The organism is Runella sp. CRIBMP, from assembly GCF_009905605.1.
Lineage (GTDB): Bacteria > Bacteroidota > Bacteroidia > Cytophagales > Spirosomataceae > Runella.
In genome coordinates this window covers 461,371-519,041 of the sequence record NZ_JAAAKZ010000001.1, presented here as the reverse complement: position 1 = coordinate 519,041, position 57,671 = coordinate 461,371, and the positions used below count along the sequence as shown (strand labels likewise).

Sequence of the window (57,671 nt, the reverse complement as noted above, 5' to 3'; positions counted from 1 at the left end):
ATAGTTGGGGTCGGTTACGGGAAGCGTCCGAGGTTGGCCTACAATTTGCGTAGGTGAGAAGCCCTGCTTGATACGCCACTGACCGAAGGTAGCTCCAAATCCGCCCGTCAAACGCTCAGGTATATCCAAACGAGTAATTTCTGAACGATTAAACCAAAAAATAGGCTGCACAAACCACGTGATACTTTTATTTTTTACAACGTCGGTTCCGAGCGTAATTTCCACTCCACGGTTGGTCATGTCAGCGGCATTTACTACCGTTGAGCTTACCCCCGTAGTAGGTGCCGTTACCAATGGCTGAATCAGGTCAAATACTTTTTTATTATAAAGCGTAATTTCTCCCGTCACGCGGTTGCTGAATAAACCAAAGTCTACTCCATATTCCAATTCGGTAGCTCGTTCAGGTTGAATATTCACATTTCCTAAGGTAGTAGAAGGCGTCAAGCCACCCAAACCGCCGGTTCCGACTACGTTCAACTGGGAGAACGGAACACCCCAGTTGGGCAATCCAGCCGTTTGACCGTAAGCAATACGCGGTTTCAGTTGTGAGACTGTATTGCCGCCCCACTCCCCGAATTTGGTCAAATTGATGGCCAAAGAAGCGCGCGGAAAAGCGAAGAATTTATCGAAAGAATTCCCGTTAAGGTTTGATTTATCGAAACGTATACCCACTGATGCAATGATTTTATCGTCATAGTTGGCTTCCTGCTGAGCAAAAATACCCACGTCGGTGTTTGAACGATATTCAACATCAGAACCAATTACCTTGGCGCGGCCTGGATTATAAACACCCGCCGGCAAACCACGCCCGCGTGTGTAGCTCAGACGCGTACGGTTGTTGAGCCGTACCAACCCTGCCGAAGACGTCAGGTTAAGTTTGCTGTCCATTAGTGTTTTGGTAAACACACCTGAAACCTGCCAGTTGGTATTGATTACCTCCCCGCGCGTATCCTGCGAAAAGCCTGGGTTGGCTTCTTTTAGCTGAGATTGTAAATCTGAAGGCAGCCAAATCAATGAGAATTGATTCTGATAATCAAGGCCACCGTTAAGTTTCAGCGTTAGGGAAGTTTTTTCATTGTTAATCAATCGGAAGTTGGCATTAAAGCCTTGAAACACCCGGCTTACCTTTTGATTGTTCACCGCACGGTCGCGAATAGCCAATAGGTTTTCACCTACGTTGGGGTCGTTGGGATAATTGCCCAGTGCATCTGGTAATAAATTGATGTAGGGTCTGGTGTAGGGCAACGCATAGCCATAATTGGTGTTTGAGTTGTCATTTCCTGTCCAACCACGGTCGTTGTCTGATTGAACAAAGTTTGAACTTACCCCAAAATCAATCCAATTATTGAGTTTATGGTCAATGTTAGCCCGTATTGAATAGCGTTTAAAATCGGTATTTTTAATAATTCCCGTTTCATCCGCAATGCTTCCGTTGACATAAAACTTGGTTTTTTCGGTTCCGCCCGTTACGCTCAATCGTGTATTTTTAATCACACCTGTTTCTCCGAAAAGTACACGTTCCCAGTCATTATACGTACCGTTTTGTTTGGCCGCCTTTAACAACGGAATATCATCCGCCGAAAAATAGTCAGTCAGTTTCTGCTCGGTCCAGTCGGCCCCGCCGTAGTACGCTACCGCTTTCGACATACCCAAATCTTGCCCAAAAGACACTTTGGTTAGGCCACCTTTGCCGCGCTTTGTGGTAATAATCACTACACCTGCGTTGGCGCGCGTTCCGTAAATAGCCGCCGCCGAAGACCCTTTCAACACCTCCATACTTTCTATGTCGTCGGGATTTAAGTCAGCCAAGCGGTTGGCGTTATTATCTTGGCTAGATGCCGCACTACCACCCGTTGCTTTGTTGGCTTGTGAGCGTCCGTTTGAGTATTGGCCGTTATCAATGTACACGCCATCTACAATAAACAACGGCTGAGAAGCAGAGCTTCCCAAGGTAGAAACGCCCCGGAACTGAACGTTAAAACCTCCTCCAGGCATTGAACCGTTAGCCTGAATGTTGGCACCGGCAAGTTTTCCTTGTAATGCTCCGTCGGCTGTTACGGGCGACGTGGTTCCCGTTAAATCTTTGGCAGAAAGTGTGGAAACCGCATTGGCCAAATTGGAGCGCTTTACGTTGGTAGCCAAACCAGATACCACCACTTCTTCGAGTTGACGCGAATCTTCTATTAGGACAACATCCAACGTGGAACGGCTCCCAGGGGTTTCTTCTTTACTTGAAAAACCCACGTAACTAAAAATGACTTTGGCATTGGCCGGAACATCAATTTTGTAAGTTCCATCAGCGGCACTTGTGGCTCCCCTATTGGTCCCCTTTACCAATACCGACACTCCAGGCAATGGATTGCCCGCCCCGTCGGTTACTTTACCCGTCAGGGATTGTCCCTGCGCCCACACCGAAATGCACGACATCAGCATTGCCAACGCCAGTGCAAGCGTAAATTGTTTTCTCATACGATTTAGTTGAAATTAAGGTAAATTAGTTGTCTTTTATGAAGGCAATTGTAAAAAATAATAATCTAAATAGGCCGTTTTTGGTCCATACAAAATTTGGGTTTTAGTTTAAAATAAAAAATAAATATAACGTTTTGCAAAAAGAATAACTGCAACAATAAAACATTTATTTATGTTAAACAAGACTCGACAAAGTTTAAAAATCAAAATCTTATTTTTCTATTTGTCTTGTGTATTTGTTTTTTTATTTACTTTGCAAAACAAAGTTCTTTTTATGATAAAAAGCAAAATACTCCTTTTAGTACTTCTATCTGGTATCGGTATTGTGATGCTGGCGGGGCGGATTGCCCTTACGGGCACTCTTGCGCATTGGGGATTATTCTGGAATTTATTTTTGGCGTGGCTGCCATTGGTTTGTGCATATGTGACTCGTCAATTTTGGCAACGCGGACTACTAAATCATTATGGATTGTTGGCAGGAATGATGTTATGGCTGCTGCTCTTTCCCAACGCGCCTTATTTAATTACAGACTTAATCCATTTGAAGGAAGTACCCGATTATCTGCTTTGGTATGACTCCCTCATGACCTTCTCTTTTGCACTGGCGGGTTTGCTCACGGGGTTTTATTCCGTTTTAATGATTCATCGGCTAATCGAACAAATTACCCATCGGATTACGGCTTGGGTAATTATGGCGGGATGTTTGATTTTATCGAGTTATGGCGTTTATTTGGGTCGTTTTGGTCGCTGGAACAGCTGGGATGTACTTACCAACCCTTTTTCTCTTGTTAAATATAGCGTTTCTAATTTGCATAATCCAATGGCCATGAAGCTAACCATTACTTTTTCTCTGGCCATGCTTATCATGTATATTACTTTTTGGATATATACCTTAAAGGCCAAGGTGGAAGAAAATGTTTAAAATGAGAAGCAACTTTCCATCCAAACCCAGGATTTAACTAACGAAACCGCCCACAATAACCGATTGAATCTAATACACAATTATGATCAACGTACGAAAAATGCTCCGTAGCTTTGGTTACGCCGTAGAAGGAGTGGTCGCTTTGTTTCGATACGAAAACAACGCCCGTTTCCATCTATTGGCCGCGTTGGTCGTTGTCATTGCGGGGGTAATTATTGGACTTACCTACTTGGATTGGGTGATAATCGTCATCGTGATTGGCGGTGTTTGGGCCGCCGAGGCCTTCAATACCGCTATTGAAAAATTGTGTGATGTGGTATCTCCCAGTATCCATCCCCAGATCAAGGCGGTTAAAGATTTAGCGGCGGCTGGGGTGCTGATTATGGCTGGCACGGCAGCCCTGACAGGAGTCATTATTTTTGGCAAAGCTATTATAACGTCATTCTCTTTTACCTTTTAACTATCATGAATTCTCAACAAGATTCGATTCAGGCTCTTTCAGAAATCCGAGACTTAATGCATCGGTCGTCTAAATTCCTTTCTCTCAGTGGGTTGTCAGGGATTTTTGCAGGCATTACGGCACTTATCGGAGCTTCGGTTGCTTATTTGAGGCTAAAAACAGACGCCTTCAATTACGAAAGCAGCGAGCAAATGACCGTTCTAACCCGACGAGACATGATTGAATTTATCTTGATAGACGGCTCCATTGTGCTGGTCGTGGCCATTCTGCTGGGTTGTTTTTTCACGATTCGTAAAGCCAAAAAATCAGGTCAGAGTGTTTGGAATCCTGTTTCTAAACGCATGTTGGTCAGCTTATTAATTCCGTTGGTTACGGGTGGAATTTTTTGTTTGGCTATGTTTTACCGAAACATGCTGTGGGTAAGCTTTCCAGCTACGCTTATTTTTTATGGCTTGGCTCTACTCAACGCCAGCAAATACACCGTTCGCGACCTCGAATATTTAGGTATCTTGGAAGTAATCTTAGGCTTGATTTCTTTATTTTTGACCGGGTATAATCTTTTGGTCTGGGCTTTTGGATTCGGAGTATTACACATTGTTTACGGCACATTGATGTATTTTAAGTACGAAAGAGGAACTTCTCATTCATAAGTCACTCTTTTACAAACAATTATTAACTAATCACGAATGCTCGAACATTTCAATAAAGCCTTTGAGAGTAAAGCGCGGCTGGGAATTATGTCGGTATTAATGGTCAATGAATCGTTGAGTTTTAATGCACTCAAAGAGTTGCTCAACCTCACCGACGGCAACCTTGCCACTCATCTGCGCGCGCTTGAAGAGCAGGGGTACTTGCTTGTTCGGAAACAATTTGTGGGCAGAAAGCCCAATACTACTTACGGTGCCACATCTGAAGGCCGTCTGGCGTTTACCAATCACCTCAATGCGCTGGAGGCGTTTATCCGGACGGGGCAATATTAGAAACAAAAAAATGCCTGATACCGAAGCATCAGGCACTTAACAACCCTCTCAGGAAGGCTTTATTTTCCTCCAATCGGAATCAAAATCCCGATAGAGCCTTGAATGTTACGCACAAAGCTTTTTTCATTGGCATCTAAATCGCCATCATCATTTCCTAATCCGTAGTAATAACGGCCTTCGATTAACAGTTGAGCTTTACCTAAACCAAGCGATATTCCAGCACCTCCTACCGCTCCGTACTCAATCCGGGGGTCACCTTTCTCAAATTTAATGTCTGTTGTGGTCGTTTGTTGGTTGAGCATGATTTTTGCCTTTCCGTTTAACGAGTAGCTTCCATAACCTCCACCGTTGATAAAAAACTTAAATGATTCACCTCCCAACGCAAACTTGAGCAATACAGGCACGGTCACGGTATTGATTTTATTCTCTCCCGACAAAGTAACTCCGCCTTGTCTAGTGGTCGATTTTACCCCCACCTGAGAGTATAAAATTTCAGGCTGGACCGAAAATACTTTCCCGCCAAAACTCAAAATAAGGCCTCCGTGGTAGCCGATGATTGGGTCAAGGGTTACGCCAGAACTTGTTTGTGACGAAGGAATCGAGAAATTGCAGTAGTTCGCTCCACCCCGTAAACCCACCTTAAACTTAAATCCGCCTTCTTCGGCAGGAGCCGCAGCTTTGGGGGCTGGTGCAGGAGCTGATTTTTGGGCGGTTTGAGGTTTAGTCGTCGATTTAGGAGGCGTAGTTGTTTTTGACTTAGTAGGCTGAGTGGCGGGTTTCTTGTTTGTATTTCCGTGTAGCTTATCATACATTTCCTGCATACTCTGAGTTGGCTGAGGTTCAGCGGGTTTGGTCGGAGTAGTCGTTTGCGCATACATGCTGCCCGAAGTAGTGGCTACCGTCAGGGTCGCCCCGAAAATCAACGTAAGGAGTCTGTTCATACTAGAGTAGATAAAATAGATATGGGTTTGCGGTACTTTTTGTAAAGTAACGGTTTTTGAAACACAAAATTCGATACTTATTTCCTTTTTTTTTAGGGTGTTTGTACTATCTTTTGGTAGGTGTTTCTACTTGTTTTTACTTAAAATCAACCGATACCGATACTTTATCGGCCACTAATTGCCCGTTTCGCAAACCAGGCTCCCAATAATCACCGCTTTTGATGATGCGTACTGCTTCTTCAAAAAGCGGTGATTCTGACTTGTTAATGGCCTTAAAATCAACTAACTCTCCCGAATCGGTTACCACAAAAGAAAGCCTAACCTGCCCTCTTGGTGCCTGAGGATTTTGGAGGATATAGGCTTCGGATGAATTCTGAAGGTAGTTTTTATACTTTTCCCAACCATTTTTTGGACTAGCTTCCCTGTTCATTATTTTAGCATTTCTTGACTGGGCGGGTGCCACCACTTCACTCAACGCTCGCTCATCTTCTTTCAACACAATAGGGGCAATGATGGAATCGCTGACGGTAAGCTGTATTTTCTCAAACCCTACCGATAAGACCGTGATTTGGTCGCCTCGGCGTACATTTGGCAAAGTAAAATTGCCTCCAGCATCAGTACTCACGCCCCTCAACTGGTTTTTAAGCTGTAGCGCTACGCCCGGCAACGCTTGCAGGTTAGCGGTCAGCACCTTACCACGAACGTTAAAAACCTCCTCATTTCTGACCGCACTAAATGCACTTCTTTTGGCTAATACCGACGTAGGAGCCAAGGGTGTTTTTGTACTTACGGCCACATTTTGCCCCGAATCCAACATTTGTATGGCCGCAGGAGCTGCCTCCAGTGCAGGCACATCATTTGCCTTTTCTTCCGAAGGTGGCGTCGGTTTGAGTACCGCCGTAATTTCTGTTATAGCCTCCTTTTTAGGCGTGGACGCAGGTTTGCGGCCAAAACGCTCTGCTTGGGCCGCAGAAGCAATCGAGGACGGTTGATTTTCTACCACCGCAGGCGCTGATTCAGGTTTGAGGACGGGTGGGGGTTGTGGTAGCGCAATGGCAGTCGAAGCCTTGGCAGGCATCTCTGCCTTCTGGGCCATCCACCAACCCAACCCAACCACTAAAACCACCGCCGCCGCTGAAGCATAATAGTACGGTAGCCACGGCTGTTGCCGTTTTTGTACGCGTTGGTGAAGTCTCGCGCGTAGCTTCTCTAAGGCTTTTTTATCCTCAACATTAGCTTTTTTTAGCGCCCGTAATCCTTCAATTATATCATCCATCCGCTCGTTTTCCAACGCCGCTTTCTCAATTTGATGTTGCTCAGCAGGCGACAACTCCCCCGCCACATAACGGCGCAGTTGCTCAATTGATGGTTCGATGTATTTTTTAGGTTTAGTCATGCTGTTTGCCCTCCATGCACAGTTTCAAATTTCGCTTACCATTTTGGAGATAACTTTTGACTTTGGTGATTGCAAAACCCGTTTGCTCGGCAATCTGTTGATAACATAACTGTTGGAAATAAAACAATTCTACGCTGCGGCGCTGCTCTTGCGCGAGGGTTTGCAGGCAATCGCTCAAATCAGACAATTGAGCCTCTATTCGCCAATCTTCTTTTTCGGGCGGTTCGCTTACGAAATTTTCGTACGCTTCCCGCTCAAAAATCCCCTCATCTCCCACCATTACCCGTTTTTGGCGGAGCTGCATCAAGCAATAATTGCGCGCCACGCTGTGCAACCAGCTTTTGAAGTTTTGAACTTCGTGGGTTTTCAGATCCGTCATCAATTGTTCAAACACCTGCATTACAGCGTCTTTGGCTTCGTCTTCATCCCGCAAATACCGAAAACACACCGCAAAAACCATGTCCATGTGCCGCTCATACAGCTCTCCTAGCCCCGTCAAATCGCCCGTACGGCGGTAGTCCGACAGGTATTCTACATCGGTGAGTGCGGTTTTGCGACGAAATATTTTTAGAAACAAGAGATAAGAGATGTTTTGAACCGAAAAATGATAAACTGAAAAATAATAAACCGTATGAACGGCCCCGCAAAAAAGGTAAAAGTCAGGAGTGAAAAAATGGCGCCTGCCTTCCACTGAAACCTGCTTTTGCTCTTTGATGCAGGACTTACGTTTTTTCCATAAAAAAATTTTAAAAACTTTTATGGAATCTTTAATATCCCTGCATCTAATGGTTGAAACTAAAAATTACAACCATGAAAACAAAATTCTTTTGCCTGATTTTTAGCGTATTGGCGCTTTACGCCTGCGCCCAGTCTACACCTGTCACGGTGACGGGAATCGTTTCGGAAGCGGGCACCAAAGTACCACTTTCGGGAGTGACTGTTTTTATCAAAAACACCAAAACGGGCACCATCACCGACTCCCAAGGCAGGTATGCCATCAGTGCCAAAACAGGGGACAAACTCCTATTTGCATTGATTGGTTACCAAGGTGTGGAACGAAAAATCGGGGCTGATTTGGTGATAAATGTGGCTTTGAAAATAGATAATCAACCACTTCACGAAGTAGCAGTCGTGACTGGCAGAGCCGCACCTAATGCTAAAATGCAAACATTTGCGGTACAGCCCGCGGCAATGCCCAGCCTGATGCACGACGGCCAATTCAACACGGAAGAATACAAGGCATTGAACGAGAATGTTTTTCACGATGCAAAAAAAAATCCCTTAACTACTTTTTCTATTGATGTAGACCGGGCGGCTTACAGCAATGTGCGCCGAATGCTTAATTTGGGGCAATTTCCCCAAAGGGATGTTGTCCGTATCGAAGAACTGATTAACTATTTTGACTACAATTATCCCCAACCCAAAGGCGAACATCCCGTAGCCATCCACACCGAGATTTCGGACTCTCCCTGGAACAAAGGATTAAAATTGGTACACATTGGACTACAAGCCAAAACCATTGCGACCGACAATCTGCCCGCGTCTAATCTCGTATTTTTGGTGGACGTGTCGGGTTCGATGAACTGGGTCAACAAATTACCATTGGTGAAAGAAGCCTTCAAACTACTCGTTGACCAACTTCGCCCCAACGACCGCGTAGCCATTGTGGTATATGCGGGTGCGGCAGGAGTGGTCTTACCCTCCACAGCAGGCAATCAAACGGCCACCATCAAAGATGCCCTCGACAAACTCAGCGCAGGCGGCTCCACGGCGGGTGGCGAAGGCATCAAACTGGCCTACAAAATTGCGCAGGAAAATTTTATCAAAGGTGGCAACAACCGCGTGATTTTGGCAAGCGACGGTGATTTTAACGTGGGTGTTTCGAGCGAAGGAGAATTGCAGCAAATGGTGGAAGAAAAACGCAAAAGTGGCGTATATCTCAGCGTATTGGGCTTTGGGATGGGCAATTACAAAGACAATAAAATGGAAACACTGGCCGACAAAGGCAACGGCAACTACGCTTACATCGACAACTTGCAGGAAGCTCAAAAAGTGTTTGTGCACGAATTTGGCGGAACACTCTTTACCGTCGCTAAAGATGTAAAACTACAGTTGGAGTTTAACCCAAAATTTGTCAAAGGCTACCGACTGATTGGTTACGAAAACCGAATGCTCAAAAACGAGGAATTTCACGATGACAAAAAAGATGCGGGTGAAATGGGCAGCGGCCATACCGTAACGGCCCTTTACGAAATCATCCCTGCGGGCGTAGAAAGTGCCTATTTGGCCAAAGTCGATGACTTAAAATACCAAAAACCAATCGAGACTACCTCTGCTTCGGATGAAATTTTGACGATAAAACTACGCTACAAACAACCCGACAGCGAAACCAGCCGTTTGTTTGAAGTTCCGGTTCGTGATACACACACGCCATTTATGCGTACTTCTGACAACTTCCGTTTTGCAGCGGCCGTGGCCGAATGGGGATTATTGCTACGAAAATCTGAATTTAAGGGCAGCGCTACCTATGAGCAGGTGATTCAAACCGCACAAAATGCGTTAGCCAAAGACCCAGAAGGGTATCGCGCGGAGTTTGTACGTTTGGTTAAGTTGACCCAATCGTTGGACAAAAAGGATATTGTCGCCAAAAAAGAAGATTAAAGCCAAAAAATCCACAAATGGGTTAGTTTTCCACAATCTATGTGGAAAACTAACCCATTTGTGGATGGACCACTCAATTCATTAGTATCTCTAACGCAGGGTTCCTGTGCTTGGGCTATATTCGCCCAAAGGAAAACTTAATCCCACGTTGATACCCCACGACCGATTATGTACATCGCTGACGGTGTTCATCACTTGCGTCAAGCCGAGGTTATATCTTACATCCGCATTCAGCCACACCATGCGGCCAATCGCGTAGTTAAATCCTGCGCCCATGGCAGCGCCCCCATCTACCCCTTTGTAGGGGCGAGTTGCGCCTTCAGGATTAATAGACACGTCATTTTCATTGACGGCTTTCAGCAGAAAACCGATGTAGGGCCCCAACATTACTTTAGGACGAAATTTATTGCCCCGGCCATTGAGGTAATAGGTTCCCATGATAGGAATTTGGAGATAATCCAAGTGGCCTTTAGAGGCGCCATTAGGAGACTCGCCTCCCATTCTTGAGTACAGCACTTGTCCATTTACACCAAATCTGCTTTCGCCGCTGTAATTGATAAAAATACCAGCCGTAGAGCCTGTTTTCCAATCAGAATATGGTTGGTTGCCCGTTAACTTCGAAAAATTAACGCCGACCAGCGGACCGAAAGAAACATTTTTTTGCGCAATAACTTCGCTACTAAAGCAAGTCACGAACATGGACAAAACAAAAATTACTTTTTTCATAGTGGTAAAATAATGATGGTGATTGATGTTTCTATCACAAAAGTCATACTTACTCCAATAAGCGCTAAAACGCCCGCATTTGGGGAATTTTTTCCTCAAATGCGGGCTTAATAAATAATCAAGCACCCAAAAACTACTTAGGCATCGTGGGCCGCACCTCAATTTTACTCGGTAACGTGCGCGGATTCATTTTGAGCAAATCAACCACCATCTGACCGATGTCTTCGGGCTGGATTTTCCAGGCATCCTTTTCAGAAGGCTCATGATTATTGAAATTTGTAGCCACCGAACCAGGCATAATAGTTGTCACTTTAATGCCGTCGTTTCGCACGTCAAGCATGACCGCTTGTGTAAAACCAACCAGCCCAAATTTGCTGGCATTGTAGGCAGCGCCGTTGGCAAAGAAGTTTGTACCTGCCAGACTCGCAATGGTAATAAGGTAACCTTTAGCGTTTTTTAGGGCAGGCAAAGCGGCTTTAACGCTGTAAAACACGCCCGTGAGATTGATGTCAATCGTTTCCTGCCACTGCTCTATCGTCAAGGACTCAATGGGCGCAAAATGCCCAACACCCGCATTGGCCACCAAAACATCCAGCGCGCCCCATTGTTCAATCACCTGATTAACAGCACTTTGCTGTGATTCAAAATCACGTACATCGGCCACGACCCCCAACGCATGGCCTTCTTTAAGCTGATTCAACTGCTGAATAGCCTCCCGTAATGTATCCTCGCTGCGCCCCGTAATGGCCACTCGCATACCGTCTTTGATGAGCATTTCGGCGATTCCGTAACCGATGCCTTTGGTCCCTCCCGTGATGAGGGCAACTTTAGTTTTAGCAGACATATTCTTTCAAGAAAATAAATTTGGAGTTAAAAAATTTTTGAAGGTCACTCAATATCAATTATCATTATTTTTATTTACCTTAACCGCTGGTATAAATGCCATTATCATTAACCTAAACTTTTAAACCAAAAAACGAGTACCATGAAAAAAGTGTATTCTAACTTATCACTCGCGGCCGCCTTTTCGATTGCTTTTGTCGCATGTCAGCAAAACGACATTTTAACAGAAAGCACCACCTCTGGCAATCCGCACAGCTCTGCAAGGGAAGCCGCTGCCAATACAGTACCCAATGAACTGCTCATTAAGTTCAAAAATGGAGTTAGTTCTTCAAAAAAAGCTGAAATTTTAGAACAACTTGGGGCAAAATTAAAAGAGAAAATCTTAACAAAAATGATGGAAAGAGCGGGCGACGACGAGGGGATTACCCTTGTTGAGATTCCAATGGCCGCGTTTGAGGCACTTTCCAAGACCAAAGAGTTCGGTGAAATTGAATATGCCGAGCCCAATTACATTTACACCCACAACGCCACTTCAAACGACCCCTATTTCACCAACGGCACTCTTTGGGGAATGTCAAATGCCAACCAATTCGGAAGCCAAGCCTCCACTGCATGGGCTGCAAACAAAACGGGCTCATCAGCGGTGTATATCGGCATCATTGACGAAGGTTACATGTACACCCACGAGGATTTGGCCGCCAATGCGGGCGTTAATCCGTATGAAATTGCAGGAAATGGTATTGATGACGATGGCAACGGCCTAAGAGATGATGTATACGGATGGGATTTTGACGGCAACAACAGCTCCGTATTTGACGGCGCAGGCGATGACCACGGCACACACGTAGCTGGAACCATCGGCGGTGTAGGCGGCAACGGCAAAGGCGTGGCAGGGGTAGTATGGAATGTAAAACTTCTGGGGGCTAAGTTTTTAGGTAGTCGTGGAGGCACTACCGCCAACGCCATCAAAGCCGTTGATTATTTTACTGGCCTTAAAGTCAAAGGACTAAACATCGTTGCTACCAACAACTCGTGGGGCGGAGGAGGCTTCTCTCAGGCATTGCAGGATGCCATTGAGCGCGCAAACACCGCTGGGGTGCTCTTCATCTGCGCCGCAGGTAATAGCTCCAGCAACAATGATGCCGTTGCCAACTATCCGTCAAATTACCCCAACAGCAATATCATTGCGGTAGCTTCCATTACCTCGGCGGGTGGGCTGTCAAGTTTCTCTAGCTATGGAGCCACTCTAGTAGACATCGGTGCACCTGGCTCAGCCATTACTTCTACCGTTCCAGTGGGCTCAAAAAGAAGTGTAACATCAGGCTATGCCAGCTACAGCGGAACATCCATGGCTACCCCACACGTAGCGGGTGCGGCTGCTTTGTATGCCTCCTTGAACCCTGGGGCTAGTGCGGCACAAATCAAAAGTGCCATTTTAAACTCGGCAACACCTACTCCATCCCTTGCAGGGAAGTGTGTGACTGGCGGTCGTTTGAATGTCAGCACTTTCTGATTTTAGACCAACATTTCATTTCATAAGAAAGCGGCCCCGTGTCATTACGGGGCCGCTTTCTTATGAAAAACCTTTGGAAACAACATTGGTACTGTACGACGGTAAACCCGATACGCCTCTCCAAATTCGACCACCAGTTTCTGCTCTTCAAAATAAATACCAATCAGTGTATAAACCGTTACGCAGGCCGCCATCAGTAGTGTGCGCACCAAAGAATCCGACAAAAACAGCCCCCAGATAAACAGAATCGTACCTGTATAAATGGGATGCCGCACGTAGTGCAGCATCCCATTGGTTTTGAGCGTCCCCGAACCTGGTTTTGAATCGTTTGGAGAAAATGTCAAACCCGAAAACTCTTTGAAATTATACCCCGAAATGGCAATCATTACAATCAGCAACCCACCGTATTTTAGAAAATTACCTAGTAAATCTATCCGCCAGTCAAACGCCCATAAAGACTGAGCAGGAAGCGTAAATTGATAGAACAGAACTGCGGCCAAAAGTACAAACGCCAACCCATTGTATATCAGCCGATAGAAACGATAACCTGCCCCCATTTTTTGTTCAAAAAAACGTTTGACAACGTTATTGGCCAATACGCTGTGAAGTACGCCGTAAGCAAGCCAAAAAGTAACCAAAAGTACGTACGACCCCATTTTGTTTTTTCTGTTTAACGAACATAAAGATACACGTAAATTAGACGATTTTCGGCATGGTTAAAAGAATCATTTCCGAAGGAAAAGCGGCTTTTACTTCCATTCTGGTTACTTTTGTTTGTTTATCAAGTTTTAAAATAGCCCATCACCAAACACTTCCTTCACCGACTATGAAACCTTCTTTTTTACGACTTTTTACGCTGCTGTTTTTCAGTACCTCACTCCTCCGCGCCCAATCTTACAAACCACCCGTATTTACCGACCCCGAACGGATGAAAAAGATTGAGGCGGTGCTGCCTACCATCGACAAAATTTACAAAGAATACGCCGAAAAAAACCATTTCCCCGGATTTACTTACGGCGTGGTGGTCGATGGAAAACTCATTCATACGGGTAGCTTGGGTTATACCGATCTGAGCAAAAAAACGACGACCACGACCCAATCACTCTTCCGGATTGCGTCCATGAGTAAGAGTTTTACCACGATGGCTATTTTGCAACTGCGCGACGCCGGCAAACTCAACCTCGACGACCGGGCCGACAAGTACATTCCTGAAATGAAAAATACCAAACTGCTCACCACCGACGCACCCGCCATCACCATTCGGCATTTGCTAACCCACGCAGCGGGTTTTCCAGAAGACAATCCTTGGGGCGACCGGCAGCTGGCCGATACCAATGAAGAGTTGTTGAAACTAATGCAAAGTCAGGTGGCATTTTCTAATGCGCCCGGTGTGGCGTATGAGTACAGCAATCTGGGTATCACCCTCTTGGGATACATCATTCAAAAAGTATCTGGCAAAACCTATCAGCAGTTTATCAACGAAAACATCTTAAAACCCCTCGGCATGACCCACACCAAGTGGGAGTACACCGAAATACCCGCCGACAAACTCGCCCACGGCTACCGTTGGCGCGACGGGCAGTGGGTAGAAGAACCGCTTCTTCACGATGGTGCTTACGGCGCGATGGGCGGATTGATTACCTCCATCGAAGACTTTAGCAAATATACTGCTTTCCACTTGGCAGCTTGGCCCCCCAAAGACGATGCTGACAATGGCCCACTCAAACGTAGTTCTATCCGCGAAATGCACCAACCTTGGAATATTAGCGGTTTTGCCCCCAGCTACAAATACCCAAGCGGACGCCCCTGCGCAACGGTATCGGCCTATTGCTACGGCCTGAATTGGATGCGCGACTGTGAAGGCCGCGAGTACGTGGGCCACAGCGGCGGCCTGCCGGGCTTTGGCAGCAACTGGCGCATTTTACCTCAGTACGGCATTGGGGTTATTGCTTTTTCCAACCTTACGTATGCCTCAACCGTCCCAATCAACCTGAGGGTTTTGGACACGCTCATCGTGAGTGCCAAGTTACAACCACGCCAATTGCCCGCTTCTGACATCCTTAAAAAGCGCCAAAAAGAATTGACCCAACTCCTCCCCGACTGGAAAAATGCCGAGACGAGCGGGCTATTTGCCGAAAATTTCTTTGCCGATTATTCCTTGGAAGCGTTGAAAAAAGAAGCCGCAACGTTGTTTGAGAAGGCAGGTAAAATCACCAGCGTAAAAGAAATTGTCCCTGAAAATCAACTGCGCGGACAGTATATTCTGGAAGGCCAAAAAGCCAATCTGTGGGTCTCGTTTACCCTCACGCCCGAAAATCCACCTTTGATTCAGGAATACCATATCGGGGAGATGAAGAAATAGAATCACGCAGAGACCCAAAGGTGCAGAGAATCAATGTGCTCCTACACTGCGACTTTGCTCCTTGGCGGCTCTGCGTGAATAGAACAACATTAGATAAACCCTCTTCCCTCCTTTTGCATAGAAAAAACGCACTAAACCTATGCAAACCTCGCGCAGAGATTTCATCCGTTCGGCCTCCGCATTGGCGGGTACTGGCCTTTTTTCATTTGTTCCTTTGGAGATTTTGGCCAGCCAACGCAAGCGCGTGTCGGCCAATGAAAAAGTACAACTTGGTGTTATAGGCTGCAAGGGCATGGGCTGGTCCGATTTGCGCTCGCACCTTCAACTCAGCGACGTGGAATGCGTAGCCCTCTGCGACGTTGACCAAAGTGTATTGGATCAACGCGCCGCCGACGTAGAAAAGGCACAGGGTAAACGTCCCCAATTGTACAAGGATTACCGCAAAATGCTCGAAAATAAAGACATTGACGCGGTTATTATCGGCACACCCGACCATTGGCATTGCCTAGCCATGACCGATTCACTGGCGGCGGGCAAGCACGTTTATTGCGAAAAACCACTGGCCAATTCCATCGAAGAATGTAACATTATGTTAGCGGCGGCCAAACGAGCCAACAAAATTGTCCAAATCGGGCAGTGGCAACGCAGCGGCTCGCACTACGAAAAAGCCATCGAATACGTGCGCTCGGGCAAATTGGGCAATATTCGGTTGGTGAAAGTATGGGCCTATCAGGGTTGGATGGAACCCGTTTCCATAAAACCCGACGGCCCCGTCCCTGCGGGCGTAGACTACGATATGTGGCTCGGCCCCGCCAAAAAACGCCCGTTTAACCCCAATCGTTTTCATTTCAATTTCCGTTGGTTTTGGGACTACGCCGGAGGTTTAATGACCGACTGGGGCGTGCATGAAATCGACATTGCACTCTACGCCATGAACGCCAAAGCCCCTAAATCCGTAATGGCTTCAGGCGGAAAACTAGCCTATCCAGACGATGCCTCCGAAACCCCTGACACCCTGCAAACGGTGTATGAATACGAAGGTTTTAACATGCTGTGGGAACACGCCACTGGCATCGACGGCGGCAATTATGGTCTTACCGAAGGGATTGCATTCATCGGAAATAACGGCACACTCGTACTTCACCGGGGCGGCTGGTCGTTGCATCCCGAAACCCAAACTAAAAACGGTATCAAAATCTATAAAATCGAAGATATTCCTGATCAGGCTCGCAATGGTGAATACCTCAATGACCACACCAAAAACTTTGTACAAGCCATTAAAGACAACAATCCTAAAATCCTGAAATGCGGCATCGAAACGGGTAGTATTGCGGCTATCAACGCCCACATGGGCAATATTGCCTACAAAACAGGCCGTAAAGTATATTGGGATGCAGCAGCGGGTTCTTTCAAAAACGACGCGGAAGCAAATGCCCTCATTAAAGCCCATTACAATAACGGCTGGCAACTCCCGAAAATAAGCTAATCAACGTCGGCGAGGCAACATGGGCTAGGCTTAGGGAACGTCGGTGAGGTTTGGAACCTCGCCGACGTTAGAATATGAGGTGCAAATTTGATAACTTTGCGCCTCATATTGTGTTTAACTCCATGACTGAACGTTACCTCCAACGCGGCGTATCGGCTTCCAAAGAAGATGTACACCGCGCCATTGCCAACCTCGACAAAGGGCTTTTTCCGAAAGCATTTTGCAAAATTGTGCCCGACACCCTCGCTGGCGACCCTGATTATTGTACCATCATGCACGCCGACGGTGCGGGTACCAAAACCTCATTAGCGTATCTGTACTGGAAAGAAACGGGCGATTTGTCGGTGTGGCGCGGCATTGCGCAGGATTCTATCGTGATGAATACCGACGACCTCATTTGCGTGGGGGCTACTGGCCCGATGCTGATTTCGTCGAGTATTGACCGCAACAAAAATAAAATTCCAGGCGACGTGATTGCCGAAATCATCAACGGTACCGAAGAAGTTCTGGAGATGCTCCGCAGCCACGGCGTAGAGATCTACAGCACTGGTGGCGAAACCGCCGACGTAGGCGATTTGGTACGAACGATTACGGTCAATAGCACCGTGATTGCCCGCATGAAACGCGCAGATGTAATTTCCAACGACAACATTCAGGCAGGAGACGTGATTGTGGGCTTGGCTTCTTTTGGGCAGGCTTCTTACGAAACCACCTACAACGGCGGCATGGGCAGCAACGGACTTACCTCCGCCCGCCACGACGTGTTGGACAGTTATCTTGCCCCCAAATATCCTGAAAGTTTCGATCCAGAAGTACACAGTGCATTGGTTTACAGCGGCTCCAAACGACTCACGGATGCCGTTCCCAGTACGCCCGTCAACGTAGGGCAGCTGATTCTTTCTCCTACCCGCACCTACGCTCCTTTTGCCAAAACACTGCTAGACGAACTCCGCCCGCAGATTCATGGCATGGTTCATTGCAGCGGCGGCGCTCAAACCAAAGTCCTGCATTTTATTGACAATCTGCACGTTATCAAAGATAACTTATTCCCTATTCCGCCGCTTTTCAAACTGATTCAGGCCGAAAGCGGAACGAGTTGGCAGGAAATGTACAAAGTCTTCAACATGGGCCACCGATTAGAAGTATACCTTTCGGAAGCCCACGCGCAACGCGTGATTGAAATCGCTCAATCGTTCGGGATAGAAGCCCAAATCATTGGCCATGTAGAAGCCCATGAAGGCAAAAAAGTAACGGTAAAGAGTGAATTTGGCGAATTTGTGTATGAATAGTTGTTTGCTTTAACTAAGAGCAATTTTCAATCCTGCTCCGATAAAAACCAGCCCAAATCCGCCTAAGATGACGGTCAATCCCCATAGTTCCCAAAACCCCGCGATTTTAGCATTGGCGGGGTTTTGTGTTTCGTAGCGAATCTTCACACGCTCCCCTTCTTGGTAGCTGCCGTTGCGGCGGGTACTTCCGACGCCATTGCGAAACTCTATTTTTTGGCCTTCTGCTGTCTCAAAAGCAATAACGGGATAAAACGTAGTTTCGCCGCGCGTTGACCTCACATAATCCCACCGAACCACGGTCCCCATTGCCGAGAGAGATTTGTTCATAAAAGCTTTATCACTTTTGTAGAAATTCCAGCTCACGGCTGCCATAATCAGCCCAATTAACGCAAACACTCCTCCCCCAATCAAAGAAGATGATTTTTTCATGTAAGTATGTCAGGCTAAGGCTTCTTAGGAAATTTTCTCTCCCCTCTACCTAAAGGATTAGGCATCCGATACACACTTCCGCTGTCTTGTAGCATTTTGATATCGGCGTTCGGCATGTTTTCGGGAGATTGCGCCAATAAAATTGGCATGTTGTCGATGTTGGCATAAGCCATGCTCGAATCTTGCGAAAAACGATACGAAACGGGAGGATAAAGCGGCGGATAAATCTTTTTGATTTTCAACGGCTTTGAAGGTGAAGGAATTCTCAGCTCCAGTTTTTGCGCCCACGCTACCGAAAATCCCAACACTAAAATAGAAGTAAGAATTATTTTCATAGCACTTAGGATAAGTTTTAAGCAAATATATAACGATTTGTTTTATATCAAAATCATTAAAACAAACTTTTGAAACTGTACTGTTTTGACACAATCCTGTGTGCAAAACTTTTATTGAAATGAGTATTTTTACGCTATGTTTTCAAACAAAAAGTATGCTTCTTTGTGGCTTTGAAATCTAACTAAAAAAGTGGCCGAAACCTGCGGATGTAGTGGATCAACATTACGTCAGAAAGTTTTGGAGGCTATACAACAAGGGCTTGGAAGACGTCGAAGAATAGGAATAAACCCAATCCCGTTAGAACAATTAATTTCTACTAATTCTGCAACCAATTTCTGTAATGACCATAACTAAAGCACTTATATTTATTTTGCTCTTTTTGATACAATCAGGATGCGAGCGAAAAGATATCATAGAGGCATATAATTTCACCGATATGTCTAAAGTAAGATACTTTTTTTACAAAATTCAACGAGAGGATAGTGTGGTGGATATAAATGTAAAAGGATATATGGATGGAAGCTTAGGGTTTGGCAAAACTATTTGTGGTGATACTACAGAATTCAAAGCAAGCCAAATAGCTATTAGCGTGGCACCCCCATTCGATAGCCTATACAAACAAAATTTTGCCCTTCACTCAGATTCAATCAATATTAAAAGGGTTGAAGAAGGTACTTCATCAGGTATTACACTTGCTGTAATGCTTGTTCCCGGTACAGCAAAGAAAGGCAAAATAGAGGTCGTGTTTCGCGAGCATGGTTACGGGTTTTAAGACGTTTAATAAATGCCCCACAGGTCACTTATGGAGTGGTTTGTGGGGCATTAAGTACCAAACAAGAAATGACAATTAAAAGAGTTTTTATCGGCATTTTGTTGGTACTGGTAGGATGCGAGCGGAAAGATATAATTGAGACGTATGTTTTCAGCGATATGACTAAAACCCAATATTTCTTTTACAAAATTAAGCGGGAAGATAGTATTGTGGATATAAACGTAAAAGGATACATGGATGGGAGCTTGGGGGTTATGGGCAAGGGACTTTGTTCTGATACTACAGAATTTAAAGCACGCAAAAGACCTATTAATATATCTCAAATAGATAGTCTTACTAGTAGATTTTACACTGTTCATACAGACTCAATCAAAGTTAAAGAAGTAGAAGAGGGAACTCAAGCAGGTCTTATTCTTGCTTTAGAATTCATTCAAGGCACAGCCAAAAAGGGTAAAATAGAGGTCGTCTTTCGGGAGCATGGGTATGGATTTTAATACTTTTCACAAATGCCCCACAAGTGGTTTGTAGGGCACAAATAGCCAAAGTAGCAATATTTTAACCGTACCTTTTTACCCCTCCGCAAAAATTTCTTATAGGTGAGTTTCAAACCCTGCTAACACACTCGAACGAACAAAGTTATGATCTTCAACCGAAGAAACAGCCGGTATCTTCCTTTTCAAATACATACACCAAAACCACTTCATTACAAGGGTCTACAATCCGGTTTTTGTGCGCACCAAGCGTTCATAGTCTTCTATCGTACGTTATTGCGCGTCTTCTACGCAAGTTAATCAAAGTCAAATCAGAAAGCTACGGCATTTTTCTCTAATTTTGCCCCCCAATTCAGGTAGTCAAATCATAATCTACTGACAGTTTAAACACTGCGATCTATGAGCTGTAAACCGTGAACTGTAAACTGTTGACTGTAAACTGTGAACCGAAGATGACTTCTCACGAAATCCGCCAAGCGTTTTTAGACTTTTTTAAGAGTAAAGGCCACCTCATTGTGCCCTCGGCACCGCTTGTGGCCAAAAATGACCCCACGCTCATGTTCAACAACTCGGGCATGGCGCAGTTCAAAGATTTCTTTTTGGGCAACGGCACGCCGCCAAGCAAGCGCATTGCCGATACCCAAAAATGTCTGCGCGTGAGCGGTAAGCACAACGACCTCGAAGACGTAGGTTTTGATACCTATCACCATACCATGTTTGAAATGTTGGGCAACTGGTCGTTTGGCGATTATTTCAAAAAAGAAGCCCTTGCGTGGTCGTGGGAATTGCTCACGGAAGTGTATAAACTGCCCAAAGAGCGCATTTACGTGTCGGTTTTCAAAGGCGATGAAAAAGACGGCGTTCCTTTTGACCAAGAAGCCTGGGATATTTGGAAAGAAATGGTGGGCGAAGACCGCATCATTTTGGGCAACAAAAAAGACAATTTCTGGGAAATGGGCGATACTGGTCCCTGCGGCCCTTGCTCAGAAATCCACATCGACCTCCGCGACCAAGCCGACGTAGATGCCAAGTCGGGCAAAGAGCTCGTCAACGCCGACCACCCGCAAGTGGTGGAAATTTGGAACAACGTATTTATGCAGTTTGAGCGCAAAGCCGACGGCTCATTGATTTCGTTACCTTCCAAGCACGTCGATACGGGCATGGGCTTTGAGCGCCTTTGCATGGCCATTCAGGGCAAAAAATCAAACTACGACACCGATATTTTCCAAAACACCATTCAGGTCATTGAGAAAATGTGCGGTAAAAAATACGGGGTAAACGGCACACTCAACACGACTGATTATACCGACATTGCCATGCGCGTCATTGCTGACCACCTGCGTGCGGTGAGCTTCGCCATTGCCGACGGGCAGTTACCATCCAACGCCAAAGCGGGCTATGTCATTCGTCGCATTCTGCGCCGGGCTATTCGCTATGGGTACTCGTATTTGGGCTTCACCGAGCCGTTTATGAGTCAGTTGGTACCAGTACTGGCCGAGCAGTTTAAGGATGTTTTCCCCGAACTCAAAGCACAGGAAGACTTCGTAACCCGCGTGGTAAATGAAGAAGAAAAGAGCTTTTTGCGTACGTTGGAAGCAGGTATCAAACGCTTTGAACTCATCAGCGCGCAAACACCCACGGGGGGGATCATCAACGGGGAAACGGTTTTTGAATTATCCGACACGTTTGGTTTTCCAGTAGATTTAACGGCTTTGTTAGCCAAAGAAAAAGGCTACAAAATCGACGAGGCTGGCTACGAAAAAGCATTGGCCGAACAAAAAAACCGCAGCCGTCAGGACGCCGCCAAAGAAGCTACCGACTGGGTAGAAGTAAGCGAAGGTGGCGATTTTGAGTTTGTGGGTTATGATACCCTCGAAGCAAACGCCCAAATCGTGAAATACCGAAAAGTAAAAACCAAAGCGGGCGAAGAATACCACATCGTGCTCGACCGCACGCCGTTTTATGCCGAAATGGGGGGACAAGTAGGAGATTCGGGAGAATTACGAGTTACGAATGACGAAGTACGAATCATTAATATCGTTGATACCAAGAAAGAAAATGATTTGTTTGTTCACATTTCCCGCGACAAAAATCTGGATGAAATTCTGAATACTCACTCTCCGCTCCTCGCTTCTGTAGATGCCCACCGCCGTCAGAACATCATGCGTAATCACACGGCTACGCACTTGATGCTGGCAGGTTTGCGGAAGGTGTTAGGCACGCACATTGTGCAAAAAGGTTCGTATCAAAACGACGAAGTAACGCGTTTTGACTTCTCACACTTCGCCAAAGTAACCGACGAGGAATTGAAGCAGGTAGAAGACATCGTAAACGCCAAGATTCGCGCCAACATTGCCCAAAAAACCTACGTCAATGTGCCGATTGATGAGGCCATCAAGAAAGGGGCAACGGCCACATTTGGTGAAAAATACGGCGATTTTGTCCGCGTAGTGGAGTTTGACCCGCAGTTTTCAGTTGAGCTTTGTGGGGGTACGCACGTGCCTTCAACGGGCGAGATTGCGCTTTTCAAGTTCACCTCCGAAGGCTCCGTATCGGCGGGCGTACGCCGCGTGGAAGCCGTAACGGGCGAAAAAGCACTGGAAATCATCAGCCGTCAGGCAGAAGTTATCAGCCAATTGGAAGAGTTGTTCAAGGGCCAAAAAGACGTGGTGAAAGCCGTAGAAAACCTGCTTTCGGAGAAGGCCACGTTGCTCAAACGCATTGAAGCCCTTGAAAACGAAAAGTTGCAACAAACCAAACAAGGTTTATTGGCTCAGGTAGAAACTAAAGGTGAAATTTCTGTCATCATTGCGCGGGTAGACGTAGCCAACGCAGATGCGCTCAAATCGCTGACGTACCAACTGAAAGAGTCACTCGGTACCTGTTTCATTGTATTGGGAACTGTACTCAACGGCAAGCCTCAATTAGCGGTGATGCTTTCGGAAGATTTGGTAGCACAGGGCAAACACGCAGGCAACATCGTCAAAGACCTCGCCAAAGAAGTCAAAGGCGGCGGCGGCGGACAGCCTTTCTTTGCCACCGCTGGCGGCTCCGACGCGAGCGGGCTTGATGCGGCTTTGGCGAAGGCACAGGGAATCGTGTAACGACTCCCTTTATTATCAATATCCTAACACCCCTGCTCTTATTCGGATGAATGAGGGTGGGGGTTTGTTTTTTTGCGGTAAAAACAAAACTCTCAATTGCCATAACTCACCCCTCCCCCAGCCACGATCAAAAAGCATTTTTCCTATTAAATCAAACAAAAAATATCCAAACTTACCTATTAAATCGAACAAAAAAGCTTTAAATTTGCCTATTAAATCTAACAAAAACATGATAAAGAGGCAATTAGAGACTTTCTTGTATGAGTGGAAAAATTCACCCTCTCGGAAGCCATTGATTTTGCGCGGGGCCAGGCAAGTAGGAAAAACTACCTTGGTGACACAGTTCGGAAAATCATTTGACCAATACCTCTATTTTAATTTAGAACGGGCCGCTGACCGCCAACTTTTCAATACCGTTGAAAACCTTGCTACGACGATACAATTGCTATTTTTAGCAAAGGGAGAAATCAAGAACAAAGACAAAAAAACGCTGATTTTCATTGATGAAGTGCAAGAATCTCCCAAAGTATTGGAGGCATTGCGATTTTTCTATGAAGATTATCCTCACCTCTACATTATCGTAACAGGTTCGTTGTTGGAATTTGCGATGGAACAAATCGCCCGTATGCCCGTAGGCAGGGTGGAATTTGCGGAATTACATCCAATCAACTTTCAAGAATACCTCAGTGGGATAGGAAATCAAGCACTACTAAATGCGCTCAACCATGTTCCGCTTGACAATCAATTACTTGCCGTAGTTTACCCAATTTTTCACGAATACGTGATGATCGGTGGCATGCCCAACATCACTTACAGCTATCTTCAAGATAAAAATCTAAGCCGAATCATCAGTTTGTATGCCTCTATCATTGAGGCTTACAAAGCCGATATTGAAAAATACGCCACCAACTTCACGCAGCGTACAATCTTGCGTCATGTCATGGATACCGCGCCGTTTGAGATAGACAACCGCATTATTTTCAACAACTTTGGCAATTCATCTTTCAAAACACGAGAAGTAAAAGAAGCAATTAATGCCTTAGAAAAAGCTAAAATATTAGAACTGATATACCCTACCACTAATGTTTCGTTACCTGCTTTACCCGATTTCAAAAAAAGCCCTCGTCTCCAATATTTAGATGTTGGATTGGTTAATTTTCAGTTGGGGCTACACCGCGAACTACTCGTTATCAATGACTTAAATGATAGCTCTCGCGGCAAACTTATTCAACAAGTAGTGGTGCAAGAACTCAAGTCATTGCGTTACTTACCCGATTCAGGGCTTCACTTTTGGGTACGCGAAGAAGGTGGAACATCTTCGGAGGTGGACTTGGTTTACCCTTACCGCAATCTGCTCATTCCTGTAGAAATCAAGTCAGGAGCAAGTGGTGCGCTACGTTCATTACACGAATTTATGGATCGTTGCCCCCACGATCTGGCAGTGCGCTTTTATGCAGGAAACATCTCCATCGACCGCGTTCAAACCCGTAAAGGCAAACCCTATCGCCTCCTCAATCTTCCCTACTTCTTAGCTGCTTGGTTAGAAAATTATTTGAGGTGGTTTGTTGTCTGATACCACTCATCCGATTCCTACAAGACATCATCCTCTAAATCCAAGGCCGTACCCTAAAATCACTTCCTGCGGCATAAGCAGGGCGTTATCTTTGTAGCGTCATTTTTTTACGACATAACCTAAACTTTTAACCACTGCATTTGCAGGCTGCACATGGATTTTTTAGAAAATGCCGACCCTTTTCTGAAGGGGCTTTGGTACATTACGCTCCCAGCCTCGCTGGTATTTTTGATTCAGACCGTGCTCACTTTCATGGGTGGAGATGCCTCTGATGGTTTGGATGCCGATTTTGACGGAGATTTATCACACGCAAGCGGGCCGTTTCAACTGTTTACGTTTCGCAACCTTATTCATTTTCTGCTCGGATTGGGATGGACAGGCGTCGGTTTTTACGAAATCATTGCCAATAAAATCATTTTGGTCATGGTATCAATGGCCGTGGGACTGGGGCTAGTCGGATTGTTTTTTGTTATTATTAAACAGATACGAAAGTTGAACCAAAACAATACCATGCGTATCGAAAATGCACTCGGGAAAGAAGCTCAGGTATACTTAACCATTCCTGCCCAACAAAAAGGTCACGGAAAAGTACACATAAGCATTCAACATACCCTCCGCGAACTTGATGCAGTAACCACTGGAGGCGTATTGCCGACAGGGGCTTCCGTAAAAGTCGTTGATATATTGCCCAATGGTGTACTGGTCGTAACCGAAATACTTTAAATCAATTCCTTATACTTTTAACACAAAACAACACATGACTCCATTGATTACGATTGCCGTGATTGCGGTGGTTATTTTTGCAACCATTACGGCTTTATTGACGCGTTATAAGCGCTGTCCTTCCGACAAAATTCTGGTCATTTATGGCCGCACGGGCACCGACAAAGACGGCTCTACCTCGTCGGCGCGCTGTATTCACGGCGGCGGGGCGTTTGTCTGGCCCGTGATTCAGGATTATTCTTTTCTAGATTTAAAGCCCATTTCCATCGAAGCCAACCTGACCAACGCCCTGAGCCGTCAGAACATTCGGATTGATGTACCGTGTCGTTTTACGGTCGCAATCTCAACCGAATCTGATAGCATGAACAACGCCGCCGAGCGCCTGTTGGGTTTGTCGATGCAGGAAATTCAGGAATTGGCCAAAGATATTTTGTTCGGCCAATTGCGTCTGGTGATTGCTACCATGACCATCGAAGAGATCAACTCCGACCGCGACAAGTTTTTGACCAACATTACCCACAATGTAGAAGCTGAATTGAAAAAAATCGGTCTTAAACTCATTAACGTCAACGTAACTGACCTGCGCGATGAATCGGGTTACATTGAGGCCCTCGGAAAGGAAGCGGCAGCTAAAGCCATCAATGAAGCCAAGATCAGCGTAGCCGAGCAGGAAAAAGTTGGGGAAATCGGAAAGGCCATTGCCGATCGTGACCGCGATACGCGCATTGCCGAAGCCCAGCGCGAACGCGACATTCAGATTGCTCAAACCAAAAAAGACAAAGAGGTGGTGATTGCCGCTACACTGCGCGACGAGGCAATCGGAAAAGCCGAAGCGGAAAAGGACACCCGTATCAAAATCTCGGAAGCCAACTCCATAGCCGTTCAGGGAGAAAACGAAGCTAAAATCACCATTGCCAACTCCGAAGCCTTGCGCCGCGAACGCGAAGCAGAAGCCAACCGTCGTGCCGGAGCCGCCGAAAAAGTACAACAGGCCAAGGCATTGGAAGAATCATACGTGGCTGAGCAAAAAGCCGAAGCCGCCCGGGCTGACCGCGAGCGTTCGTCACAATTGGCTAATACAATTGTACCAGCCGAAGTAGCCAAACAGCGCGCCATCATCGAAGCACAGGCCGAAGCTGAGCGTATCCGCGAACGCGCCAAAGGGGAAGCCGATGCCATCTACGCCAAAATGGAAGCCGAAGCAAAAGGTCTTTATGAAATCTTGACCAAACAAGCAGAAGGCTACAAAGAAGTAGTTAAAGCCGCCGGCGGCGATCCTTCAAAAGCGTTCCAATTGCTGTTGATCGAAAAATTACCCGAGCTGGTTAAGATTCAGGTAGAAGCTGTAAAAAACATAAAAATTGACAAAGTAACAGTTTGGGACAACGCCGGCGGAACCGCCGACGGCTCTACCACGGCCAATTTTATCTCTGGAATGATGAAGTCGGTGCCACCTCTGAATGACCTTTTTAATATGGCTGGACTCAATTTACCAGATTACTTGAAAGGTAAAGATGAAAGTCAAAAATTACCTCCACACCTACCTGAGCAATAAAAGGACATTTTTTATATACCTTTAATTCATTTTTTCACACACCCCCCTTTAATATTTTTGAGGGGGGTGTTTTTTTTAGCATCTTTATCGCTTGTTTAACCTGAATACGCTATAAAATTTTATATATCAGGCAAATAATAGGTCGACCATAAAAGCAGAATGTTCAATATGAACACCCCAAACAAGTACATATTTTACTTTATCTCCTTTTTTTTTCTCACAAAAATATACGCACAGCCCCCTATCCTTTCACTAGAAATATACCAAACAGGATTAACCCGTCCGACCGATATTCAATCGGCTGGTGATAGCCGGCTTTTTGTTTCTGAAATCGGTGGAAAAATAAAAATCATTCAAAACAACAGTATTCTATCGACGCCTTTCTTAGACATTAGTTCCAAAGTCGAGGACACACAATGGGCGGGCATTAATAGTTTTGCCTTTCATCCAAACTACGCTGAGAACGGCCGTTTTTATGTACTCTACATTCGAAAACCCGATAATGTTGTTCAACTCTCACAATTCCGAAAAAGTATCGGCAACGCTAATCTAGCCGATACCACCGAAACGCGTTTACTTACCATCCCACACATACTGAATATAGGCCACCGTGGAGGAGCAATCTGTTTTGGAGCAGATGGTTATTTATACATTTCCACTGGAGATGATGCCGATGGAGGAAGAGGCACGGTCGGAGACCCGCTCAACAATGCTCAAAATCTGTCCAAACTTTTCGGCAAAGTACTGCGCATTGACGTCAACGCTAACAATAACACCTACGCCATTCCAGCTTCTAATCCCTACCAAATGCCCAATGACGGCATTCGGGACGAAATCTGGGCGCGTGGACTCCGAAACCCTTGGCGGATGAGCTTCGACCGCTCAACCGGAGATTTATGGATTGGCGACAATGGGCAGGACGGCTGGGAGGAAATCGATTTTTTAGCCAAGGACGCACCAAGTGGAGCTAACTTCGGATGGCGGTGTTATGAAGGCAACCATCGGTATCTTCAACCCGTATGCGAAGATTCAATCAGTATGACTTTTCCCCTCCACGAATACGCGGGCTTCGCCAACAATGGCGGAGCCGGACGGTCAGTGATTGGCGGTTTTGTATATCGCGGCCAGCAATTCCCCGCCATGTACGGCCACTATATTTACACCGATTATATTTCAGGAAACTTTTGGGCTTTACGCCGCAACCCCAGCGGCGGCTACCAAAATGCGGCGCAATCCGTCACCCTTTCCAGCCCCGTTACTTTTGGGGAAGATTGGCAGGGAGAACTATATACGGCTTCGTTTTCGAATGGGAACATTTATAAAATAAAAGCCCAAAACTGCCCTTCTTCTATTACACTGACCCCTTTCGACCCGATAACGAGCAATAATACATTCAATGCAAGCAACTCAATCACCGCAACCAATGCAATTGCAAATGCCATCAACGTCACCTACACCGCTGGCAATTCTGTTGAATTGAAACCTGGATTTACGGCCGCGCAGGGCAGTGTTTTCAGCGCAAAAATCGGAACTTGTCCAACCGCCCCTTAAAGCTGCGGGATGCGTTTCAAAGCCTTTTTTTACTCCCTAAAAACATCTCCCCTTTCTGCTCATTGGTCAGGATAAAATCTTCGTTGTTAATAAAGACAATGGCCTCGGTTTGTCCTTGGGCAAACTTTAAGCAGTACAATGGCTTCCTGAAATTCATGCCTTGACTCACGTCAAAAAACAAGAGTTTTCCGTAGGTTAGTAGCACCAGCGTTTTTCCGTCGGGACTTACATCAGCCGCCGTCACCATGGCCTTGCTGTACACGCTGTCGATGGGTGCAACCGTGTACGTGCCGGCGCTATCGGGCACGGCGTACATTCTTACGTTGCGGTTAGTTGTACTGCGGTTTTTAGAGAACAAATACAATTTATTTTGATACCAAACGGTAGCCTCGCAATCAAAATTTTGCTCAACCGAAGGCGGTGGAAATGCTTTTTGGTCAGCATACGCCACGCGGATGGCCTCATATTGATTCAACTCATTGGGGTTAATTTTGTGGATGACAAGGTCTTTGCGTTGGTTGGCATTATTGCCCAAATCGGCGATGTAGAGATTCCCTTTGGTATCTTGTGCCAAATCTTCCCAGTCTGTATTCTTAAATTGAGGCAATTTCAACACCGTTTTCACCTTCCCTTCGTCGTTCACTTCATAGAGTTCGGCAGGATTATCACCGTCGTTATGTGTCCAAAAGGTCCGAGCTTCTCGGCCCAATGCCAAGCCTGACGTTTCCCGAAGTTCGAGAGGGAGCTGGCCGATTTTGACCATTTCGTAAACGCTATTTCCATTGACAAATCCAACATTTTTTTTTTCATTATGACAGTCACACAAAGCCACTCGCAGCGTAAAAGCCCACCAAATCAGTTTATGCATAATAAAAATGAGATTTTTTGGTTGTTTCGTCCAGTTTATTCCTAAATTTTCGTGCCATTTGGCTTTTACACCTTCTTAAAACATGCAAAAGTCGTTTCCGTTTTCTGTTCGCCTCGCTGGGTGGTTGCTCTCGGGCGTTATCATCGTTTACATTCTTTACGTACTCCGCGAAACTTTGGTTCCCCTTACGTTCTCGGTCCTTTTTGCGGTGTTATTGTACCCTATTTGTGCCTTATTGGAACGCTGGCGTATTCCGCGTATTGCGGCGATTTCTATTAGTTTAATCTTGTTTTTTGCGGTTTTGGTTGGCCTAATATACGTTGCTTCCGTTCAAATCATCAGTTTTGGGGAAGAATTACCTCGTTTGGAGAAAAAAGCCAATTTCTGGATTGACCAAGGACAAGATTTCTTGTCCGACAACTTTGGGATGAGCCGCCGCAAGCAACTCACCGAAGGCCGTAAGTACCTCACCGAGGCCCTCAAAAACAGCGCCTCTATCCTCACGGGTGCCGTGGCTACCACTACTGGCACGCTTGCATCGGCGGCGTTGGTGCCCTTATTTGTCTTTTTTTTCCTTTTATACCGTGATTTTTTTCGACGATTTTTCTACAAGGCCTTCAACGGTCGCCACAAACGCCGCGTCGATCAGGCCATTCGGCGAATTTATGAGGTCGTACAAGGCTACCTAGTTGGCTTGGTTTCGGTGATTTTGATTGTGGGCGTCATGAACTCGGCTGGGTTGTTGCTGCTGGGCGTACCACACGCAATCTTCTTTGGTTTCTTTGCCTCTTGCTTATTACTGATTCCTTACATTGGATTAATGATTGGCTCGTTGCTTCCTGCGCTGATGGCATTGGTGGCGCTCGATTCACCCATGTATGCTTTGGGCGTTTTAGGCGTTTTTGGGGTAATCCAGATTTTGGAAGGCAATTTTATTACGCCTTACATTGTGGGCTCTAAGGTAAGCGTCAACCCCTTAGCGGCCATGATTGTCTTGATTTTGGGGGGGCAATTATGGGGCGTATCTGGCTTGATATTGGCCCTGCCGATGACGGCCATTTTGAAAGTAATATTTGATTCGGTCGATGCCCTCAAACCGTTCGGTTATTTGCTCGGAGAAGCGGAAGACGGAAAGCCCATCAAACTCCCCATTCCGCCTTCGATGCTTGAGAAATAAGTGGTGAGAAGTCAGAGGCAGGATGTAAGTATTCATTATCATTCAAAATTCGTTATTCAACAATGAAATTGTTTTCGTTTGCCTTTTTTATCTTGTCAATTGCCCTTACTTTTTCATTTCGAAAAACATCCCCCTCGGCAGAGAGTACCTTTTTTACCCCTAAAGAAAAACTTTCAGAATACGGATTTTTTCGGGGCAAAATCGCAGACCAGCTTCCCGCCGAAGGGGTTGTGCCTTACCAGCTTAATACGCCGCTTTTTTCTGATTATGCCGAAAAATTGCGATTCGTAAAACTGCCTGCGGGTACAACCGTAGCCTATAATGCGGAGCGTGTACTTGACTTTCCCGTCGGAACCACCATTATCAAGACCTTTTATTATCCCAACGATTTTCGCAATCCCACCGCAGGGCGCCGCATCATGGAAACACGTCTGCTGGTTCACGAAGAATCGGGCTGGAAAGCGCTGGAATATGTCTGGAATGATGACCAAACCGACGCTTACCTCGAAGTAGCCGGAGAAACCAAAGAAGTGAGTTGGATTCATTCTGATGGCAAAAAACGCACTATTCAGTACGCAATGCCCAACCTAAATCAGTGCAAAGGCTGCCATAATCAAAATGAAAAAATGCAGCCCATCGGGCCGTCGGCAAGGCAATTGAATGGTGATTTTGAATATGGAGAAAAGGAAAACCAATTGGTCCATTGGCAAAAAGTAGGGCTTTTGACGGGACTGCCCACCCTTGCCGATGTGCCCAAAGCGCCCGTCTGGAATGACCCCGCTAGCGGCACCTTAGAGGCGCGGGCCCGGGCGTGGCTGGACATTAACTGTGCGCACTGCCACCGCAACGATGGCCCCGCCAAAACTTCCGGACTGCACCTCAACCACGACGAAACCGACGCCACCAAATGGGGAGTCATGAAAGCGCCCGTGGCCGCCGGCAGAGGCTCCGGCGGACGACAATACAGCATCGTACCTGGTCAACCCGAAAAATCCATTTTGCTGTATCGCATGGAATCCACCGACCCTGGCGAAATGATGCCTGAACTCGGCCGCAAAACCACGCATACCGAAGGCGTAGCGCTGGTGCGAGAGTGGATCAGGTCATTGAAGTGAGGTTTCCCCGCCTCAAAATCGCACCCGAAACACCGTCTTTCCTTCCTGCTCGGTGTGGAGCGAAAGCCCGAAACCATGATTGACCAGAATCTCCCGAATGAGCGTGAGACCGACCCCCTGCCCGTTGCGTTTGGTGGAAAAAAAAGGGCTAAACAACTGCTCTTCAATACCTTTTTGGATACCTTTCCCAGTATCTATGACTAGCAATTGAGGCGGCTGATGAGTTGTTTCGAACGTAATGGTCCCGTCATTTTCAATGGACTCAATTGCGTTTTTGATGATATTAATGAGTACTTGTTCCATCTGTGAAACGTCGGCCGCAATAATCACATCATTGTCACTGAAATTAAATTCAAACCGAATCTGTTGGCGTTTGGCCACCGACGACATCAGGCTTGCTGTTTTCATTACTAAATCCCTTATGTTCAGCGGCTCTTTGTGCGGAATGGGCAAGCGAACCACGTCAGCAAAACGTCGCATAAATTGGTTGAGGTTTTCGTTACGGTCACGGGCTACTTGCAGGGCTTCCGTTACGTCGGGTTGGTTTTGTTCCAACGAAATGGTCGTATCCAAAATCGAATTTACTGCCCCGACCGAGTTGTTGACTTCGTGCGCCATCATTCGGATTACCTTGCCGTAGGCGTTTTTTTCGGCCGCCAGAATTTCGGTTGTCAATTCCTCCAACATGATAAAATAACGAGGAAAACCCCGATCCATAAAATGCGCCTTTTGGCATTTATAGGTTTCCAACCCATTGAAATTTATCGTCCGTGACTCCCCCGTTTTTAAGTGACTCAAGGCCTGCAAAACAGGATGCTCAATCGACGACAGCGCGCGGTGCAGCACGGCGTCGGCCTGAATGCTCAGCATGGCCTGCGCTTTAGGATTGATGGCGGTGATATTTTCGTCAAAATCCATCATCAAAATACCCGTGGGGGAGGTGTGAATCAGTTTTTCAAGAAAAAAATGCTGTTCCTCTTGCCGGGTGCGCTCAGTACGCAACTGGTCAATCATCTGATTGTAAATTTCAATGAGCCGGTCCATTTCGTACTTTCCCGTTTTTAGAAATTTAACGTTAAAATCACGGTCTTTGATAGCTTCTACGCCCGTCATAAGCAGATTGAGCGGCTGAATCATTTCGTTGTACAATTGCCAAGCGATGAACAGCGAAAACAGAATAAACACCTCGGAAGCAATGAAAAAAAGTGGCTCTTTTTGGAAAATATACAACGACAATCCCACCGCCACCAAGTGAATAATGACAATGAAAGAAATGAATTTGGTGCTTAGTTTCATATATTTAGCCATGCGTTACAACACAAAACCCAATGGATTTAGAACAACATTATCATCAGTTATGGACACGTTCGGTTCAGCAGTTTGAGTCAGGGCATTATGAATATGACCCCATGATTGACGCGCCCGTGGATTCACGCCGGGGCATTACGTTATTGGCGCGCGCCCCGCTAAACGTCAGAATGACCATTGAAACCATGCTCAGTGACCTCAAAGCATCAGAACCTGAGCAATATTACTATCCAATTACGGATATTCATCTGACCGTTTTATCAATTATTTCATGTTACGAAAATTTTAGCCTTTCCCTCATTGATGCGACCCAGTACGTGGCATTGGTTCAGGAAGTGATAATTGCCCAAAAGTCGTTTAAAATACAGTTTAGGGGTATTACGGCTTCACCGAGTTGTTTACTTATCCAAGGTTTTCCGTTGGACAACGCATTGAAAAAAATACGCAATGGCCTGCGTCAACGCTTTCAGAACTCTGGGCTGCAACATTCCATCGATAAACGCTACGCCATTCAGACGGCCCATTCGACGGTGGTTCGTTTCAGAAAACCCTTTATACAGCCCGAGGCGTTTCTCCAAAAAGTAAAAACCTATCGAGAAGTAGATTTCGGGACGTTCGATGTCAACGAATTAGAGCTCGTTTTTAATGATTGGTATCAAAAAACGGGGATTACGGGCGTGCTTGCGAAGTATCCTTTAAAATAACGGAATCAGCTATTCCTCATCAAATGGAATACTGTACTTTTCTAACCGCCGGTACAACGCCGAGCGCGTTAGGCCTAGGGCTTTGGCTACGCGGGCCACTTTGCCCCGGTGAAATTCCATCGCACGCCGAATCATCTGGATTTCCATTTCTTCGAGCGTCATGCTGCCTACATCAGGAAGGGGGGATTTCGTAGATATGAGGTCGGAGGGGCGAGATTGCGGCTGATAATTCTGCTCAAAATCGGCCACTTCTAGTATGTCATTATTACTGACCAAAATCGTCCGTTCAACCAGGTTTTTGAGTTGGCGAATATTGCCTGGCAAGTTGAGTTGTTTAAGCCATTTTAGCGCCTCGCGGCTTACTTCCAAATGCGGGCGGCTGTATATACTGCGTAGGTTGTTGACAAAGAAATCGACCAACAGCGGAATGTCATCCGGACGCTGGCGCAAAGACGGCAACTGAATCGTAATGAGGTTGATGCGGTACAGCAAGTCCTCCCGAAACGTACCTTTCGCCACCATTTCTTCCAGATTTCGATTGGTAGCGCACACCACGCGCACATCCAGCGTTTTGGTCTTACTACTGCCCAATATTTCGAAGGTTCGGTCCTGCAACACACGCAGCAATTTCACCTGACTGCTCAAATCCAGTTCGCCGATTTCATCCAAGAAAATGGTGCCGCGATTGGCTAATTCAAAGCGACCCGTGCGGTCGTAGCGCGCATCCGTAAACGCCCCGCGAATGTGCCCAAACATCTCAGACTCAAACAAACTGGTTGAAATCCCGCCCAAATTAACCTTGACAAAGGGGCGCTTGGCGCGTTGGCTATTTTGGTGGATGGCTTCCGCAATCAGCTCCTTCCCCGTACCACTTTCACCCATAATCAATACGGAGGCATCCGTTGTGGCTATCCTACCAATGGTACCCAATATTTGCAACATGGATTCCGACTGCCCGATAATTTGCCCAAAATCGTACTGCCGGTCTAGTTGGCGACGACTGACCGACTGATTGGCCGCCCGTTGCCCTGAATTCACCTCTTTAGGTGCTTGGTCATTTGCCGCTAAATCTTTGCCTTTTGCCTCACGCAACGCCAATGCGGTACGGACCGACTGCATCAAATGCGTATTTTGCCACGGTTTACTGATAAAATCAGCCGCCCCGATTTTCATCCCTTTGACGGCCAAATCAATCGTAGCCCAACCTGTAATGAGAATCACGGGTACGTGTGCATCTTGTTGTCTGATTTGAGCGAGCAGATTCAAACCATCATTTCCAGAGGTGTCGTTAGAAAAATTCATGTCAAGCAACACCAATTCAATCACATTTTCAGTCAAATGAATGAGAGCTTCTTCGGGTGTTTGGGCCGTTGCCACGTCGAACTTCTCTTTGCGCATCAGCAGCGAAAGAGAAGTTCGAACGGCAATATCATCATCAACGATTAAAATCATACTTATTCTTCATGCAAAACGATCGCTGGCTGCATCACAGAAGCCTGACGACTCGGATAAAAAGCGCAAATGCTGACTAACACATAAACCGAAATGACGGCCATTAAAATTCCTAATAAATATACTCCTGCCTCTACATCAAACACATTCAGCAAGGGAAATTGAACCGCAAAAAAGACGCCTAAAATAAGCCCAAAAGTAGCAATAACTGCGGTTTCGCCAATAAAATGCCATAAGATAGCTCCCTGCGTAGCCCCCATGGCACGGCGTACGCCGATTTCTTGCTTGCGGCGGCTGATGGTTTGGAATAGCACCCCAAACAGTCCTAAGGCAACGTTGAACACCAAGAAACTGCACACAATCAATAAAATCAGGACGGGCACTAGCACAAGATTGTTGCGGTTGGATTTCATGTTGTTCATCTGCTGAATTTCGATTGACCAATCTTTGCCCAAGCGCGCCACTTCCTTCGAGATTTGGGCTTCCAATTCCGCCCCACTGCCTGCTTGTACCTTCATCACCATTGTATCATCCCATCGCTCAGAGGGCTGAAATATGCAGCTGGAAAGCTTCTGAAAGTCATCTTTGTGTTTAAAATAATCCACCACACCGACTACTTTCATTTTAGGGTCGTTTGCGCCTGCCCCCTCACCATTGCCCAACGTTTTCCCTATCGCACTTTCATTGCCAAACAGTTCTTCCTTCAAGTGACGCGTAATGACGATAGGACGATAATTGCCCGCTTTATCTGTCTCATTAAACCAACGCCCTTCAGAAATCTGCATATTCATCACCTTCGGAAAATCAGGCTCAACCCTCATGATTTCGCTCATCGTGGTCTTTTTGTTGTACTCCACATTGTTGTTCATAGAACTGAAGGTAAACGGAGCGTTAGAGCTGGTAAAAGCAAAGCTATGCACCGTCCGATAGCGCGTCAATTGCTGCCGAACCAATTCTTGGTATTCGGCTTTGATGGTGTCGTTGGGTGCATTAAAGTTAAAAAAAGCAACCCAAACATTGTCGGTTTCGAGACCCGAAGGCTGGGCGTAGTTTCGGTAGTTATAGATACCGAGCGTCCAGACCGCAAACAAAATAAGAAAGGAAAAGAATATTTCGAACATCATCAAAGAGTTCATCTTTTTCCGTTTCCAGATGAGCTTAAATAAGTGTTTTAACATGGCTTTTTAATTTTTAAGGGCTTCCACAACTTGTAATTTTGACATCCGCCAGGCAGGGTAAACCCCTGATAAAAGCCCAAACAGCAAGCTGACAAAAATGGCAACAGAAAAAACTTTCCAGTTGAAACTCAAATCAATATAGGCGATTAAGTTGCTGTTGTTTAGATAGTAAATAACTCCCAGCGACAGAAAAACCGCAATCACTCCGCCAATGAGCGTCAAAATAATATTCTCAATCACAAACTGCATCACCAAGGTTTTGGACGAAGCCCCGAAAGCCTTCCGAATGCCAATCTCCGAAGCCCGCTCCATGATACGGCTCATGTTGATGTTGACCAAGTTGATGGCGGGCAAAGACATGAATAACAAGGCGATTCCGAGCACAATGGTAAAAAAATACCCCACACCGTCGTCTTCACCATCGCCCTTAAACTGACGGGTAAAACTGGTAATGTAAGAATCGGCAGAAACATACAGTTTATCGGGCTTAAACCATTTATCGCCAGTGTCAGTCAATTTAATTTTTGAAGCTACAACGTTGAATTCGGTCTGTATTTTAGGGATATCCGAAGGCGTATTGGGGAGGATTATCGCGGCAAAGTTACCCCGTAATTCTACCTTTTTTAAATCAGCCTTGGAGGTATTGTACGGAAAATACAAATCCGATGAAACGTGAATCCGGGTAATGGGACAACCGCGTACTACCCCTATGATGCGGTAATTGACGTTGTCGATTTCAATCATTTTTCCCACCGCTGGCTGGCCTTTGCCCACGTATTCGTCGCGGACGTAATCGTTGATAACCACCACATAGTCGTTGTTGGCGATGTTTTGTTCGGTGTAATTTTTCCCTTCCAAAAAATCAAAGGAAGTAACCTCCCAAAAATTACTATCTGTGTACCGATAGCGGACATTCAGCTTATGGTTATTGAGGTAAATATTGATGGTACTTGGCATCGACACCGCGGCAATCTTAGCGGGTGTTTTGAGCGACCGAACGTAAGTATTGATGAACGAAAAGCTGATAGGGCCCGAGCTTTGGCCTTGGTTTTTGGTATCTTTCTCCTTTACATTCCAGATATACAAAGAGCGGTCGCGGTTGATTTCGGGATAGCCCGCCGCAATCAAGTGGTCAATAAAGGCCGTAGCCACCACCAAAATAGTGAGCGTCAAACTGATGCCGAACAGGCTGATAAACGTGAAAAACTTTCGACGTTGCAGCACGGCAAAGGTGATTTTGAGGTAGTTGAGCAGCATGATTAGGAAACTTGTGAACCGTCAAATAATCTAATTAAGCGATGCGTACGTTTGGCCATGTTTTCATCGTGGGTTACCATGATGATGGTGGCTTTGTCACGTTGATTGAGCGTAGTCAAGATGTCCATGATTTCGTTGCCCATGTTGCTGTCCAAATTGCCCGTAGGCTCATCGGCCAAAATAATCTGCGGCTGCCCCACAATGGCCCTTGCAATCGCCACCCGCTGTTTTTGTCCCCCCGAAAGTTGATTGGGATAATGCTTCATTCGGTTGCTGAGTCCTACTTTTTCGAGCGCTTCGCTCGCCAAGCGGCGGCGCTCGCTGCTCGAAACCTTGCGGTACAAAAGTGGCAACTCTACGTTATCCAATACTGGTAAATCATTAATCAGGTGAAAACTCTGAAAAATAAAGCCCAATGTTTGATTGCGAAAGTGCGCCAACTGACTGTCAGGCAACCCATTGGTGTGTTTTCCACCAATTTCTACTTTACCCTTCGACGGCTCATCCAATAGCCCGATGATGTTGAGCAACGTGCTTTTTCCGCAACCCGACGGGCCCATAATGGAAACAAATTCTCCTTTTTCAACGCTCAAATTGATGTTATTGAGCGCAACTGTTTCTACCGTGGCTGTCCGATAGACCTTTTCGATGTTCTTTAAATGTATCATGGTTTATTTCAATTTGCTTTCTGTTTCAAAATCATATAATGTCAATTGCCGCAGCTTGTAGTAAGCCCCCCAATAGTCGCGTAGGGCATAAATATAATCGCGTTTGGCTTGGTCTTTTTCGGTAAACGAAATACTTAAATCGGTGATGCTCAGATTGCCCAACACGTACCTATCTTGCGCAATTCGGTACTTTTCCGACGCAATACTATCAGCCTGAACGGTGAGTGAAAGTTGGTCGCGGAGCATTTCAAACAGCGTAACTTGGGTATAAATTTCCTGTTGAAAATTCTGTTTATCCTGCTCAACTGTGTACTGAGTTAGTTGGCGCTGGGCTTCGGCGGTTTTGGTACGGGATTTAGAACGCCCCCAGTCCAAAATCGGAATGTCCAATTGTAATTCTACCGTTTGTTGGTCTTGGGGTTTACGGTACAATTCGGGCACCGTAATACCACGGTTTGAAAAACCCAAGGTAGCGGTGAGGGTGGCATTGAGGCCATTATCGCCTTTGGCTTTTGCCACCGCCCGTTCGGCTTCCAGTGTTCTTCGGCCAAACGCAATCGCATCGGAACGGTTAGCAAACGCTTGCTCAATGGCCCTCTCGGACGAAAGCGTCAGCGCGGCGGGTTGAGTGGGTGTTTGTAACTCTATTTTTCCTTCTGCCTGTAGGCCAATGTAGGCTTTTAAGTTCAACGAAGCCACTTCCAAGTCACGTTTTGAGACACCTACCGCCTTTAGCGCTTTGAGCAATTCGAGTTGTAATTGCAGTATTTCGTTGCGCGTATTCTTACCCAATTCATACTTTTCATTGGCCACTTTCAGAATGTTTTGGGTATTGGTCAAATTGGTTTCGGCAATCTGTAAATTGACCTGCGCCAACAGCAAATCAAAGAATAACCCACTGGCCCGCAACGCAATCTGCTCCAATGATTCGATGTAAGTTTGTTGACTTTCGTTGAACTTAAGTGGCTCGATTTTCTTATCCCATTTAAACGAATTGAAACGCAGCAACGGCTGCAAATACCCAACAGCGAAGGGAGTCCCGTTGTAGAGGGTATTTTTTCGGTCAAAATCATCAAATCGCTGCAATTGTGAGGTGGCATAAATACTTCCACCCGTGGCGGCGATGCTCTGACTCAGCGAAAGATTTAGCGACGAATTGTTATTACGAATGGGCTGAAACTGAATCGTCCCGTCAGGCTGACGTACCTCAATAAACGACCGGCTAAACGCGGGCAGATTCCCGCTTAACGTTAATTGCGGCTTGTAGTTTGACAAGAAAGTGCGGTATTCCCAATACTTTGTTTCTTTGGTAGTAGACGCTTGACGCGCTGAAATAGATTGATTTTTGGCCATTTCTACCACTTCTGAAAGCGTTAACTGAGTCGTTTGGGCATGTGTCACTATTGACAAAAAGAAGAAAAAGACAAGTAATTGTACACCCAGACGACAGACCTCTTGTGCCTGTATTATTCGCCAGTGACGGGTTCTACATAAACATATTTTATTCATGGCTATTTCGTTCAAATGGGCAAGCGCAAGGCCTGCCTCTGCATAATGTGACCTTATTTTATCTCCAACTCCTTGATATTCTTATACTTGCTCATATCCGAGACGATTACACGTTCTCCAGCGCGAATACCCTCTTTTACTTCAACAAAGTCAAAATTAGCCAACCCGATTTTTACGGTTCTGCGCTCAGCTTTTCCGTCGGGACGAAGGACAAAGACATCTTGCACAGGTGTACCCGTAAAGCCTGCGCCGTTGGCCACTCGTACCACTTGGTTATGGGCATCTGTCACCGGATACACTTCTACTTTCATCTTCGGGCGCAGCAGTTTATTAGCTTTATCATCAAGTTGCACGTCAAAATTGACGATATTGTTCTGAACCGAAGGCAGGATATTCGTAAGTGTACCGCGCAATTGCGTATCGTTGATGCGTACTACCACAGGCATTCCAACCCGAATGAGGTCAGCATAATTATCAGATATAGAGCCAATTACTTTAAATCCACCCAAATCTGCCAACCGAGCCAACACTTCACCTTCGGCGACCTTTGAGCCAATGTTTTTGTTGACGTAAGTAAGCACTCCAGTGCGGTTGGCAATGATATTGGCTTGCTGGAGTTTGCGTTGGAGTTCTTGAAGGTCTTTTTCTTTGATTTGCGCGCCAATTTCAGACTCGCGAATGTCGGCCCGCATCGTTTGTTGTTTGATGCGAATATCGTTTTCAAGCTGTCGCTTTTCCAATTGTGCAATACGCAGATTTTGCTCGGCTTGGTCTATATTTTCGCGCGTGCCGCCACCTGCTTTAAACAATCGTTTGGCATTTTCAATATCGGCACGTAAACTATTGATTTTTAGAACCTTAATAGAGTCATTTATTTTTAAATCATAAAAGCTCTTCTCCAACTCCCAACGCAGTTTGACGATACCATTGCGTTTGAGTTCAAGCTCGTCTTTCATTTTTTCGAAATTCAACTGCGTGAACTCCTTATCCAACTCCAGAATCTTATCGCCGTTCTTGACAGAAGCCCCCGCATCAAGGTAGATTTGTTGGATAACCGCCGTAATCGGGCTCGTAATTACAGCTTCAAAATCAGGTTGAATCTCGCCCGAGGCCGTAAGTGTATTCTCAACATTTCCGATTTCGGCAGTTGCGAGTCGAAGGTCAATTTTGTTTACAGAATTGCTCAAGGAGGTGCGTAAACCCCACACAGCCCCCGCTACAACAAGGGCAAATACGCCAATCCAAAGCCAACGGCGGCGGGATTGTTCTTTTTGGTTTTCTTCGGGTATATCTCTGTCCATTTTTGAAAATAAATTGGCTGTATATACAAAATGGCATCCAAAGGCGTGCCACCAATCAACCAATTGATTATCAGAAACTTAATGTATTTATAAAAAACAAAAAGTGTTCGGTATCGAACACTTTGTTTGAAATTGGGAAAGGATAAAAAAGGCTATTCTATTCGTTTTTCAATTTTCCTAGTTCTTCGACGGCTAGCCCTGTCAAGCGAATAATAATATCCATCGGGATATTTTCGGCAATGGCATTACGAGCTATCTCAATCTTGCCTTCAATTTTACCTTTTTTCTTCCCTTCAATAAGCCTTATCATTCGCCCTCCCGTTTTGCCTTCGGCAATGGCCGTATTAATGACATTTTTCAAATCTCTGTAATATTTAAGCCTGGCTTCATAACTGTCGCGTTCGTCAGGGGTAAATTTGGCGATTTCGGCGGCCTCAAACAATCGAGCAAAAATCTTCTCCTACAATACTTTCGGACGATTGTCTAAATAAGGGAGATGTTTCAAAACATACAGCCATTTGTCATAGGTGGTTTTTAGCTCTTCCTCGGTTTTTGTAAAATGAGGCATTTCCAGATAAATAAAAGTCAATTTATCATAGAATACCCGGCAGTTTTGGTCTTTCAATTGCACTTCATGACGGACTTCTTTTTCATTACTATCTTCTGTAAATACAAAATCAAGAATGCCAACGGTGTATATTTCCGACAATTTAAAATCCCAATCACCCCGCTTTGCCTGTTCTTAATATTATATGGGAAAAGAAGAATAAAAAATGCTGCGGTCTTTAAAGTAGTTTTGCTTGGCCTTTTGCACTTCTACAATGAAACGTTAGCCGTTTGTGCCTACACAATACAAATCAAAAATGGCCTTTCGATCAATTTCCGTATTCCCAATTTGTTCATTCTTTGCTTAAGACAATTCCGCAATTTTATGACGGTTAGGCAGCACCACCTGGTTTAAAAAATCAATCAATAAATCTTTGTTGAGCTCTGTGCCAAACAATTTTTTAAAGCCAAAATCCGTAAATGGATTAACATATTTCTCTTTAATAATCACATGGTTATGCAGTTTTGAAACAAATTTACGAATTTTAAGTAAATGCCACTTTTAAAATTCTTAGTAAGTAACAATCCTCCAAATGTGCCTATATTTACTCAATAGGCAATTCAATTACAGTTTCGTCGTCACCAGTAGGCCGTTCGTCGATAAGGGGACGGTTAAAGGTTTGCAAAACCTAACTTTTATATTCAATTTTATGTTATATACCAAAATTTAACCTTTTCAAACATGGCATTATTTAACCTGAAAATCAACGGAAAAACGTACAAAGCCGACGTTGATGCCAATACGCCTCTGCTCTGGGTATTGCGCGACCACCTCGATTTAGTAGGTACCAAATACGGCTGCGGAATGGCAATGTGCGGTGCCTGTACCGTACACGTAAACGGCGAGGCTACCCGCTCATGCGTGGTGCCTGTATCCAACGTATCTAATGCAACCATTACGACGGTAGAGGGGCTATCCGAAACCGGAACCCACCCAGTGCAGGAAGCGTGGGATGAAGTAGACGTGCCTCAGTGCGGCTACTGTCAGGCAGGCCAAATGATGACAGCATCGGCATTGCTCGCCAAAAATGCCAACCCTTCCGACAAAGAAATTGAGGAAGCGATGGTGGGTAACATCTGCCGTTGTGGTACGTACCACCGGATTCACGATGCGGTGAAGCTGGCAGCCGCCAAAATGAAAAAATAATTCCTTTCCTGAACCATTCTAACCACGGGCGAGTCCGTCCGTACCACATAGCATGAGCACTAATCAATCCAGAAGAGATTTCTTCAAAACATCTGCCACCGCGGCTGGTGGCTTAGTACTCGGATTTGGCTGGTTTTCGTCGGAGGCCTTTGAGCCTGGCGTATTGACCAAAGCCGCCGCCGATACCATCGACTTTAACGCTTATCTGGCCATCGCGCCTTCGGGCATCATTACTATATATTCGCCCAATCCCGAAATCGGACAAGGCATCAAAACGGCTTTTCCAATCATTGTGGCCGAAGAATTGGACGCCGATTGGAGCAAAGTAAAGGTAGAGCAGTCGCCGTTGGATACCAAAAAATTTGAACGTCAACTCACCGGAGGAAGCGGCGCTATCCGCCACTCATGGGAACGCCTACGCAAAGCCGGAGCAACTGCCCGCGTCATGTTGATGGAAGCAGCCGCCAAAAAATGGAGTGTCCCCCTCAGCGAGTGTAGCACCAGCAAAGGCTTCGTAATGCACAGCTCAGGCAAAAAACTAAGCTACGGCGAGTTGGCAACGGATGCTGCCCAAATTACGCCTCCCACCACGGTAAAGCTCAAAGATAAAAGCAACTTCACCTTGATTGGGACTTCCGTAAAAGGCGTTGATAGTAAAGCCATTCTGACGGGAAAGAACCTGTTTGGCATTGACTACAAGCGCGAAGGTATGCTCAACGCCATGATTCAACGCCCACCCGCTTTTGGCCTCAAATTGAAATCATTTGACGCTACCGAGGCCAAGAAAATGCCTGGTATCACAGATGTAGTTTCCTTTGGCAATAAAGTAGCCATCGTCGGGAAAACCACTTGGGAAGTGATGCAGGCCCGCAAAGCCGTGAAAATTGAGTGGGAAAAAGAAAAAGACCTCGAAAGCTCCGCCGACCACGACCGCATTTTCAAAGAAATGCTCAACAGCACCACTGCCACCGTTCACCGCAAAGACGGCGACATAGAAGCGGCTTTCAAAAATGCCTACAAGGTTATTGAAGCCGAATATCAATGCCCATTCTTGCCGCATAGCCCGATGGAGCCGATGAACTTTTTTGCCCATTTCAAAGGCGATAGTATCGAGATGGCTGGCCCCAGCCAGACGCCCCAAAATGCGCAAAACCAAATTGCGAAAATGTTCAACATCGCTCCCGAAAAAGTTACCATAGAACTGACTCGTATGGGTGGAGGATTTGGACGCCGTCTCAACACCGACTACGCCGTAGAAGCTGCTGAGCTATCGAGCATCATCAAAGCACCCGTAAAAGTAACTTGGTCACGCGAGGATGACACTGCTGGGGGAATTTACCGCCCTGCCGTGCGTTATCGCTTCAAAGCGTCTATCGACAAAGCGGGCAATATCACTGGCTATATGCTCCACGGTGCTGGAATGAACGCTGGAAACGCCACCCGCCCCGACAACTTTCCAGTAGGTGCTATTGAAAATACACTAATTCAATCCAACGACCACAAGTCGCCCATTACTACTGGCCCTTGGCGGGCACCGATTACCAACTTTTTGGCCTATGCCGAGCAGGCGTTTTTGGATGAAGTAGCCATGGCGGGCGGCAAAGACCCCATTCAGTTACGGATGGAGTTGTTGGAAAAAGCACAGAAAAGCCCCGTCGGAAAACTCACTTACGAGCCCGAACGTTTCCGGGAGGTCATTAAGTTAGCGGCTGATAAAGCGGGTTGGGGCAAGAAGAAAAAAGGAGTTTACCAAGGTTTTAGCGTGTACTTCTCACACGCTTCTTACGTGGCCCAAATTGCCGAAATGGCCAATGTTAAAGGAAAACCCGTTTTGAAAAAGGTATACGCAGCCGTTGATTGCGGCATCGTCATCAACGAAAGCAGCGCCCAAAACCAAGTCTACGGCGCTATCGTGGATGGGCTTGGCCATGCCATGTACGGAAACCTTACTTTCAAAGACGGCGCACCTCAGCAGGATAATTTCAACAAATACCGCCTGATTCGCTACAACGAAGTTCCTGACATTGAAGTACATTTTGTCAAAAATGGCATCGACCCTACTGGCCTTGGAGAACCTGCATTGCCTCCAACGGGCGGAGCCATTGCCAATGCTATTTTCAAAACAACGGGCAAGCGACTCTACAATCAGCCTTTTTCTGAACAAGGAGCTACATTGGGTTAATAGACAGCGAAGGAAGACTATTGTCAAACCAACTTTTCCGTCTATTTTTGTGACGCCAATACGGTAACGTCGGCAAGGATTGGGTTTCCCACTCAAAACCTTGCCGGCGTTTTGAAATTCACTACTCAATACACATAAATAAATGGCTTCACAGTACGATTTGATAATTATTGGCAGCGGGCCCGGTGGCTACGTAGCTGCCATCCGCGCTTCCCAATTGGGATTAAAAACCGCTATTGTAGAAAAAGAAAGCCTTGGAGGTATTTGCCTTAACTGGGGCTGTATCCCTACCAAAGCGTTATTGAAAAGCGCTCAGGTATTTCAATACATCAACCACGCCAAAGATTATGGTATCACGGTTGGCAATGCTGAAGCTGATTTCGGCGCGGTTATTAAGCGTAGCCGCGACGTAGCCAATGGCATGAGCAAAGGCGTAAACTTTCTGATGAAGAAAAACAAAATCGACATCATCGAAGGCGCAGGCCGCGTAAAACCCGGCAAAAAAGTAGAAGTTGAAAAAGACGGTAAAAAAACCGAATACACGGCCACGAGCATCATCATTGCCACAGGAGGCCGCGCTCGTCAGCTCCCCAACGTTCCTATCGACGGTCAGAAAGTAATTGAGTACCGCAAAGCAATGTCGTTGGAAAAACAACCTAAGTCATTGCTCGTCATTGGTTCTGGAGCAATCGGCGTTGAGTTTGCGTATGTATACGCCAGCATGGGCACCAAAGTAACGATTGTGGAGTTTATGCCTAACGTGGTTCCCGTAGAAGACGAAGACGTCTCAAAAGAACTGGCCAAACAATACAAAAAAATGGGTATCGACATCCACCTTAATTCAAGCGTGGAAAAAGTCGATACAAGCGGTGCAGGTTGTGTGTCGACCGTCAAAACCCCTTCTGGTGAAATCAAAATCGAAACCGACATTGTACTTTCGGCGGCTGGTGTGGTAGCCAACATCGAAAACATCGGTTTGGAAGAAACGGGTATCAAAGTTGAAAAAGGAAAAATTACAACTGATGATTTTTACCAAACCAATGTTCCAGGATATTACGCCATCGGTGATGTGACCAAAGGACAAGCCTTAGCCCACGTAGCCTCGGCCGAAGGAATTATCTGCGTTGAAAAAATCGCGGGTCAGCCGCACGTACATCCGCTCAATTACAACAATATCCCTGGCTGTACGTATTGTACCCCCGAAATTGCTTCGGTAGGCTATACCGAAAAAGCCGCCAAAGAAGCCGGATACGAGATTAAAGTAGGTAAATTCCCCTTCTCCGCATCAGGAAAAGCCAAAGCCGCTGGTACGCCAGAAGGTTTTGTAAAAGTGATTTTTGACGCCAAATACGGCGAATGGCTCGGTGCGCACATGATTGGCACCAACGTCACCGAAATGATTGCCGAAGTAGTTGTTGCCCGTAATTTGGAAACCACTGGCCACGAAATCGTGAAGTCGGTTCACCCACACCCTACCATGTCGGAAGCGATTATGGAAGCGGCCGCCGCTGCTTACGGTGAGGTGATTCACCTATAAAATTTTTAGTAAAATAGTTGCAGGCCCGTATCCGTCAATCACTGATACGGGCCTTTTTTTAAAGGCCCCGCTGGAAATACCCAGTTTTCCCCAAAAACATCGCTCGGTATACTATTTTCAGGACTGGCATACATTTTTACCAAAGTTAAAAAGTTCATTTCTACTGATTCAACCCATTTAATTGCTTTTCGTCACAATAGACAAGCCTTTTATCCGTTTTGGATTGCGTATTTATTTATCAAATGCCATCTTCGCGTCAAATCTCACTCAATGCCATGATTCGCATTCTCAATTATAGTATAATTATCACCGTTTGTTGCCTCTTAGTTTCCTGTTTTTCTGAAGAGAAAAAAGCCGCCGTTACTACTGGGCCGGTTTACACCTTGGTTTTTATGGACAAAACCCAGAGTGTCAATATCAATAAAGCGTTTGTCGCCCAGAAATATCAGCAAATATTAAGTGATTTGATTGAGCAAAACATCCGTCAAAAAGGCGACAAATTGGAAGTGTATTTTATTCATGAAAATACCCAAAAAGCACGTGCTTTATCACTTACCTGCCGTACCGAAGTAGAAGATATCAGTCACATGAACGCGACCGACCGCGAAGCGGCTCAAACCACCGCCGACCTCACCCTCCAGCGCGAACGTATGATATTTCTACGGCAGTTAATGGCCAAGTTAGGTATCCAAAACGTGGGAAATTCTCAGCGCCAAACCGATATTTGGGCGAGCCTGCCCGTTATCAACAAAGCCACCGAAACGGGTGCTGAAGTAAAAGTATACTATCTAAGCGACATGATCGAGAGCATGAAAGGCGCCAATCGCCGCGACTTTCATTCAACACCTCCTCAAGACAATAGCCAAGCTGAAAGTTGGGCCAAAACTGATGCCAAAGCCATGCAGCAATACGCCCTAAACGCGGCCGAAATCAAGATTGCATTACCTTTTGAGCCTACAAGTAGCACCAAAGAAAATAACCCTACCGTAACCCATTATTGGAGTACTTTATTGCAGGAGCTGGGCGCCGGTACGGTGGATGAATTGTAACTTCAGTTAAATAATTTTCGCCATCCCCACAAAAGGAGTACGAGTAAAACGGCAAAAATCACCAGTACGTATTCAAATTTGAGGTAAGAGAAGACCACAATACGCGTACGGTCTACAATCCACATCAGGGAGATAACGGCAAAAATCATCAGTACCAACCCGCTTAATTTCTGAAATCCAGGAATATAATCAAACGAAATGACATTCCGACGAATCAGCCAAAGCGTCAGCAACATGGCAAAAAAGGGAAGAATCTGCGTATAAATATTAAAATCAAAAATGCTCCGCCGTTCAAACAAAAAAAGGTAAACATTGAGCGCTACAGCAAAAATACCCGGTATACAAGCCAAATAAATTAAGAAAGCGTAGAAGTAATTCCAAGGTGACAGATGCCCTTCATTTTTGCCCAGTAGATTTGCCAAAAGGGCCATCAAAGGCAGCAAGGCGAAGTAAATAAGCACCCAGTCGGGCCGTTCACCTACACGATCAAAGAATTGTTGTAATGTCATGGTTTAGGAGTCATGAGATAGAAACGAGGAGCGAATTTCATTCTCAGAATTCGCCCCTCAATGCTCACTTCTAATTAAAAAATATCCGTAATTCCACCGCCCGCATTTTTTTGATCCGGGGTAAGTTTATAATTGGGGTTAGAGACGCGATTGGGGTCGCTCACTTCAAATTCTCCTCCTTTGATTTGATTCGCAAAAGTTTCAAGACGAGCATAAGCGCGCTCATCGTTTGGATTGAAATCTTTGACGATGCTGTCCAAATCGCGGATATTGGCTTGGGTATTGGCAATATCGCTGGCAATTTGTCCCGAAATCACTTCCAGCGCATAATCCAACTGCCAATCCTGATTTTGTCCGAGTACCTTACGAGCACGAGTAGTGGCGTTGTTGGCGGCGGCCATCGCCCGTGATTCTGTTTTCAATAAGTTAATACTGGTGGCAAAGTCTTTGAGTTTCTCGTCAAACGCATGACCATACCCCACCAATTTACGGTCAAGTTTTGCAAACACGTTGGCCCGTGAGCCAAAGGTATCGACCAATCTCCGATAAGTTTCAGCTTCAGAAACGGACCGGTTGCCATCGCCAATCGCCGCATTTAGTTTTCCCTCCAACTCCACAAAATCGTCGGTTTCACGCGCAGCATCACCGCCTTTTTCGAGCATTTTATCCAATTTTGCTTTCAGCACCTTAGCTTCTTCTTGGCAGTAAACAACCTTCTGACTGGCATCTTTGGCCAATTTTTCTGCCTTTACTGCTTCTTGCTTCATTTGAATTTTACAAGCGTTTATTTCTGCTTTGACAGTCTCAAACTCTCGACGAGAATCTTTCATTTTGCCGAGCTGGTCATCCAATTCGGCAAATGGGTCAATTCTGATGAGAAGCTTGTGTAAACTGCGAACAATACGACGGAAGACTTTGAAAATGAGCGGCGAGAGCATAAAACCTAAAAGGACTGCGCCCACCACAACCATGGCTTCAATCATTTTGAAACCCAACGTAATGACCCCCACCAACAACGAAGTAATCAGTGGCAACAACACCGTGATAAAGCCATAGCCCACGGCAAGTATCAGCACCAGTCCTACCAACCACGCAATGGATTTTTCGCCTTTTTTCCAATTGGCCATATTTTCAGGAAGGACTTTCAATTTATTTTCGCCGCCTTCCAAATGTTTCAGAATCGGCAAATCAGAGAGTTTGGTTAGAGCTTGGTTATTTTCCATGAGCGAAAAAGTGGTTTTGATGCGTTCAAAAATAGTTATTTAAGTTTGAAATCTCCGTCGTCGGTATCCTAAACTTACTCAAAGTGAGAAAGTGATGAATGGTTAATGATTGTTAACAATGATTTATTGATTACAAAGATGAAAACGGTAACTTAGGTGCAAGTTAAAGAAATCCTTTCAGTCAAAAGCGAAGCAGTTAGTTAACGGCCTATAACGCGACAGTAGGTTGAAAATCAAGTTTCTACATGGGTAGGATTGCTTTCGGAGATTTAATACACCAAAGGTATAGCGTTCTCTGAAATCGTTTTAGGGTATTGGTATGAATGGTTGCGTAGCTTTAAGAAGTGTAAATTTTAATTAAGATTGGCGGAATTTCCCAAATTAAAAAAAAACTGAAACAATCTCCCACCCGCCACAGGCGTTAATCCGTCATTACCATGTTTTTATTTCATAATTAACTCTCTCTTACAACCATGAAAAAAATATTTTTTGCGCTGGCCTTTTTGGTGGCATTTCAGGCAACGGCCCAGTTTAATCGCAAATTGATTTTTATCGGTGTCAGGGGTGGTGCAAATTTTTCTCGGCTAGAGACCCAAGACCTTAGCATAAAACGGCCGGGCGCATCAACCCTTGATTTTTTCAAAACCAATTCTACCAACAGAACAGGCTACGTAGTGGGTGCCTATGCGCGCATCGGACGGAAATTATTTATTCAGCCCGAAGTTCTTTTATCCTCTAAAGGGGGGACATTCGAAATATTCAAGGACGGCAGCACTACGCCTGTCAATGTAGATGTCAAGTTCAGTCAGATTGATATTCCTGTTTTAATCGGGCTTAAACTCGGCCCTCTGCGGTTTAATGCGGGCCCGATGGCATCACTTAACATCGCACAGGGAAGTCAGCTTGGCGATGCCCTCAAAGTATATACGAATCAAAATGTTAACAAGACCATTGAGCAAGCTACCTTCGGTTTTCAGGCAGGTGTGGGATTAGACATCCGCTCTTTCAACATTGACCTTCGCTACGAAAGTGGTTTATCTAATATTTCCCAACTAAACCTGCAAAACAACGCACAGTTTAACAGCAAAGTCTCTCTTTGGCAATTAACGGCTGGTTTTGTGTTATTCTAGTGCCTAGAATAAACAAGCCGCTCCGATGTCGGAGCGGCTGTATGACCAATTAACCCACTAAAATATAATATTTTTGACTAAGCGCACTTGACAATTGGCGTAAGCACTTCACATACTTCACGGATACGACGACGTGAGATGGCTATTTCTCTTCCTCCGCGTAATTTTAGTGAACGCTCATACTCACAAAATTCCTGCAGATACTTCAAATTGATTATCCACGATTTGTGTACCCGCAAAAACACCTGATCATCCAAAATCGCCGCGTAGCTTTTAAGTGTTTTCGAAACTAAGTATCTTTTGCCATCATTAGTATATAAAAATGTATAATTACCGCATCCTTCCATGCACATCAATTGATCGGTTTGAATTACTACCTGATGGTTTCCGTTAGGAATAATAATGCTGTGTATCGCCGGAGAGCTAACCGTCTTTGTAGAAAGATAACTGTTTAATAAAGGTTGAGTATTCATGATCGTGTTGATTTTATGATTAAGGAGTTGTAGGGACGTCGAATTGACAAAACAAACTTACTACAAAAAAAACCGTCACAAAAACACGTAGAAATACGCACAAAGTTATAAAGAATTGATAAACAGAAACTTACAGACAAGGCAAATGAACTAAATCAGTACTACCACTTGATAAAACACGTAGAAATACGTATAGCAAAAAGCCCCTTACACTATGGTATGTAAGGGGCTTTTTATGAATATAAATAAATATAATACTATTCTTTGGGTGCCTGAGAATTAGATAACTTAGCTTTATTAGCCGCTTTGACAATCAGAAAAATCACCCACATCGTTATTAGGAACTGAATGACTACGTTTAAGAATCCTCCGTAGCGAATGGCTACTTCGGCCGCTTCTGTGGCAGGATCGGCCGCTTTCAGAACTATTTTGAGTGCTGAAAAATCAACCCCACCAATAGCAATACCCAACACGGGATTAATAATATCATCCATAAAGGCTGTAACTACTTTCCCAAAAGCAGCACCAATCAGTACTCCAACCGCTAGGTCAAGAACATTGCCTTGTGCAATAAATGTTTTAAATTCTTTAAGCATAACAATACAGTTTTGAGGTTTAAGAAAGAATTAAAATAAGTCAATACAACTAAATATAACTACCAACTATATAAAAAACCAAAATTGATTGATTGTGCCAGCTGCGTTTGTGTTACTTGGTCCTGGTCATAAATTGCGATTAATCCCAAGTTGACATTGAAATATTTAGCAAATTTTGCGGTCAACTGTGCATCCAAACGGTTATCAATTGCTTTTAAGTCTTTTGCCCCCGCAAACGCCTGATACCTCCACTTAAAATTTACGTCTTTGACAATATCTTTGTCAAAATTCATTACTAGCTGCATGATTGCCACTTCATTACGAACTGATTTTCCCCGCTCAACACCGTAATTAGAAAACTTATATTCGGGGGCTAAAAGGTCAATGGCTTTATATAAGTTTTTGTTTCCCAAAATAGTCTGCCGAACCGCCCCAGGAGAAAATTGCATACTAAAAAACTTATTGGGTTTCCATTCAATACCAATGGCTTCCGTTAAATAAGCGGGGGTAAAAAAAGCAGAAATAAACGGCATTCGCTCATTCCCAAAGTCACGTCCGTTGGCAATTTGGGTAAGGAAGTTAAGATTTGCAAAGAAATACCACTTCGAAACTTCACCTAATTTACGTCCGTATTTAGAGTCAAAAAACAGCCGGTCTACGCTTTTACGAAAAGCATCGCCTTTATTTTTGAGTGCTCCCAACTGAAATTGAAAATCATTGACCCAATTATTGCGGTCGCGGGTATATTCTCCTTTTGAGTTCAGGTACACACCCAGCGCGATATTATTAAGCCCTCCTCCTTGCCACCCGTCATTAAAAGTTCCTTGGCTAAGGTTGAGGCCAAACTTTGACGCTTTTTTCCAATAGCTAGTATCTTTGGGAGCTTCTTGAGCCAATGAGACTAAAGAAAAAAAACACGAAACCCAAAACGTAAGAATCCAATAGTAATATTTATTCATCATCAGAATAATTTGGCTTGATAAAATAATTATTCGTTTTCAAATATTTCAACTTTTTTAGCTTGCAAAGTCTGAAGGGGAAATACAGTTTTTGTTTCACCCGTTTGAAGGGTTAGGGTTGTATTATCAAGACTTATAATGATTCCTTTGGTTTCATCTACCTTAATGACTTGCCCTTCACGGAAACGATTTTTGGTGTAGAAAGAAGAGAGGATATTTGCCAGAACATCACGGGAAGCAAATCCATACCCAACAGCAAATGCCAGTATGATTCCACCAATGAGTAAATTAAAACTGGATTCAAGCAACTCCGTATTGATTCCCGCCTGCCCTAAAGCACTGATAAGAGTAATGACTAAAAAGAAGGAAAACACGATATTTCCGATCAGTTTGGCAGAAGGAACTTTAAAAGATTTACAAATGGAGATTACTGCATTTTTTATGGCTTCCGCAACAAGGACGCCAATTTGAAGCATAATGGCAGCCACTATTAGTTGAGGGACAAAATTGACTAATTTTTCAACCAAGCTGGTAATGGCCCCAATACCTAAGGTTTTGGTAGCATCAGTAATAAAACCAAGCATGATAAAGTAATAGAGTACTTTAGCAACAATTTGGCTCAGCTTAACCTCAGTTTGTAACTGTTTTATAATACTTATTTCGTTAAGTTTATCGCCGATTTTGTCAAAACCAACTCTCTCCAGTATTTTTTTGGTGACAATTGCTAACAATTTAGCTACAACGTAGCCGATAAACAAAATAAAAAAGGCAAAAATAAATCGAGGTACAAATTCAGCAAATTGGTCGATCAGCTTTGTCAAAGTGCTGATTAATACTTCTTTTACATTAGGCAATTCTTTCATCAGTAACGGGTTTTACTTTTTTTCATCGTTTGGCTTATCCGGATTAATCATTACTTCTGCTGCACTGAAGAAGTTACTCACAAACAGAGTAACGATTTCAAATGTATTTCGTAAAGTATCTATTTCAGATACCAATGCTTTTTTTAGTGACTCAGGCACTTTATCGTCCGGATCTATATCAAAAAAAGAATTATTCATATTTTTTCATAACCTGTAAAGCTTAGTGTTTTGCCCACCATTTAAGTAAAATAAGTATCTTACTCAGTAACAATATAGAAAAGAACAAACTTTCTGTATATTTTTTACGTAGTTTCTCCCGTGTCCGCTTAAGCCTCATTTTAACGGCGCTTTCAGTGAGACCAAAAGTATCCGCTATATCTTTAATACTAAAGTCATCTTGATATTTCATCAGCAGAATCGTACGTTCTTCGGGAGCAATTCCATCAAGTACTTCCCGAAGTCTTTTAGCATCCATTTCTATATCTTGGATATCATCTGAGTCATCAATTACATCAATACCCTCCGTTAATTCATCTTCTGCCATTTTCTTAGCTGTTCTCAATTGATCCATACAATAATTGTAAGTAATTGAAAATAACCATGTTGAAAATTTTGAATTTTCTTTAAATGAACCTATACGAACAATAAGCTTCAAGAAAATATCATGCGTAAAATCCTCTGCTTTGGCTTGGTCTTTTACGAATGAAAGGCATTTTCGGTACACTTTATCAGCATAACGGTCATATATTTCTTCAAAAAAAGGGTTACGCTGGGTATCAACGTATAAACGCACTAACTGCTCGTCAGTATAGTTCTTCATTCCAATCGAGTGTACGTTCATTATGACGAAAAAAAGTAGGTTAAGTAACAATAAAAAGAAACAATTTAGCCGAAAATTTAACTGACAGCTTATAAGCAAAACAGACTATGCTGTTTATTGGCTAAAAGTAAAACTTTTATATTAATTTATTTATAAGTTCATTGTTGATACATGGTAATTTTCATAAAAAAGACAAAAAAAAACCCCGAAAATGATTTTCGGGGTTTTCATTTAATATGCTATTTAATTATGCACCGATTGCAATGTGCTTAAAGGTCTTAACTGTTAATCCTTTTTGCGTTTTATCAAGTAATTGAGAAATGGTTAAAGAACCATCTTTAATAAATTCTTGATTCAACAAGGTGCTCTCCTTATAAAATTTATTCAAGCGACCCAAAGCAATTTTTTCAAGCATTGCTTCTGCTTTTCCTTCATTACGGGCAAGTTCTTTACCCACTTCAATTTCACGCTCTATCGTAGCAGCATCTACGTCACCCTTATCAACTGCAATTGGCTTCATGGCCGCAACTTGCATTGCAATGTCGCGACCTACTTCTGATAGATCTGCACCGTTTACGCCAGTGAAAGCAACCAGTACACCACGCTTATTGTTTGAGTGTACGTACGAGCTAACAACATCTGCCGTTACGTTTTCGTAAGCGATAAGCTCTAATTTCTCCCCAATTTTACCGATCAGTTCTGTAATATGCTCAGCGAGCGTACGGCCGTCAGCCTGAGGAGTGGCAAGCAATGCTTCTTTATCGGGAGCGTTGCCAGCTACTGCTTGGCTCATAATGTTGGTAGCCAAATTTTGGAAACTTTCTACTTTCGAAACTGGCTCAGTTTCACACGCCAAACCTACAATTTTACCATTAGTACCATCTGGACTAACGTGTACAAGAACAAGACCTTCTGAAACTACGTTGTCGGCACGTTTAGCGGCGACTTTCTGACCTTGTTTACGAAGAATATCAACTGCTTGCTCAAAATCACCGTCTGCTTCGGTAAGGGCTTTTTTACAATCCATCATACCTGCACCAGTCATTTGGCGAAGCTTATTAACATCTGCTGCTGTGATAGCCATTTTATGAATTAAGTTTTGAGATTTAATTAGTTTTAGTTTTCAGAATTTTAAATGATTCTACGATTTTGAAAAAGAATATTTCAGAGTGAAAGAATTCTAAAGACAAAAGTCGTTAAAATCAATTAAGTTCTACTTTATGAAATCGTTAAACGGAATAGCCCATAGCTTATAGAAGGCTACGGGCTATCCGATCAGACGGCTGCAGCACTGGCTGCCACCGCGGGACCACCGCCGAAGCGGGTCTATATTATATCGAAGTTGTTTATTCTTCGGTGTCTGCCTCAATAGCGGCTTTTGGCGCTTCTACAACATCTGCTGCAGTTTCATCTACTGCACGTTTTGCATCTTCTTCCTCTGCCAAGCGAGCATCATCACGCTCTTGCTTGCGCTCAAGTAAGCCTTCCTCAATTGCTTTTCCGATTGCTAGTGTAATCAACGAAATTGATTTGTATGCATCATCATTGGCAGGGATTACGAAGTCTACCTCGTTAGGGTTAGAGTTAGTATCACACATGGCAATGACAGGAATGTTCAAACGTTTTGCTTCCGCAACGGCGATGTGTTCGCGTTTTACATCAACAACAAACAAAGCAGCAGGCAAACGGGTCAAATCAGCTACACCACCCAACAAACGCTCCAATTTATCTTTCTCACGCCCTTTGATAAGGCGCTCACGTTTTGCGATGTTGCTGGCAGTGGACTCGTCGCTAAGCATTTTGTCCAACGTCTGCATTTTTTTCAATGACTTACGAATAGTGGCGAAGTTGGTCAACATACCACCCAACCAACGCTCCGTCACAAACGGCATCTTCAAACGACGCGCTTCTTCCGATACGATTTCTTGGGCTTGCTTTTTGGTAGCAACAAACATCACTTTACGACCTGAACGTACTACGCTTTTAACATAGTGACAAGCTTCATCCAATGAAGCAATCGTTTTGTTAAGGTCGATGATGTGAATCCCGTTTTTCTCCATGAAAATATACGGAGACATACGCGGATCCCACTTACGGGTCAAGTGACCAAAATGTACGCCTGCATCCAACAGGTCTTTATACTCTAATTGTGCCATTTTTTTGATTTGATAAATGTTAGAAATAATCCTTACCAACGAAGGATTTTAAAAGTGTGCAGCACCACACATCGGACACGATAAGCGCGGCCTGGACTTTTCATTGAACAATTAACATTTATCATTAAATAACCTTGGATTGAGCTTGGGAGCGCTTTCCTTGACTTACTGTTCAAATGGTTAGTACTTAATGGTAACTGTTCAATGAAAATATTAACGTTTAGAGAACTGGAACCGACGACGGGCTTTGGCGCGACCGTATTTTTTACGTTCAACCATACGCGCATCACGAGTCAAGAATCCTTCTTTTTTCAATGCTGGACGGAACTCGCCGTTGATTTCGCACAAAGCACGAGCAATCGCCATACGAGTGGCTTCTGCTTGTCCTCTGATACCACCTCCACGAACATTTACTTTAATGTCGTAGTTGGTTGCTACGTTAACGGTGGTCAACGGTTGCTTCAAAATGATTTGAAGCGTCTCAACAGGGAAATACTCAGCAAACTCACGGCCATTGACCTTGATGTTGCCTTGCCCGGCTGATACATAGACACGAGCCACTGAAGTTTTTCTTCTACCTACTGTGTTAGTAACTTCCATTTTTTTATTTTTAGTACTTAAAAGTTAATGATTTAACTTTTAATGAACTCGTTTTTTAAAAGGTGATCTCTTTAGGTTGCTGAGCCGAATGCGGATGTTCTCCACCTGCGTATACGTACAAATTCGTAAATATACGACGTCCCAGACGGTTCTTTGGAAGCATTCCTTTCACGGCCATCTCAACGACGCGGTGTGGGTGTTTTTCCATAATCTCACGAGGAGTAGCGAAACGCTGTCCACCTGGATGTCCTGTGTGACGAACGTATTCTTTGTCTGTCATCTTCTTGCCTGTCAAACGAATTTTGTCGGCGTTGATAACAATCACGTTGTCTCCGCAATCTACGTGCGGGGTAAAATAGGGCTTGTGCTTTCCACGCAAAATTTTGGCAATTTGGCTGGCCAAACGTCCCAAGATTTCGCCGTTAGCATCTACCACGATCCAGTCCTTTTGGACGGTCGCGGAGTTAGCCGATACGGTTTTGTAACTGAGTGTATCCACTTTAGTTATTACTTTTTTCGTTGAAAATCAATTAATTAACTATATAAACGGGCATTTTGAGGCGAAAATCGGACTGCAAATATAGCGGTTTGATTTTTGAATCACAAAATGATTCTGAAAATTAAATTATTAGTGATTTATTCTTTATTCTTGCAGTGGCAGAGGCTCCCCCCTTTTCAAGGGGATTTTCGGGCCTTAAAATC

53 protein-coding genes and 1 pseudogene (1 of these 54 running past the window's edge) are annotated in these 57,671 nt (G+C 44.8%); 24 read left to right on the top strand and 30 right to left on the bottom strand.

The annotated features are described in order from the left end of the window. Window positions 1-2,469 carry the 5' portion of a SusC/RagA family TonB-linked outer membrane protein gene (locus GVN20_RS02160; protein WP_229598943.1) on the bottom strand. It extends 549 nt beyond the left edge of the window, so only the first 2,469 of its 3,018 coding nucleotides appear in the window; the start codon lies at window positions 2,467-2,469; its stop codon lies off the left edge, out of view. 274 nt (window positions 2,470-2,743) lie between these two features. Between GVN20_RS02160 and GVN20_RS02155 the strand changes: the two genes are divergently transcribed. The 4 genes from GVN20_RS02155 (at window position 2,744) to GVN20_RS02140 (ending at window position 4,831) form a co-directional block, all read left to right on the top strand. Beyond that, window positions 2,744-3,391, top strand: coding sequence for a DUF1361 domain-containing protein (locus tag GVN20_RS02155; RefSeq protein ID WP_166556750.1), 648 nt, complete (start codon window positions 2,744-2,746; stop codon window positions 3,389-3,391). A gap of 82 nt (window positions 3,392-3,473) precedes the next feature. Beyond that, the gene (locus GVN20_RS02150) at window positions 3,474-3,851 is read left to right on the top strand and encodes a diacylglycerol kinase family protein (protein WP_206023178.1); all 378 of its coding nucleotides are present in this window, start codon (window positions 3,474-3,476) and stop codon (window positions 3,849-3,851) included. Between the two features lie 5 nt (window positions 3,852-3,856). Then, the gene (locus tag GVN20_RS02145) at window positions 3,857-4,501 is read left to right on the top strand and encodes a hypothetical protein (protein ID WP_166556749.1); all 645 of its coding nucleotides are present in this window, start codon (window positions 3,857-3,859) and stop codon (window positions 4,499-4,501) included. Window positions 4,502-4,537: 36 nt separating this feature from the next. Beyond that, window positions 4,538-4,831 (top strand): transcriptional regulator, encoded by a 294-nt coding sequence (locus GVN20_RS02140; protein ID WP_114461851.1) that lies wholly within the window; start codon window positions 4,538-4,540, stop codon window positions 4,829-4,831. A 59-nt stretch (window positions 4,832-4,890) separates the two neighbouring features. Here GVN20_RS02140 and GVN20_RS02135 read toward each other — a convergent pair whose 3' ends face one another. The 3 genes from GVN20_RS02135 to GVN20_RS02125 all read right to left on the bottom strand — a co-directional run bounded on the left by GVN20_RS02135 (window position 4,891) and on the right by GVN20_RS02125 (window position 7,745). After that, window positions 4,891-5,772 carry a porin family protein gene (locus GVN20_RS02135; protein ID WP_166556748.1) on the bottom strand — a complete coding sequence of 294 codons (882 nt, stop codon included), beginning with the start codon at window positions 5,770-5,772 and terminating at the stop codon, window positions 4,891-4,893. A gap of 136 nt (window positions 5,773-5,908) precedes the next feature. After that, window positions 5,909-7,168, bottom strand: coding sequence for a carboxypeptidase-like regulatory domain-containing protein (locus GVN20_RS02130; RefSeq protein WP_166556747.1), 1,260 nt, complete (start codon window positions 7,166-7,168; stop codon window positions 5,909-5,911). Next, entirely contained in the window at window positions 7,161-7,745 is a 585-nt protein-coding gene (locus GVN20_RS02125) for an RNA polymerase sigma factor (RefSeq protein WP_166556746.1), read from the bottom strand. Before GVN20_RS02125 ends, GVN20_RS02130 begins: the two co-directional genes overlap by 8 nt. Window positions 7,746-7,978: 233 nt before the next feature. Between GVN20_RS02125 and GVN20_RS02120 the strand changes: the two genes are divergently transcribed. Then, the gene (locus GVN20_RS02120) at window positions 7,979-9,829 is read left to right on the top strand and encodes a VWA domain-containing protein (RefSeq protein WP_166556745.1); all 1,851 of its coding nucleotides are present in this window, start codon (window positions 7,979-7,981) and stop codon (window positions 9,827-9,829) included. 90 nt (window positions 9,830-9,919) lie between these two features. Here GVN20_RS02120 and GVN20_RS02115 read toward each other — a convergent pair whose 3' ends face one another. Further along, a complete protein-coding gene (locus GVN20_RS02115) occupies window positions 9,920-10,555 on the bottom strand; it encodes a porin family protein (RefSeq protein ID WP_166556744.1) in 636 nt (211 codons plus the stop codon). A 133-nt stretch (window positions 10,556-10,688) separates the two neighbouring features. Then, entirely contained in the window at window positions 10,689-11,399 is a 711-nt protein-coding gene (locus GVN20_RS02110; protein WP_166556743.1) for an SDR family oxidoreductase, read from the bottom strand. A gap of 141 nt (window positions 11,400-11,540) precedes the next feature. Between GVN20_RS02110 and GVN20_RS02105 the strand changes: the two genes are divergently transcribed. Continuing rightward, window positions 11,541-12,911 carry a S8 family peptidase gene (locus GVN20_RS02105; protein WP_166556742.1) on the top strand — a complete coding sequence of 457 codons (1,371 nt, stop codon included), beginning with the start codon at window positions 11,541-11,543 and terminating at the stop codon, window positions 12,909-12,911. A gap of 44 nt (window positions 12,912-12,955) precedes the next feature. Here the strand turns inward: GVN20_RS02105 and GVN20_RS02100 are convergent, their stop codons facing one another. Next, window positions 12,956-13,567, bottom strand: a complete 612-nt coding sequence (locus GVN20_RS02100) for an isoprenylcysteine carboxylmethyltransferase family protein (RefSeq protein ID WP_166556741.1) — start codon at window positions 13,565-13,567, stop codon at window positions 12,956-12,958. A 170-nt stretch (window positions 13,568-13,737) separates the two neighbouring features. Here GVN20_RS02100 and GVN20_RS02095 point away from each other — a divergent pair, with 170 nt between their 5' ends. The 3 genes from GVN20_RS02095 to GVN20_RS02085 all read left to right on the top strand — a co-directional run bounded on the left by GVN20_RS02095 (window position 13,738) and on the right by GVN20_RS02085 (window position 18,048). Further along, window positions 13,738-15,273: a serine hydrolase gene (locus tag GVN20_RS02095; protein WP_166556740.1), complete on the top strand. Its 1,536-nt coding sequence runs from the start codon at window positions 13,738-13,740 to the stop codon at window positions 15,271-15,273. 139 nt (window positions 15,274-15,412) lie between these two features. Continuing rightward, entirely contained in the window at window positions 15,413-16,759 is a 1,347-nt protein-coding gene (locus GVN20_RS02090) for a Gfo/Idh/MocA family protein (protein ID WP_166556739.1), read from the top strand. A 122-nt stretch (window positions 16,760-16,881) separates the two neighbouring features. Beyond that, window positions 16,882-18,048, top strand: coding sequence for an AIR synthase-related protein (locus GVN20_RS02085; RefSeq protein ID WP_166556738.1), 1,167 nt, complete (start codon window positions 16,882-16,884; stop codon window positions 18,046-18,048). Window positions 18,049-18,057: 9 nt separating this feature from the next. Here the strand turns inward: GVN20_RS02085 and GVN20_RS02080 are convergent, their stop codons facing one another. Both GVN20_RS02080 and GVN20_RS02075 read right to left on the bottom strand, forming a co-directional pair. Further along, window positions 18,058-18,477: a DUF3592 domain-containing protein gene (locus GVN20_RS02080; RefSeq protein WP_166556737.1), complete on the bottom strand. Its 420-nt coding sequence runs from the start codon at window positions 18,475-18,477 to the stop codon at window positions 18,058-18,060. Window positions 18,478-18,491: 14 nt separating this feature from the next. After that, the gene (locus tag GVN20_RS02075; protein ID WP_166556736.1) at window positions 18,492-18,812 is read right to left on the bottom strand and encodes a hypothetical protein; all 321 of its coding nucleotides are present in this window, start codon (window positions 18,810-18,812) and stop codon (window positions 18,492-18,494) included. A gap of 341 nt (window positions 18,813-19,153) precedes the next feature. On the opposite strand from GVN20_RS02075, the gene GVN20_RS02070 reads away from it, so the two are divergent. From GVN20_RS02070 to GVN20_RS02040, 7 genes are all read left to right on the top strand, one after another. Continuing rightward, on the top strand, window positions 19,154-19,585 hold the full coding sequence (locus GVN20_RS02070; protein WP_166556735.1) for a hypothetical protein: 432 nt from the start codon (window positions 19,154-19,156) through the stop codon (window positions 19,583-19,585). 68 nt (window positions 19,586-19,653) lie between these two features. Then, window positions 19,654-20,079 carry a hypothetical protein gene (locus GVN20_RS02065; protein ID WP_166556734.1) on the top strand — a complete coding sequence of 142 codons (426 nt, stop codon included), beginning with the start codon at window positions 19,654-19,656 and terminating at the stop codon, window positions 20,077-20,079. A 449-nt stretch (window positions 20,080-20,528) separates the two neighbouring features. Next, complete coding sequence (alaS, locus tag GVN20_RS02060) at window positions 20,529-23,180, top strand: alanine--tRNA ligase (protein ID WP_166556733.1); 2,652 nt, start codon at window positions 20,529-20,531, stop codon at window positions 23,178-23,180. Between the two features lie 229 nt (window positions 23,181-23,409). Continuing rightward, window positions 23,410-24,753: an ATP-binding protein gene (locus tag GVN20_RS02055; protein WP_166556732.1), complete on the top strand. Its 1,344-nt coding sequence runs from the start codon at window positions 23,410-23,412 to the stop codon at window positions 24,751-24,753. Between the two features lie 153 nt (window positions 24,754-24,906). Then, window positions 24,907-25,476, top strand: a complete 570-nt coding sequence (locus tag GVN20_RS02050; RefSeq protein ID WP_166556731.1) for a serine protease — start codon at window positions 24,907-24,909, stop codon at window positions 25,474-25,476. A 34-nt stretch (window positions 25,477-25,510) separates the two neighbouring features. After that, a complete protein-coding gene (locus tag GVN20_RS02045) occupies window positions 25,511-27,031 on the top strand; it encodes a flotillin family protein (protein ID WP_166556730.1) in 1,521 nt (506 codons plus the stop codon). Between the two features lie 168 nt (window positions 27,032-27,199). Continuing rightward, window positions 27,200-28,582: a sorbosone dehydrogenase family protein gene (locus GVN20_RS02040; RefSeq protein WP_166556729.1), complete on the top strand. Its 1,383-nt coding sequence runs from the start codon at window positions 27,200-27,202 to the stop codon at window positions 28,580-28,582. 16 nt (window positions 28,583-28,598) lie between these two features. Here GVN20_RS02040 and GVN20_RS02035 read toward each other — a convergent pair whose 3' ends face one another. After that, window positions 28,599-29,450: a hypothetical protein gene (locus GVN20_RS02035; protein WP_166556728.1), complete on the bottom strand. Its 852-nt coding sequence runs from the start codon at window positions 29,448-29,450 to the stop codon at window positions 28,599-28,601. An 82-nt stretch (window positions 29,451-29,532) separates the two neighbouring features. Between GVN20_RS02035 and GVN20_RS02030 the strand changes: the two genes are divergently transcribed. Continuing rightward, window positions 29,533-30,627, top strand: coding sequence for an AI-2E family transporter (locus GVN20_RS02030; protein ID WP_166556727.1), 1,095 nt, complete (start codon window positions 29,533-29,535; stop codon window positions 30,625-30,627). A gap of 62 nt (window positions 30,628-30,689) precedes the next feature. Then, entirely contained in the window at window positions 30,690-31,742 is a 1,053-nt protein-coding gene (locus GVN20_RS02025) for an SO2930 family diheme c-type cytochrome (protein WP_166556726.1), read from the top strand. 12 nt (window positions 31,743-31,754) lie between these two features. Here the strand turns inward: GVN20_RS02025 and GVN20_RS02020 are convergent, their stop codons facing one another. Then, on the bottom strand, window positions 31,755-33,038 hold the full coding sequence (locus GVN20_RS02020) for a PAS domain-containing sensor histidine kinase (RefSeq protein ID WP_166556725.1): 1,284 nt from the start codon (window positions 33,036-33,038) through the stop codon (window positions 31,755-31,757). Between the two features lie 32 nt (window positions 33,039-33,070). Here GVN20_RS02020 and GVN20_RS02015 point away from each other — a divergent pair, with 32 nt between their 5' ends. Continuing rightward, on the top strand, window positions 33,071-33,754 hold the full coding sequence (locus tag GVN20_RS02015; RefSeq protein ID WP_166556724.1) for a 2'-5' RNA ligase family protein: 684 nt from the start codon (window positions 33,071-33,073) through the stop codon (window positions 33,752-33,754). A gap of 9 nt (window positions 33,755-33,763) precedes the next feature. Here GVN20_RS02015 and GVN20_RS02010 read toward each other — a convergent pair whose 3' ends face one another. The 7 genes and pseudogenes from GVN20_RS02010 to GVN20_RS01980 all read right to left on the bottom strand — a co-directional run bounded on the left by GVN20_RS02010 (window position 33,764) and on the right by GVN20_RS01980 (window position 42,176). Continuing rightward, the gene (locus tag GVN20_RS02010) at window positions 33,764-35,206 is read right to left on the bottom strand and encodes a sigma-54 dependent transcriptional regulator (RefSeq protein WP_166556723.1); all 1,443 of its coding nucleotides are present in this window, start codon (window positions 35,204-35,206) and stop codon (window positions 33,764-33,766) included. Between the two features lie 2 nt (window positions 35,207-35,208). Then, window positions 35,209-36,384 (bottom strand): ABC transporter permease, encoded by a 1,176-nt coding sequence (locus GVN20_RS02005; protein ID WP_166556722.1) that lies wholly within the window; start codon window positions 36,382-36,384, stop codon window positions 35,209-35,211. A 6-nt stretch (window positions 36,385-36,390) separates the two neighbouring features. Beyond that, the gene (locus GVN20_RS02000) at window positions 36,391-37,641 is read right to left on the bottom strand and encodes an ABC transporter permease (RefSeq protein ID WP_166556721.1); all 1,251 of its coding nucleotides are present in this window, start codon (window positions 37,639-37,641) and stop codon (window positions 36,391-36,393) included. 2 nt (window positions 37,642-37,643) lie between these two features. Next, window positions 37,644-38,309 carry an ABC transporter ATP-binding protein gene (locus GVN20_RS01995; RefSeq protein ID WP_114067727.1) on the bottom strand — a complete coding sequence of 222 codons (666 nt, stop codon included), beginning with the start codon at window positions 38,307-38,309 and terminating at the stop codon, window positions 37,644-37,646. Window positions 38,310-38,312: 3 nt separating this feature from the next. Then, the gene (locus GVN20_RS01990) at window positions 38,313-39,710 is read right to left on the bottom strand and encodes a TolC family protein (protein ID WP_310586800.1); all 1,398 of its coding nucleotides are present in this window, start codon (window positions 39,708-39,710) and stop codon (window positions 38,313-38,315) included. Between the two features lie 161 nt (window positions 39,711-39,871). Continuing rightward, complete coding sequence (locus GVN20_RS01985; protein ID WP_166556720.1) at window positions 39,872-41,119, bottom strand: efflux RND transporter periplasmic adaptor subunit; 1,248 nt, start codon at window positions 41,117-41,119, stop codon at window positions 39,872-39,874. A 157-nt stretch (window positions 41,120-41,276) separates the two neighbouring features. Then, window positions 41,277-42,176, bottom strand: a pseudogene (locus GVN20_RS01980) (Rpn family recombination-promoting nuclease/putative transposase). 231 nt (window positions 42,177-42,407) lie between these two features. Between GVN20_RS01980 and GVN20_RS01975 the strand changes: the two are divergent. The 4 genes from GVN20_RS01975 (at window position 42,408) to GVN20_RS01960 (ending at window position 47,640) form a co-directional block, all read left to right on the top strand. Next, window positions 42,408-42,872 carry a (2Fe-2S)-binding protein gene (locus GVN20_RS01975; protein ID WP_114070295.1) on the top strand — a complete coding sequence of 155 codons (465 nt, stop codon included), beginning with the start codon at window positions 42,408-42,410 and terminating at the stop codon, window positions 42,870-42,872. 52 nt (window positions 42,873-42,924) lie between these two features. Further along, the gene (locus GVN20_RS01970; protein ID WP_166556719.1) at window positions 42,925-45,054 is read left to right on the top strand and encodes a molybdopterin cofactor-binding domain-containing protein; all 2,130 of its coding nucleotides are present in this window, start codon (window positions 42,925-42,927) and stop codon (window positions 45,052-45,054) included. A gap of 142 nt (window positions 45,055-45,196) precedes the next feature. Beyond that, window positions 45,197-46,591, top strand: a complete 1,395-nt coding sequence (gene lpdA / locus GVN20_RS01965; RefSeq protein WP_166556718.1) for a dihydrolipoyl dehydrogenase — start codon at window positions 45,197-45,199, stop codon at window positions 46,589-46,591. A 275-nt stretch (window positions 46,592-46,866) separates the two neighbouring features. Continuing rightward, window positions 46,867-47,640: a hypothetical protein gene (locus GVN20_RS01960; RefSeq protein WP_166556717.1), complete on the top strand. Its 774-nt coding sequence runs from the start codon at window positions 46,867-46,869 to the stop codon at window positions 47,638-47,640. A 2-nt stretch (window positions 47,641-47,642) separates the two neighbouring features. Here the strand turns inward: GVN20_RS01960 and GVN20_RS01955 are convergent, their stop codons facing one another. After that, window positions 47,643-48,149, bottom strand: a complete 507-nt coding sequence (locus tag GVN20_RS01955) for a hypothetical protein (protein ID WP_166556716.1) — start codon at window positions 48,147-48,149, stop codon at window positions 47,643-47,645. Between the two features lie 74 nt (window positions 48,150-48,223). Beyond that, on the bottom strand, window positions 48,224-49,372 hold the full coding sequence (locus GVN20_RS01950) for a hypothetical protein (protein WP_114461882.1): 1,149 nt from the start codon (window positions 49,370-49,372) through the stop codon (window positions 48,224-48,226). Between the two features lie 473 nt (window positions 49,373-49,845). Here GVN20_RS01950 and GVN20_RS01945 point away from each other — a divergent pair, with 473 nt between their 5' ends. Next, complete coding sequence (locus tag GVN20_RS01945; protein WP_166556715.1) at window positions 49,846-50,502, top strand: porin family protein; 657 nt, start codon at window positions 49,846-49,848, stop codon at window positions 50,500-50,502. A gap of 77 nt (window positions 50,503-50,579) precedes the next feature. On the opposite strand, the gene GVN20_RS01940 is transcribed toward GVN20_RS01945, so the two are convergent. The 10 genes from GVN20_RS01940 to rplM form a co-directional block, all read right to left on the bottom strand. Next, complete coding sequence (locus tag GVN20_RS01940) at window positions 50,580-50,975, bottom strand: LytTR family DNA-binding domain-containing protein (protein ID WP_166556714.1); 396 nt, start codon at window positions 50,973-50,975, stop codon at window positions 50,580-50,582. 257 nt (window positions 50,976-51,232) lie between these two features. Then, window positions 51,233-51,571: a large conductance mechanosensitive channel protein MscL gene (mscL, locus tag GVN20_RS01935; protein WP_166556713.1), complete on the bottom strand. Its 339-nt coding sequence runs from the start codon at window positions 51,569-51,571 to the stop codon at window positions 51,233-51,235. Between the two features lie 59 nt (window positions 51,572-51,630). Further along, complete coding sequence (locus GVN20_RS01930) at window positions 51,631-52,533, bottom strand: DUF3078 domain-containing protein (protein WP_166556712.1); 903 nt, start codon at window positions 52,531-52,533, stop codon at window positions 51,631-51,633. Window positions 52,534-52,559: 26 nt separating this feature from the next. Next, window positions 52,560-53,393: a mechanosensitive ion channel family protein gene (locus GVN20_RS01925; protein ID WP_166556711.1), complete on the bottom strand. Its 834-nt coding sequence runs from the start codon at window positions 53,391-53,393 to the stop codon at window positions 52,560-52,562. Window positions 53,394-53,405: 12 nt separating this feature from the next. After that, complete coding sequence (locus tag GVN20_RS01920) at window positions 53,406-53,591, bottom strand: hypothetical protein (RefSeq protein ID WP_166556710.1); 186 nt, start codon at window positions 53,589-53,591, stop codon at window positions 53,406-53,408. Window positions 53,592-53,613: 22 nt separating this feature from the next. Then, window positions 53,614-54,213, bottom strand: coding sequence for an RNA polymerase sigma factor (locus GVN20_RS01915; RefSeq protein ID WP_166556709.1), 600 nt, complete (start codon window positions 54,211-54,213; stop codon window positions 53,614-53,616). A 247-nt stretch (window positions 54,214-54,460) separates the two neighbouring features. Next, entirely contained in the window at window positions 54,461-55,297 is an 837-nt protein-coding gene (tsf, locus tag GVN20_RS01910; RefSeq protein ID WP_166556708.1) for a translation elongation factor Ts, read from the bottom strand. Window positions 55,298-55,559: 262 nt separating this feature from the next. After that, the gene (gene rpsB, locus GVN20_RS01905; RefSeq protein WP_166556707.1) at window positions 55,560-56,369 is read right to left on the bottom strand and encodes a 30S ribosomal protein S2; all 810 of its coding nucleotides are present in this window, start codon (window positions 56,367-56,369) and stop codon (window positions 55,560-55,562) included. Between the two features lie 213 nt (window positions 56,370-56,582). Beyond that, window positions 56,583-56,969, bottom strand: coding sequence for a 30S ribosomal protein S9 (gene rpsI, locus GVN20_RS01900; RefSeq protein ID WP_114067714.1), 387 nt, complete (start codon window positions 56,967-56,969; stop codon window positions 56,583-56,585). A 55-nt stretch (window positions 56,970-57,024) separates the two neighbouring features. Then, window positions 57,025-57,468 carry a 50S ribosomal protein L13 gene (gene rplM / locus GVN20_RS01895; protein ID WP_114067713.1) on the bottom strand — a complete coding sequence of 148 codons (444 nt, stop codon included), beginning with the start codon at window positions 57,466-57,468 and terminating at the stop codon, window positions 57,025-57,027. Window positions 57,469-57,671 lie beyond the last annotated feature (203 nt).

Excerpts from the sequence above, each read along its gene's own strand:
- GVN20_RS02140 (WP_114461851.1), top strand. The coding sequence starts at position 4,538 with ATGCTCGAACATTTCAATAAAGCCTTTGAGAGTAAAGCGCGGCTGGGA.
- GVN20_RS02135 (WP_166556748.1), bottom strand. The coding sequence starts at position 5,772 with ATGAACAGACTCCTTACGTTGATTTTCGGGGCGACCCTGACGGTAGCC.
- GVN20_RS01955 (WP_166556716.1), bottom strand. The coding sequence starts at position 48,149 with ATGACATTACAACAATTCTTTGATCGTGTAGGTGAACGGCCCGACTGG.
- GVN20_RS02005 (WP_166556722.1), bottom strand. The coding sequence starts at position 36,384 with ATGTTAAAACACTTATTTAAGCTCATCTGGAAACGGAAAAAGATGAAC.
- GVN20_RS02065 (WP_166556734.1), top strand. The coding sequence starts at position 19,654 with ATGACAATTAAAAGAGTTTTTATCGGCATTTTGTTGGTACTGGTAGGA.
- GVN20_RS02145 (WP_166556749.1), top strand. The coding sequence starts at position 3,857 with ATGAATTCTCAACAAGATTCGATTCAGGCTCTTTCAGAAATCCGAGAC.
- GVN20_RS01925 (WP_166556711.1), bottom strand. The coding sequence starts at position 53,393 with ATGAAAGAATTGCCTAATGTAAAAGAAGTATTAATCAGCACTTTGACA.
- GVN20_RS02130 (WP_166556747.1), bottom strand. The coding sequence starts at position 7,168 with ATGACTAAACCTAAAAAATACATCGAACCATCAATTGAGCAACTGCGC.
- GVN20_RS01950 (WP_114461882.1), bottom strand. The coding sequence starts at position 49,372 with ATGGAAAATAACCAAGCTCTAACCAAACTCTCTGATTTGCCGATTCTG.
- alaS (WP_166556733.1), top strand. The coding sequence starts at position 20,529 with ATGACTTCTCACGAAATCCGCCAAGCGTTTTTAGACTTTTTTAAGAGT.
- GVN20_RS01920 (WP_166556710.1), bottom strand. The coding sequence starts at position 53,591 with ATGAATAATTCTTTTTTTGATATAGATCCGGACGATAAAGTGCCTGAG.
- GVN20_RS02095 (WP_166556740.1), top strand. The coding sequence starts at position 13,738 with ATGAAACCTTCTTTTTTACGACTTTTTACGCTGCTGTTTTTCAGTACC.
- GVN20_RS01945 (WP_166556715.1), top strand. The coding sequence starts at position 49,846 with ATGAAAAAAATATTTTTTGCGCTGGCCTTTTTGGTGGCATTTCAGGCA.
- GVN20_RS02150 (WP_206023178.1), top strand. The coding sequence starts at position 3,474 with ATGATCAACGTACGAAAAATGCTCCGTAGCTTTGGTTACGCCGTAGAA.
- GVN20_RS01915 (WP_166556709.1), bottom strand. The coding sequence starts at position 54,213 with ATGAAGAACTATACTGACGAGCAGTTAGTGCGTTTATACGTTGATACC.
- GVN20_RS02025 (WP_166556726.1), top strand. The coding sequence starts at position 30,690 with ATGAAATTGTTTTCGTTTGCCTTTTTTATCTTGTCAATTGCCCTTACT.
- GVN20_RS02120 (WP_166556745.1), top strand. The coding sequence starts at position 7,979 with ATGAAAACAAAATTCTTTTGCCTGATTTTTAGCGTATTGGCGCTTTAC.
- GVN20_RS02035 (WP_166556728.1), bottom strand. The coding sequence starts at position 29,450 with ATGCATAAACTGATTTGGTGGGCTTTTACGCTGCGAGTGGCTTTGTGT.
- GVN20_RS01985 (WP_166556720.1), bottom strand. The coding sequence starts at position 41,119 with ATGGACAGAGATATACCCGAAGAAAACCAAAAAGAACAATCCCGCCGC.
- GVN20_RS02010 (WP_166556723.1), bottom strand. The coding sequence starts at position 35,206 with ATGATTTTAATCGTTGATGATGATATTGCCGTTCGAACTTCTCTTTCG.
- GVN20_RS02055 (WP_166556732.1), top strand. The coding sequence starts at position 23,410 with ATGATAAAGAGGCAATTAGAGACTTTCTTGTATGAGTGGAAAAATTCA.
- GVN20_RS02070 (WP_166556735.1), top strand. The coding sequence starts at position 19,154 with ATGACCATAACTAAAGCACTTATATTTATTTTGCTCTTTTTGATACAA.
- GVN20_RS02105 (WP_166556742.1), top strand. The coding sequence starts at position 11,541 with ATGAAAAAAGTGTATTCTAACTTATCACTCGCGGCCGCCTTTTCGATT.
- rpsB (WP_166556707.1), bottom strand. The coding sequence starts at position 56,369 with ATGGCACAATTAGAGTATAAAGACCTGTTGGATGCAGGCGTACATTTT.
- GVN20_RS02090 (WP_166556739.1), top strand. The coding sequence starts at position 15,413 with ATGCAAACCTCGCGCAGAGATTTCATCCGTTCGGCCTCCGCATTGGCG.
- GVN20_RS02080 (WP_166556737.1), bottom strand. The coding sequence starts at position 18,477 with ATGAAAAAATCATCTTCTTTGATTGGGGGAGGAGTGTTTGCGTTAATT.
- tsf (WP_166556708.1), bottom strand. The coding sequence starts at position 55,297 with ATGGCTATCACAGCAGCAGATGTTAATAAGCTTCGCCAAATGACTGGT.
- GVN20_RS01940 (WP_166556714.1), bottom strand. The coding sequence starts at position 50,975 with ATGAATACTCAACCTTTATTAAACAGTTATCTTTCTACAAAGACGGTT.
- GVN20_RS02015 (WP_166556724.1), top strand. The coding sequence starts at position 33,071 with ATGGATTTAGAACAACATTATCATCAGTTATGGACACGTTCGGTTCAG.
- GVN20_RS01960 (WP_166556717.1), top strand. The coding sequence starts at position 46,867 with ATGATTCGCATTCTCAATTATAGTATAATTATCACCGTTTGTTGCCTC.
- GVN20_RS02045 (WP_166556730.1), top strand. The coding sequence starts at position 25,511 with ATGACTCCATTGATTACGATTGCCGTGATTGCGGTGGTTATTTTTGCA.
- GVN20_RS01995 (WP_114067727.1), bottom strand. The coding sequence starts at position 38,309 with ATGATACATTTAAAGAACATCGAAAAGGTCTATCGGACAGCCACGGTA.
- GVN20_RS02050 (WP_166556731.1), top strand. The coding sequence starts at position 24,907 with ATGGATTTTTTAGAAAATGCCGACCCTTTTCTGAAGGGGCTTTGGTAC.
- GVN20_RS02040 (WP_166556729.1), top strand. The coding sequence starts at position 27,200 with ATGAACACCCCAAACAAGTACATATTTTACTTTATCTCCTTTTTTTTT.
- mscL (WP_166556713.1), bottom strand. The coding sequence starts at position 51,571 with ATGCTTAAAGAATTTAAAACATTTATTGCACAAGGCAATGTTCTTGAC.
- GVN20_RS01975 (WP_114070295.1), top strand. The coding sequence starts at position 42,408 with ATGGCATTATTTAACCTGAAAATCAACGGAAAAACGTACAAAGCCGAC.
- lpdA (WP_166556718.1), top strand. The coding sequence starts at position 45,197 with ATGGCTTCACAGTACGATTTGATAATTATTGGCAGCGGGCCCGGTGGC.
- rpsI (WP_114067714.1), bottom strand. The coding sequence starts at position 56,969 with ATGGAAGTTACTAACACAGTAGGTAGAAGAAAAACTTCAGTGGCTCGT.
- GVN20_RS02000 (WP_166556721.1), bottom strand. The coding sequence starts at position 37,641 with ATGCTGCTCAACTACCTCAAAATCACCTTTGCCGTGCTGCAACGTCGA.
- GVN20_RS01970 (WP_166556719.1), top strand. The coding sequence starts at position 42,925 with ATGAGCACTAATCAATCCAGAAGAGATTTCTTCAAAACATCTGCCACC.
- GVN20_RS02020 (WP_166556725.1), bottom strand. The coding sequence starts at position 33,038 with ATGAAACTAAGCACCAAATTCATTTCTTTCATTGTCATTATTCACTTG.
- GVN20_RS02030 (WP_166556727.1), top strand. The coding sequence starts at position 29,533 with ATGCAAAAGTCGTTTCCGTTTTCTGTTCGCCTCGCTGGGTGGTTGCTC.
- GVN20_RS02115 (WP_166556744.1), bottom strand. The coding sequence starts at position 10,555 with ATGAAAAAAGTAATTTTTGTTTTGTCCATGTTCGTGACTTGCTTTAGT.
- GVN20_RS02155 (WP_166556750.1), top strand. The coding sequence starts at position 2,744 with ATGATAAAAAGCAAAATACTCCTTTTAGTACTTCTATCTGGTATCGGT.
- GVN20_RS02085 (WP_166556738.1), top strand. The coding sequence starts at position 16,882 with ATGACTGAACGTTACCTCCAACGCGGCGTATCGGCTTCCAAAGAAGAT.
- GVN20_RS02075 (WP_166556736.1), bottom strand. The coding sequence starts at position 18,812 with ATGAAAATAATTCTTACTTCTATTTTAGTGTTGGGATTTTCGGTAGCG.
- GVN20_RS01930 (WP_166556712.1), bottom strand. The coding sequence starts at position 52,533 with ATGATGAATAAATATTACTATTGGATTCTTACGTTTTGGGTTTCGTGT.
- GVN20_RS02100 (WP_166556741.1), bottom strand. The coding sequence starts at position 13,567 with ATGGGGTCGTACGTACTTTTGGTTACTTTTTGGCTTGCTTACGGCGTA.
- GVN20_RS02110 (WP_166556743.1), bottom strand. The coding sequence starts at position 11,399 with ATGTCTGCTAAAACTAAAGTTGCCCTCATCACGGGAGGGACCAAAGGC.